Annotated in this window: 49 protein-coding genes and 1 riboswitch; of the genes, 22 read left to right on the forward strand and 27 right to left on the reverse strand. The window is 63.7% G+C overall.

Features of this window, described 5'->3' with window-relative positions; all coding sequences use genetic code 11:
- Nucleotides 1-171 precede the first annotated feature (171 nt).
- Nucleotides 172-693: an Lrp/AsnC family transcriptional regulator gene (locus ACE03M_RS19455; RefSeq protein ID WP_485935687.1), complete on the forward strand. Its 522-nt coding sequence runs from the start codon at nt 172-174 to the stop codon at nt 691-693.
- A 23-nt stretch (nt 694-716) separates the two neighbouring features.
- Here ACE03M_RS19455 and ACE03M_RS19460 read toward each other — a convergent pair whose 3' ends face one another.
- Nucleotides 717-1562, reverse strand: a complete 846-nt coding sequence (locus tag ACE03M_RS19460) for a DNA-formamidopyrimidine glycosylase family protein (RefSeq protein ID WP_485935689.1) — start codon at nt 1560-1562, stop codon at nt 717-719.
- A 145-nt stretch (nt 1563-1707) separates the two neighbouring features.
- Here ACE03M_RS19460 and ACE03M_RS19465 point away from each other — a divergent pair, with 145 nt between their 5' ends.
- Nucleotides 1708-3654 carry an aconitate hydratase gene (locus ACE03M_RS19465; protein ID WP_485935691.1) on the forward strand — a complete coding sequence of 649 codons (1947 nt, stop codon included), beginning with the start codon at nt 1708-1710 and terminating at the stop codon, nt 3652-3654.
- 23 nt (nt 3655-3677) lie between these two features.
- On the opposite strand, the gene ACE03M_RS19470 is transcribed toward ACE03M_RS19465, so the two are convergent.
- From ACE03M_RS19470 to ACE03M_RS19490, 5 genes are all read right to left on the reverse strand, one after another.
- Entirely contained in the window at nt 3678-4442 is a 765-nt protein-coding gene (locus ACE03M_RS19470) for a FadR/GntR family transcriptional regulator (protein ID WP_143922287.1), read from the reverse strand.
- Between the two features lie 11 nt (nt 4443-4453).
- On the reverse strand, nt 4454-5257 hold the full coding sequence (locus ACE03M_RS19475) for a 3-oxoacyl-ACP reductase (RefSeq protein WP_143922288.1): 804 nt from the start codon (nt 5255-5257) through the stop codon (nt 4454-4456).
- 64 nt (nt 5258-5321) lie between these two features.
- Entirely contained in the window at nt 5322-6674 is a 1353-nt protein-coding gene (locus ACE03M_RS19480; RefSeq protein WP_485935693.1) for an aldehyde dehydrogenase family protein, read from the reverse strand.
- A complete protein-coding gene (locus ACE03M_RS19485) occupies nt 6671-7489 on the reverse strand; it encodes a gamma-glutamyl-gamma-aminobutyrate hydrolase family protein (RefSeq protein WP_485935695.1) in 819 nt (272 codons plus the stop codon). The genes ACE03M_RS19480 and ACE03M_RS19485 overlap by 4 nt, the downstream gene beginning before the upstream one ends.
- On the reverse strand, nt 7470-8834 hold the full coding sequence (locus tag ACE03M_RS19490; protein ID WP_485935697.1) for a glutamine synthetase family protein: 1365 nt from the start codon (nt 8832-8834) through the stop codon (nt 7470-7472). The genes ACE03M_RS19485 and ACE03M_RS19490 overlap by 20 nt, the downstream gene beginning before the upstream one ends.
- Before the next feature lie 476 nt (nt 8835-9310).
- On the opposite strand from ACE03M_RS19490, the gene ACE03M_RS19495 reads away from it, so the two are divergent.
- Nucleotides 9311-10921, forward strand: a complete 1611-nt coding sequence (locus ACE03M_RS19495) for an amino acid permease (RefSeq protein WP_143922291.1) — start codon at nt 9311-9313, stop codon at nt 10919-10921.
- A gap of 143 nt (nt 10922-11064) precedes the next feature.
- Here ACE03M_RS19495 and ACE03M_RS19500 read toward each other — a convergent pair whose 3' ends face one another.
- The 4 genes from ACE03M_RS19500 to ACE03M_RS19515 form a co-directional block, all read right to left on the reverse strand.
- Nucleotides 11065-12552 carry a catalase gene (locus ACE03M_RS19500; protein WP_485935699.1) on the reverse strand — a complete coding sequence of 496 codons (1488 nt, stop codon included), beginning with the start codon at nt 12550-12552 and terminating at the stop codon, nt 11065-11067.
- A 227-nt stretch (nt 12553-12779) separates the two neighbouring features.
- Entirely contained in the window at nt 12780-14180 is a 1401-nt protein-coding gene (locus ACE03M_RS19505) for a hypothetical protein (protein WP_485935701.1), read from the reverse strand.
- A 213-nt stretch (nt 14181-14393) separates the two neighbouring features.
- Nucleotides 14394-14909: a HutD family protein gene (locus ACE03M_RS19510; RefSeq protein ID WP_485935703.1), complete on the reverse strand. Its 516-nt coding sequence runs from the start codon at nt 14907-14909 to the stop codon at nt 14394-14396.
- A 38-nt stretch (nt 14910-14947) separates the two neighbouring features.
- The gene (locus tag ACE03M_RS19515; protein WP_143922295.1) at nt 14948-15310 is read right to left on the reverse strand and encodes a VOC family protein; all 363 of its coding nucleotides are present in this window, start codon (nt 15308-15310) and stop codon (nt 14948-14950) included.
- A gap of 34 nt (nt 15311-15344) precedes the next feature.
- Nucleotides 15345-15450: riboswitch (TPP riboswitch) on the forward strand.
- Between ACE03M_RS19515 and ACE03M_RS19520 the strand changes: the two genes are divergently transcribed.
- The 4 genes from ACE03M_RS19520 to ACE03M_RS19535 all read left to right on the forward strand — a co-directional run bounded on the left by ACE03M_RS19520 (nt 15450) and on the right by ACE03M_RS19535 (nt 19466).
- Complete coding sequence (locus ACE03M_RS19520; RefSeq protein ID WP_485935705.1) at nt 15450-16172, forward strand: TenA family protein; 723 nt, start codon at nt 15450-15452, stop codon at nt 16170-16172. It overlaps the preceding riboswitch by 1 nt.
- A 134-nt stretch (nt 16173-16306) precedes the next feature.
- Nucleotides 16307-17296 carry an ATP-grasp domain-containing protein gene (locus ACE03M_RS19525; protein ID WP_485935707.1) on the forward strand — a complete coding sequence of 330 codons (990 nt, stop codon included), beginning with the start codon at nt 16307-16309 and terminating at the stop codon, nt 17294-17296.
- Nucleotides 17296-17991, forward strand: coding sequence for a nucleoside/nucleotide kinase family protein (locus ACE03M_RS19530; protein ID WP_485935709.1), 696 nt, complete (start codon nt 17296-17298; stop codon nt 17989-17991). Before ACE03M_RS19525 ends, ACE03M_RS19530 begins: the two co-directional genes overlap by 1 nt.
- Nucleotides 17988-19466 carry a phytoene desaturase family protein gene (locus ACE03M_RS19535; protein ID WP_485935710.1) on the forward strand — a complete coding sequence of 493 codons (1479 nt, stop codon included), beginning with the start codon at nt 17988-17990 and terminating at the stop codon, nt 19464-19466. Before ACE03M_RS19530 ends, ACE03M_RS19535 begins: the two co-directional genes overlap by 4 nt.
- On the opposite strand, the gene ACE03M_RS19540 is transcribed toward ACE03M_RS19535, so the two are convergent.
- Nucleotides 19438-20418, reverse strand: coding sequence for a DMT family transporter (locus tag ACE03M_RS19540; RefSeq protein ID WP_485935711.1), 981 nt, complete (start codon nt 20416-20418; stop codon nt 19438-19440). The genes ACE03M_RS19535 and ACE03M_RS19540 overlap by 29 nt on opposite strands.
- 178 nt (nt 20419-20596) lie before the next feature.
- Between ACE03M_RS19540 and ACE03M_RS19545 the strand changes: the two genes are divergently transcribed.
- Entirely contained in the window at nt 20597-21496 is a 900-nt protein-coding gene (locus tag ACE03M_RS19545; RefSeq protein WP_485935713.1) for an AraC family transcriptional regulator, read from the forward strand.
- A 50-nt stretch (nt 21497-21546) separates the two neighbouring features.
- Here the strand turns inward: ACE03M_RS19545 and ACE03M_RS19550 are convergent, their stop codons facing one another.
- The gene (locus ACE03M_RS19550; protein ID WP_485935715.1) at nt 21547-22734 is read right to left on the reverse strand and encodes an aminotransferase-like domain-containing protein; all 1188 of its coding nucleotides are present in this window, start codon (nt 22732-22734) and stop codon (nt 21547-21549) included.
- A gap of 130 nt (nt 22735-22864) precedes the next feature.
- Nucleotides 22865-23812: an EamA family transporter gene (locus ACE03M_RS19555; RefSeq protein ID WP_485935717.1), complete on the reverse strand. Its 948-nt coding sequence runs from the start codon at nt 23810-23812 to the stop codon at nt 22865-22867.
- Between the two features lie 90 nt (nt 23813-23902).
- Here ACE03M_RS19555 and ACE03M_RS19560 point away from each other — a divergent pair, with 90 nt between their 5' ends.
- Nucleotides 23903-24790: a LysR family transcriptional regulator gene (locus ACE03M_RS19560; protein ID WP_485935719.1), complete on the forward strand. Its 888-nt coding sequence runs from the start codon at nt 23903-23905 to the stop codon at nt 24788-24790.
- 20 nt (nt 24791-24810) lie between these two features.
- Here ACE03M_RS19560 and ACE03M_RS19565 read toward each other — a convergent pair whose 3' ends face one another.
- The 3 genes from ACE03M_RS19565 to ACE03M_RS19575 all read right to left on the reverse strand — a co-directional run bounded on the left by ACE03M_RS19565 (nt 24811) and on the right by ACE03M_RS19575 (nt 27143).
- Entirely contained in the window at nt 24811-25674 is an 864-nt protein-coding gene (locus ACE03M_RS19565) for a hypothetical protein (protein ID WP_485935721.1), read from the reverse strand.
- Nucleotides 25671-26168, reverse strand: a complete 498-nt coding sequence (locus tag ACE03M_RS19570; RefSeq protein WP_485935723.1) for a hypothetical protein — start codon at nt 26166-26168, stop codon at nt 25671-25673. Before ACE03M_RS19570 ends, ACE03M_RS19565 begins: the two co-directional genes overlap by 4 nt.
- A 159-nt stretch (nt 26169-26327) precedes the next feature.
- A complete protein-coding gene (locus ACE03M_RS19575) occupies nt 26328-27143 on the reverse strand; it encodes a DUF8083 family protein (protein ID WP_485935725.1) in 816 nt (271 codons plus the stop codon).
- Nucleotides 27144-27271: 128 nt separating this feature from the next.
- On the opposite strand from ACE03M_RS19575, the gene ACE03M_RS19580 reads away from it, so the two are divergent.
- The gene (locus tag ACE03M_RS19580; protein ID WP_009881540.1) at nt 27272-27499 is read left to right on the forward strand and encodes a DUF3073 domain-containing protein; all 228 of its coding nucleotides are present in this window, start codon (nt 27272-27274) and stop codon (nt 27497-27499) included.
- A gap of 360 nt (nt 27500-27859) precedes the next feature.
- Here ACE03M_RS19580 and purM read toward each other — a convergent pair whose 3' ends face one another.
- The 3 genes from purM to ACE03M_RS19595 are packed head-to-tail and all read right to left on the reverse strand — an operon-like array spanning nt 27860 to nt 30937.
- Nucleotides 27860-28954 (reverse strand): phosphoribosylformylglycinamidine cyclo-ligase, encoded by a 1095-nt coding sequence (purM, locus tag ACE03M_RS19585; protein WP_485935727.1) that lies wholly within the window; start codon nt 28952-28954, stop codon nt 27860-27862.
- 1 nt (nt 28955) lies between these two features.
- Entirely contained in the window at nt 28956-30437 is a 1482-nt protein-coding gene (purF, locus tag ACE03M_RS19590) for an amidophosphoribosyltransferase (protein WP_143922307.1), read from the reverse strand.
- A gap of 44 nt (nt 30438-30481) precedes the next feature.
- Nucleotides 30482-30937 carry a hypothetical protein gene (locus ACE03M_RS19595; RefSeq protein WP_485935729.1) on the reverse strand — a complete coding sequence of 152 codons (456 nt, stop codon included), beginning with the start codon at nt 30935-30937 and terminating at the stop codon, nt 30482-30484.
- A 160-nt stretch (nt 30938-31097) separates the two neighbouring features.
- Here ACE03M_RS19595 and ACE03M_RS19600 point away from each other — a divergent pair, with 160 nt between their 5' ends.
- The gene (locus ACE03M_RS19600; protein ID WP_485935731.1) at nt 31098-32078 is read left to right on the forward strand and encodes a universal stress protein; all 981 of its coding nucleotides are present in this window, start codon (nt 31098-31100) and stop codon (nt 32076-32078) included.
- 110 nt (nt 32079-32188) lie between these two features.
- On the opposite strand, the gene ACE03M_RS19605 is transcribed toward ACE03M_RS19600, so the two are convergent.
- Genes ACE03M_RS19605 through ACE03M_RS19620 form a run of 4 tightly spaced genes read right to left on the reverse strand, consistent with a single transcriptional unit; the run spans nt 32189 to nt 36119 of the window.
- Nucleotides 32189-33106 (reverse strand): EamA family transporter, encoded by a 918-nt coding sequence (locus ACE03M_RS19605; RefSeq protein ID WP_485935733.1) that lies wholly within the window; start codon nt 33104-33106, stop codon nt 32189-32191.
- A 38-nt stretch (nt 33107-33144) separates the two neighbouring features.
- Nucleotides 33145-34587 (reverse strand): aldehyde dehydrogenase family protein, encoded by a 1443-nt coding sequence (locus ACE03M_RS19610; RefSeq protein ID WP_485935735.1) that lies wholly within the window; start codon nt 34585-34587, stop codon nt 33145-33147.
- Nucleotides 34584-34985, reverse strand: coding sequence for a sterol carrier family protein (locus ACE03M_RS19615; RefSeq protein WP_143922312.1), 402 nt, complete (start codon nt 34983-34985; stop codon nt 34584-34586). Before ACE03M_RS19615 ends, ACE03M_RS19610 begins: the two co-directional genes overlap by 4 nt.
- 15 nt (nt 34986-35000) lie before the next feature.
- Nucleotides 35001-36119 (reverse strand): asparaginase, encoded by a 1119-nt coding sequence (locus ACE03M_RS19620; RefSeq protein WP_485935737.1) that lies wholly within the window; start codon nt 36117-36119, stop codon nt 35001-35003.
- Nucleotides 36120-36152: 33 nt separating this feature from the next.
- On the opposite strand from ACE03M_RS19620, the gene purD reads away from it, so the two are divergent.
- From purD to purQ, 10 genes are all read left to right on the forward strand, one after another.
- The gene (gene purD, locus ACE03M_RS19625; RefSeq protein WP_485935739.1) at nt 36153-38420 is read left to right on the forward strand and encodes a phosphoribosylamine--glycine ligase; all 2268 of its coding nucleotides are present in this window, start codon (nt 36153-36155) and stop codon (nt 38418-38420) included.
- Between the two features lie 328 nt (nt 38421-38748).
- A complete protein-coding gene (locus tag ACE03M_RS19630; RefSeq protein ID WP_485935741.1) occupies nt 38749-40245 on the forward strand; it encodes an aminobutyraldehyde dehydrogenase in 1497 nt (498 codons plus the stop codon).
- Nucleotides 40246-40401: 156 nt separating this feature from the next.
- Nucleotides 40402-42042 carry an amidohydrolase gene (locus tag ACE03M_RS19635; RefSeq protein WP_143922316.1) on the forward strand — a complete coding sequence of 547 codons (1641 nt, stop codon included), beginning with the start codon at nt 40402-40404 and terminating at the stop codon, nt 42040-42042.
- A complete protein-coding gene (locus tag ACE03M_RS19640) occupies nt 42039-43199 on the forward strand; it encodes an ABC transporter ATP-binding protein (RefSeq protein ID WP_485935743.1) in 1161 nt (386 codons plus the stop codon). The genes ACE03M_RS19635 and ACE03M_RS19640 overlap by 4 nt, the downstream gene beginning before the upstream one ends.
- A 1-nt stretch (nt 43200) precedes the next feature.
- Entirely contained in the window at nt 43201-44364 is a 1164-nt protein-coding gene (locus ACE03M_RS19645; RefSeq protein ID WP_260848081.1) for a polyamine ABC transporter substrate-binding protein, read from the forward strand.
- Complete coding sequence (locus ACE03M_RS19650) at nt 44361-45305, forward strand: ABC transporter permease (RefSeq protein ID WP_143922319.1); 945 nt, start codon at nt 44361-44363, stop codon at nt 45303-45305. The genes ACE03M_RS19645 and ACE03M_RS19650 overlap by 4 nt, the downstream gene beginning before the upstream one ends.
- Before the next feature lies 1 nt (nt 45306).
- A complete protein-coding gene (locus ACE03M_RS19655) occupies nt 45307-46170 on the forward strand; it encodes an ABC transporter permease (protein WP_143922320.1) in 864 nt (287 codons plus the stop codon).
- 162 nt (nt 46171-46332) lie between these two features.
- Nucleotides 46333-47754, forward strand: a complete 1422-nt coding sequence (locus ACE03M_RS19660) for an NAD(P)/FAD-dependent oxidoreductase (RefSeq protein ID WP_143922321.1) — start codon at nt 46333-46335, stop codon at nt 47752-47754.
- Nucleotides 47755-47908: 154 nt separating this feature from the next.
- Nucleotides 47909-48163: a phosphoribosylformylglycinamidine synthase subunit PurS gene (gene purS, locus ACE03M_RS19665; RefSeq protein WP_143922322.1), complete on the forward strand. Its 255-nt coding sequence runs from the start codon at nt 47909-47911 to the stop codon at nt 48161-48163.
- Nucleotides 48163-48900, forward strand: coding sequence for a phosphoribosylformylglycinamidine synthase subunit PurQ (purQ, locus tag ACE03M_RS19670; RefSeq protein ID WP_143922323.1), 738 nt, complete (start codon nt 48163-48165; stop codon nt 48898-48900). The genes purS and purQ overlap by 1 nt, the downstream gene beginning before the upstream one ends.
- A 252-nt stretch (nt 48901-49152) precedes the next feature.
- Here purQ and ACE03M_RS19675 read toward each other — a convergent pair whose 3' ends face one another.
- From ACE03M_RS19675 to ACE03M_RS19690, 4 genes are all read right to left on the reverse strand, one after another.
- Entirely contained in the window at nt 49153-49647 is a 495-nt protein-coding gene (locus ACE03M_RS19675) for a peptidoglycan-binding domain-containing protein (protein WP_143922324.1), read from the reverse strand.
- Between the two features lie 314 nt (nt 49648-49961).
- The gene (locus ACE03M_RS19680) at nt 49962-51695 is read right to left on the reverse strand and encodes a hypothetical protein (protein ID WP_485935747.1); all 1734 of its coding nucleotides are present in this window, start codon (nt 51693-51695) and stop codon (nt 49962-49964) included.
- Nucleotides 51696-52091: 396 nt separating this feature from the next.
- Complete coding sequence (locus tag ACE03M_RS19685) at nt 52092-54293, reverse strand: ABC transporter ATP-binding protein (RefSeq protein WP_395949563.1); 2202 nt, start codon at nt 54291-54293, stop codon at nt 52092-52094.
- 1 nt (nt 54294) lies between these two features.
- Nucleotides 54295-56028, reverse strand: coding sequence for an ABC transporter ATP-binding protein (locus tag ACE03M_RS19690; RefSeq protein ID WP_485935749.1), 1734 nt, complete (start codon nt 56026-56028; stop codon nt 54295-54297).
- 229 nt (nt 56029-56257) lie between these two features.
- Here ACE03M_RS19690 and ACE03M_RS19695 point away from each other — a divergent pair, with 229 nt between their 5' ends.
- The gene (locus ACE03M_RS19695; protein WP_485935751.1) at nt 56258-57397 is read left to right on the forward strand and encodes a DUF6882 domain-containing protein; all 1140 of its coding nucleotides are present in this window, start codon (nt 56258-56260) and stop codon (nt 57395-57397) included.
- The last annotated feature ends 274 nt before the right edge of the window (nt 57398-57671 follow it).

Genomic DNA, 57671 nt, shown 5'->3' on the forward strand with positions numbered 1-57671 from the left:
CGCACGCAGGGCAGTTACGCCCGAGGGGTGCCGACGGTGTATGTCGAACCGCAGGTCGGTCCAGATCCGGACCGGCTCACAACGATCCAAACAGGTCTGATCGGAGTGCTCAATATGTCGATTCTAAATTGAGCACAGTGCTCAGTTTGGAGTTATAGAATTGAGCAGCTGGTGAGCATTTCGCTGAGGAAGGATGGTGGTGTCATGGCCGTGGGACAACGGCGACGAATCGCAGATGTGCTGGATTCGAGGATCCTCCTCGAACTCATCCGCGAGCCGCGAGCGACGATCGCGGGACTGGCCCATCGCCTGCAGGTGGCCAGGAACACCGCTCAGGCACGGCTGGGCAGGCTCGAGTCCGAGGGGCTGCACCCGTTCGGACATCGTGTCGACACGTCTGGGCTCGGCTATCCGATCCGGGCACATGTGCTGGCCAACCTCAAACAGTCACGACTCGACGAGGTCGGAGAGGCACTGAGCCGGATTCCCGAAGTTCTCGAGGTCATCGGCGTCAGCGGAACAGCCGATACCCTCATCCAGATCGTCGCCCGAGACACCGATGACCTCTATCGCGTCGCCGGGCAGATCCTCGGAACTCCCGGCGTCAAACGCACACGCACCCTCGTGTCGATGAAGCAGATGGTCGAATACCGCGTCACTCCCCTGCTCCAGAGGACAGTCGAGAACGGCTGAGCCAACATCTCAGGAGTCCGCAGCTATTTGAGCAGTCGGTCCATACGGCGATCGCTGAGCTTCTTCCCGCCGGTCTGACAACCGGGGCAGTACTGCAGTGACTTGTCGGCATAGGAGACCTCGGCGATGGTCGAACCGCACACCGGGCAGGTCTGACCGGTTCGACCGTGGACCCGAAGCCCGCGCTTCTTCATTGTCTTGACCTTCGCCGGCGACAGGTTGTTCAGCGCCTCGCGGGCAGCGCCGAGAACCCCACGGATCACCTCGAGCAGCGCCTCCGCATCGACACCGTCGGCCGGGGCGAAGGGAGAGAGCTTGGCCGTGTGGAGGATCTCGTCGGAGTAGGCGTTGCCGATGCCGGCGATGAGCTGCTGATCCTCGAGCACGGTCTTGATCCTTGAGCTCGAGTCCGCGAGCAACGCGGCGAACTGGTCGTCATCGATGGACAGGGCATCGGGGCCGGTATTCGCGATAGCCGGAACCTCGATGCGGTCATGGACGAGAGCCACCGAGGCGTTCTTCTTCGTTCCCGCTTCGCTGATGTCGAAGCCGGCACCGGAAGCCAAGTGGACGCGCAGGCCCAGCGGCCCCTTACCCATCCTCACCGGCCCGGTGGGCACTTGATCGTGCCAGATCAACCATCCTGCGCGGGCGAAACGACACACCAGGTCGAGTCCGTCGAACTCGATGATGAGGGCCTTGCCCACCCGGGAGGCACCGCTGATCTCGAGCCCGCTGATCGCCTCCAAGGGCGGATCGGCCGTCTTGAGGATGCTCAGCTCACCGATATCGGTTCGGGTGATGAAGTCCCCGACGATACGGGAGCCCACGAAGTGGACGAGTGCGTCGACCTCGGGCAATTCCGGCATGGGTCCAGTATGCGCCCTCGCGCGCGGGGCCGCACTGCTCTCGGAAAAACCGCCCTTGTGAGTTTCCTGAACGAGGACTACCGTGGACAGACCACGTGAGAGCGTGCTGCGCCAGCAATTCGACCACTTCATCAGGAGGGTGACGATGGCTGAGAATGTCGCTCAGAAGCTCATCGGCTCACATCTGGAATCCGGGACACTTGAGCCCGGAAACGAGATCGGGGTCCGCATCGATCAGACGCTGACTCAGGACGCGACGGGAACGCTGGTGATGCTCGAGCTCGAAGCGCTGGGCATCGACCGGATCCGCACAGAGACCTCCGTCCAGTACGTCGACCACAACCTTCTGCAGACCGATGAGAAGAACCCGGAAGACCATATGTTCCTGCGCTCTGCTGCGCAGCGATTCGGCCTGTGGTTCTCCCCCGCCGGCAACGGTGTCTCCCACCCGGTTCACCAGTCGCGGTTCGGCAAACCCGGCGCCACCCTCATCGGCTCGGACTCCCACACCTGCGCGGCCGGTGCCCTGGGAATGCTGGCCATCGGCGTCGGCGGTCTCGAGATCGCGATGTCAATGGTCGGCGAACCGCTCTACATCAGCGCGCCCCAGATCATGGGCGTCGAGCTCACCGGCACACTGCCGCCGTGGGTCTCGGCCAAGGACGTCATCCTCGAGATGCTGCGCCGTCACGGCGTCAAGGGCGGGGTCGGCAAGATCATCGAGTACTACGGTGAGGGCCTCAAGGACCTCACCGCGATGGACCGCCACGTGATTGCGAACATGGGTGCCGAACTCGGCGCCACGGCCACGGTCTTCCCCGCCGACGACGCGGTCCGGGACTTCCTCGAAGCCAGCGACCGGGGCGAGGACTTCACTCGGATCGAAGCAGACGAGGGCGCGCAGTACGATCTCCACGACGCCATCGACCTCTCGCAGCTCGAACCGCTCATCGCCGCACCCTCCTCGCCGGGCAATGTCCGCCCCGTGCGTGAGGCTGCTGGTGAGGACGTCTTCCAAGTCGTCATCGGCTCCTCGGCCAACCCGGGGCTGCGGGATTTCGCCGTCGTCGCTGAGGCACTCGAAGGTCGCCGCATCCACGAGCAGATCTCACTCGACGTCAACCCGACATCGCGAGAGATCCTCGCCGACCTCATCGCCGGCGGTTGGCTGACCTCGCTGGTCGGGTCCGGCGCCCGCATCCACCAGTCGGGCTGCATGGGCTGCATCGGCATGGGCCAGGCCCCGGCCGTGGGCCGCAACAGCCTGCGCACCATGCCGCGGAACTTCCCCGGTCGCTCGGGCACCGACGAAGACGCCGTGTGGCTGTGCTCTCCGGAGACTGCCGTGGCCGCAGCACTGACGGGCAAGATCACGGACCCTCGCGAGCTGGGCATCGAGTATCCGCAGGTCATGTTGCCGGAGAAGTTCTCCGCCAATCGGTCGATGCTGGTCCCACCGCTTCCACTCGAAGAGGCGCGGCAGGTCGAGTTGGTCAAAGGGTCGAACATCTCCTCATTGCCTGGCTTCGATCCGCTGCCCGAGGACATCGATCTCGAGATCATGCTCAAGGTCGGCGACAACGTCTCCACCGACGAGATCATGCCCGCCGGCTCCCGAGTCCTGCCCTATCGGAGCAACATTCCCAAGATCTCCGAGTTCGTCTACATCCAGGTCGATCCGAGCTACGCCGAACGTGCAGCGGGGCATGCCGGCGGCCATGCGATCATCGGCGGGGAGAACTACGGCCAGGGCTCATCGCGTGAGCACGCCGTGATCGCCCCGCGCTATCTGGGACTGCGCATCGTCGTCGCCAAATCCTTGGCGCGCATCCACTGGCAGAACCTCGCGAACTTCGGCGTCCTCGCCCTCGAATTCTCAGATGAGAACGACTACGAGGCCCTGTCCCAGGGTGATGTCCTCGAGTTCCGGGGACTGCGCGATCAGCTGGCCGACGGCAGGACCGTGAGCGCCGAGGTGGGCCGACGACAGTTCGAATTCCGCCATACGCTCTCGCCCCGGCAGGTCGAGATGGTCCTGGCCGGAGGTCGCATCGCCCAACGCGCCCAGCAGGAGGCGGCCCGGAAGATCTGAGCTCGGCTCGAGACCACTCGTGATCAGGGCTCGGCGAGGAAGCCGCGCAGCAATGCGGCGGTGCCGTCGAGATGCTCGGCCATGGCTGTGCGGGCCGCGGCTGCGTCTCCGGCGAGGATCGCGTTGTGGACCCGTTGATGCTGTTCGTGCGAATGGGCCAGATTGGGTTCGATCATCGGGATCCGCTCGAGCAGTTTGTTCGCCCGGGTCCGACTCTCGACCATCGAGCGCACGAGGCTCGCTGACCCTGTCACCTGCGCCCAGGTCAGGTGCAGCTGGGAGTCCAAACGCCGGTACTCGGCCAGGCTCGACTGCCGACTGGCGTCCATGGCTCCAGCCAGCTGACCTCGTTGGGGTGCGGTGAGATCCTGCCCGGCAGCCACCTCGGCGACTCCCATCTCGATCACACGACGCCAGGTCAGGGTGTCTTCGACCTCAGCTGCGGAGAACCCGGACCCGAGGCCGGTGTCAGCGTCATGAGTCGGATTGGGCGCCCAGCCGCCTGCGGGAGTGCGGGAGACGAACGTTCCGCCACCACGACCTCGTCGGACATTGACCCAGCCGGCGGTCTGCAGCTCCGAGATCGCCTCACGCAGGGTCGCCCGGGAGACCCGCAGCTGCTCAGCGAGCTCGCGTTCGGGTGGGAAGTGCTGACCTGGCGGAATGATTCCGAGACGGATGATCTGGAGCAGGCATTCGATCGTCTCCTCGAAGATGTTGCCCGAGCGAGCGGGAGCGATCGCCCGCAGCGCAGTCACCTGGCTGCCCGCGGCCTGGCTTGCCGTCATGCCATCGCCACTCACAGCGGGGTCGTGTAGGCGTTGGTCAGTCCCCCGTCGACGGTGAACGACTGTGCGGTGACGAACGAGGCATCATCGCTGGCCAGGAAGGCCACGGCGGCAGCCATCTCGTCAGCCTCGGCGAAGCGTCCCATCGGCACGTGCACCAGGCGTCTGGCCGCCATCTCCGGGTCCTTGGCGAAGAGTTCCCGGAGCAGCTCGGTGTTGACCGGTCCCGGGCACAGGGCGTTGACGCGGATGCCTTCCTTCGCGAACTCCACGCCGAGTTCCCGCGACATGGCCAGCACACCGCCCTTCGATGCGGTGTAGGAGATCTGGGAGGTCGCCGATCCCATCAGCGCCACGAACGAGGCCGTGTTGATGATCGAGCCGCGTCCCTGCCTGCGCATGTGCTTCAGGGCTGCCTGGGAGCACAGATACACAGACGTCAGGTTGATGTCCTGGACCTTGCGCCACACGTCGAGGCTGGTCTCCGTAATCGAGGCGTCTGCCGGTGGGGAGACTCCTGCATTGTTGAAGGCGACATCCACGCTGCCGTAGGTGTCGAAGGCCGTCTGGAACAGATGCTCCACCTGGTCAGCATCGGTGACGTCGGTGGAAACGAAGAGTCCCCCAACCGCCTCGGCGGCGGCTGTCCCCGAATCTGCGTTGGTGTCGGCGATGACGACGTTCGCGCCTTCGGAGGCGAGGCGCTTCGCAGTGGCCAACCCGATGCCGCTGGCACCTCCGGTGACGACTGCGGTTCGCCCCGGGAGGCGCCGGCAGATGATCTGGGTCGAGTCCGTCGCTGCTGTCTCGGTCATGGTGTGTCCTTTGCCTGCTGGTGGTGTTCGCGTGGGTGGGTAGTTGGTTGCGGTGGCCGGTCGCTCAGTCCGTGGCGATGAAGAGGTTCTTCGTCTCGGTGAATGAGTCCATCGCGTGAGGTCCGAGTTCGCGGCCGATGCCGGAGCGTTTGAACCCGCCGAAGGGGGTCGAATAGCGCACCGCGGAATGGGAGTTCAGCGACAGCGCCCCCGAGTCCACGCCGCGAGCGACCCGTAGTCCGCGGCCCACATCGCGCGTCCAGATCGAACCCGACAGGCCGTAGGGCGAATCATTGGCCATGGTGATCGCCTCTGCCTCGTCGCGGAAACGCTGCACGGTCACGACGGGCCCGAATACCTCCTCGGTGACGATGCGATCACGCGGTGACGTCGGCAGCACGACCGTCGGCGCCATCCAGTACCCGGGACCCTCGGGTGCGCTGCCGGTGAACGCGATGTCCACGCCGTCGAGGAATCCGGCCACGCTCTCGTGATGGCCTGCTGAGATGAGCGGTCCCATCTCTGCCTCCTCGAGGCTGGGATCGGTGACGACCACTCCGGAGACCGCTGGTTCGAGGAGTTCCATGAAGCGGTCGAAGACAGAGTCGTGGACGAGGATGCGCGAGCGGGCGCAGCAGTCCTGGCCGGCATTGTCGAAGACGCCGTAGGGTGCGGTGGCCGCGGCGAGTTCGAGGTCGGCGTCGTCGAAGACGATGTTCGCGGACTTGCCGCCGAGTTCCAGCGTTGTCCGTTTCATCGTCTTCGCCGCGTCGGCCATGATCGCCTCGCCCACCGCGCTCGAGCCGGTGAAGACGATCTTCGCAACCCTGGGGTCATCGGTGAAGGTCTGGCCGACGACGGATCCTTTGCCGGGGATGACCTGGAAGACATCGGCGGGGAGCCCTGCCTGCAGGGCCAATTCGCCGAGGCGGATCGCCGTCAGCGGGGTCAGCTCGGCGGGCTTGAGGACCACGGTGTTGCCCGCGGCAAGCGCCGGTGCGAAACCCCAGCCGGCGATCGGCATCGGGAAATTCCACGGCACGATGATTCCGACGACCCCGAGCGGTTCGTTGAACGTGATGTTCACTCCCCCGGCCACGGGAATCTGATCGCCGAGGTGGCGCTCGACTCCGCCGGCGAAGTAGTTGAGGACATCGCGGACGTTCCCGGCCTCACCCCGGGCATTGCCGATGGTGTGCCCGGCCTCGGCGACCTCGAGCGCGGCAAGGTTCTCAATGTCGGCATCGACGGCGCGGGCGAAGGCGCGCAGCAGTTCGGCCCGCTCGGCCGGCGCCGTGGCCCGCCACCGAGCGAAGGCCTCGGCGGAACGGCCGATCGCGTCCTTCGTCGCCTCGGCGCTGTGGGCATCGACCGAGGTGATGAGTGCCTCGGTCGCGGGGTTGATCACTTCGGTCATCGGTGGGCCTCCGCATTCGTCTCGGGTGTCGCGGTTTCGGGTGTCGTCCGTGGTGTGCTCATGCGCTGGGTCGCAGCCGCCACAAGGCCTGCGAACAGCCGCAGATCCTCCAGGGTCTCCTCGGGGTGCCACTGAACAGCGAGCATCGACCCGTCCGGAGTCTCGAGGGCCTCGATGCAGCCGTCCTCGGAGCGTGCGCTCACGATCAGTCCATCGCCGAGGCGGTCGATGGCCTGGTGATGATGGCACCTGACCGTGGCACCGGTTCCGAGCAGATCGGATACGGCGGTGTCGGGTACGATTCTCACGGCCACCTCGGCGAATTCGTCCTTCTTCTCTGCCTCATGAGCACCGTAGCCGCCGACATCGGGCAGGTGCTGGTGCAGGGAGCCGCGGTGGACGGTGTTGACGATCTGCGCGCCGCGGCAGATCGCGAAGACCGGCACGTTCGCGGAGCGGGCATGACGGTACAGGGTGGTCTCGAAGGAGTCGCGACGCACGTTGGGCACCTGGGTGCGAGGGTGGGCCTGCGCATCGTAGAGTGCGGGGTCGACGTCGTCACCGCCGGTGAGGATGATGCCGTCGAGTTCGGCCACCTCGTTCAGAGTCCAGGGGTCTTCCGGGGGCAGGAGGACGACTCTGCCACCAGCTCGGGTCACAGCGGTGACGTAGACGCTGGGCAGGAACGCCGCGTCCCTGTCCCAGACTCCGAACTGGCCGCGGCCGTAGTAAGTGGGCAGGCCGATGAGCGGGCGGCGCATCGTCGGGTCGAGGGCCGCGTTGCCGAGCGCCGAGTCAGAGTCGTTCGAAGCCACGCCGGACCTCCCAATCGGTGACTGCGGCGTCGAAGGCCGTCATCTCCACGCGACCGGCGTGGGTGTAGTGGTTCACGACCTCGTCGCCGAAGGCATGGCGGGCGACCTCGGAGGATTCGAAGGCCGCCACGGCATCGTGGAGGCGGCGTGGGATGGTCGGGGCATTCTGGGTATAGGCGTTGCCGGCGAGCGCCTCAGGCAGTTCGAGTTGGTTCTCGATTCCGTGGATTCCGGCCGCGATGAGGGCTGCACTGGCAAGGTAGGGGTTCGCGTCGGCACCCGGGACTCGCTGTTCGAAGCGCAGAGCGGGGCCGTGGCCGACGATCCGCACGGCACAGGTTCGGTTGTCCCACCCCCAGCCCACTGCGGTGGGTGCGAAGGAGCCGTCGGCGAAGCGTTTGTAGGAATTGACGTTCGGGGCGTAGAGGTAGGTGAAGTCATGTTGAGTGTCGACTACTCCGGCGACGAAGTGCTTCATCGTCTCTGACATCTCTGTGCCGTGGCCGGTGGGGAATACCGGTGTGCCGTCCGTGTCGCGCAGGCTCATGTGGATGTGGCAGGAGTTGCCTTCGCGGTCGTTGGGTTTGGCCATGAAGGTCACCGACTTGCCCTCTTGGTCTGCGATCTCCTTCGCACCGAGTTTGTAGACCACGTGGTTGTCGCAGGTGGCGAGCATGTCGGTGTAGCGGAAGCCGACTTCGAGCTGGCCGAGGTTGCATTCGCCCTTCGCGCTTTCGGTGTAGAGGCCGGCCTCGTCCATCTCGTTGCGCAGACGACGCAGGTAGCCTTCGACCTGGCCGGTGCCGAAGAGGGAATAGTCGATGTTGTAGGTGCTGGCGGCTTCGAGATTGCGGTAGTCCTTTGCCATCGCCTCACGGTAGCCGGTGTTGTAGAGGGCGAATTCGAGTTCTGTGGCACCGATGGGCGAATAGCCCAGCTTCTCGAGTCGTTCCAGTTGAGCCTTGAGGACTTGACGTGGGGAGACGCTCAGTGGTGAGCCGTCGATGAATGCCAGATCGCATTGCACCATCACGGTCGCAGGGTGCCAGGGGATGCGGCGAAGGGTTGAATAGTCGGGAACAAACATGAGATCGCCGTACCCGCGCTCCCAGGAGGTGAGTTCGTACCCGTCGATGGTGTTCATCTCAACATCGGTGGCCATCATATAGTTACAGCCTTCAGTGCCGTGGTCCATCACCTCATCGATGAAGAATCGGGCCGTGATCCTCTTGCCTTGGAGTCGGCCCTGCATGTCTGTGGCGGCGACGAGCACTGTGTCAACGCGGCCGGCGGCAATCTCTGCCTGCAGCTGTTCCATGGTCATATCTGATGAAGTCACGCTCATGATTCCTCTTCTCGGTAGCCCACCCAAGCGATGTGTTCGCATCCTTGCGACGGACTGCATCCCTACGGTGGTCACGCATCGTTGCGGGGCTGGTGCTGTGCGGCAGCGGTGGTTTGCAGGGTCGGCGGCTCGCAGCGGTTCAGGAAAACTCTCCTAATTAAGGTATGCCACCGAACCATTGATGCGCAATAGCTGGGTCCAAATTGAGGAGAATGAGGCTTTGAGGTCTGCATAAATACCTATTGACAAACCATTTGCACGGTGACAAGCTCAACGACAATACAGAGTTGTGAACTGCATCACGCACTAGTTATGAGACGTCCGCAGGCGTTCCACGCTCGTGTTCCACACGAACGTGCACGTGTCTGCATCGGCGTCGGTGTCTGCTCAACGGCCGGATTCCGACGATGCCGATCGGTCAGCGACGACCGAGCCCGCCAGCGGACGCAATCATTTCGAGAAGAACGGTGTTCTCCATGAGCAATGAATCCTCTCCACCCAACGATCCGGCTTCCGGGCCGACACCGCACGATGGCACGGTCCCTCGCGAGGCCGCAGCCCCGGCCCTCAGCGCTGACGAGGCCAGTCTTGCCGAGCTCGGCTACAAACAGGAGCTCAAGCGCGGCATGTCGGGCTTCGGCAACTTCGCGGTCTCCTTCTCCATCATCTCGATCCTCGCCGGCTGCATCACCTCTTACAGCATTGCGCTGGGATCGGGCGGCCCGGCAGCGATCACGATCGGGTGGCCTCTGGTCGGCATCTTCGTCCTCTGCGTGGCACTGGCCATGGCCGAAGTCTGCTCGAAGTACCCCACGGCAGGTGGCCTGTACTTCTGGGCCGGTCGCCTGGCCAAACGCAACAAGCGACATTGGGCCTGGTACGTAGGATGGTTCAACTTCCTCGGCGAGGTGGCGGTGACCGCAGCCATCGACTTCGGCGCTGCCACGACCATGATGGCCTTTGCAGCACTGACCTTCGGGGTCGTGCCCACTGCGCTCAACACCTTCATCCTGTTCCTCGTCATCATCACCCTGCATGGTCTCCTCAACACCTTCGGCGTCAATCTGGTCAACCTGCTCTCCGGCGTCTCTGCCTGGTGGCACATCGTCGGTGTGCTCGTCATCGTCGCAGCCTTGTGGATCATGCCCACGAAGCACCAGTCGTTCAGCTGGACCATGACGGCCTGGCACAACGAAACCGGGTTCACGTTCATGCCGTTCGTCTTCCTCATGGGTCTGCTCATGGCTCAGTACACCTACACCGGCTATGACGCTTCGGCGCACGTGGCCGAGGAGACCAAGAACGCTTCGACCGCAGCGCCCAAGGGCATCGTCATGAGCGTCCTGATCTCGATCATCGGCGGCTGGATCCTGCTGTACTCGATCACGGCCGCGATCCAAGACGGCTCTGAAGCCGGGCTCACCGCTCTCAACGCCACAGCAACTGGCCTGCCGCCAGCGCAGGTGTTCCTTGATGCCCTGAACAACCCGACGATGGCGAAGTTCCTGCTCTTCATCGTCTGCGGCGCCCAGTTCTTCTGCGGCATGGCCTCGGTGACGGCGAACTCGCGGATGAGCTACGCATTCTCCCGCGACGATGCGATCCCCGGATCCAAATACTGGAAGAAGGTCAACCCACGCACCGGCACACCCACGAACTCGATCTGGCTGTGCATTGTGCTGTCCTCAATCCTGACAGTTCCGGCACTCTTCAATGAGACCGCTTATCTGGCGGTGACGAGTGTGGCGGTGATCGGGCTCTACATCGCCTACGTGGCACCCGTGCTGCTGCGCCGACTCAAGGGCGATTCGTTCAAGCCGGGTCCGTGGAATCTGGGACGGTGGAGCGCAGTCATCGGGTGGATCGCCGTCGTCTGGGTGATCTTCATCTGCATCCTGTTCGTGCTGCCACCGACTCTGCCGATCACCATCTCGACCTTCAACTACTCCCCCATCGCGGTCCTTGCTGTGCTCGTCCTCAGCGTTGTGCTCTGGTATGCCCGAGGCAAGAAGCACTTCATGCAGCACCTCGACAAGGAGCAGCTGGCCATCGACGAGAAGAAGCTTCTCGACGAGATCGACGACTGAGCGCGCAGGCCGGACCAGTCACAGAGAAACTCTCCGGGTGCTCGGCAACCTGTCATGGCTGCTCAGCACCCGGAGAGTCTCTGAGTTCTCGGACGATCGGTCAGGGCATCAGTGCTGTGCCGATGCCCGCACCAACTCGCGACTTACGCGGTCTCGGACCTGTACTTGTCCTCGATCGCCTGGCCCACCTCGGTGTCGATATTGCGCCAGTACTGGAAGGTGTTGGTCAGCACGGGCTCTTCCACGCCGTCCTTGAGCGCACCGACGACGGTTTCGATGAGGCCCTGGCGCTCCTCTTCGGAGTAGACCTCGCGGATCAGGGTATGTGCCTGACCGAAGTCGTCGTCCTCTGCGTGGAGAGTGGCGGCGCTGCGGACCAGTTCACCATCTGCCTCCCAGCGTGCTTCGACCTGAGTCTCCTCGGCCTGGTAGGACCTGCTGTAGGAGTTCGGTGCGTAGACAGGAGCATCACCTGAGTGGTGGTACTCCATCTGACCTTCCTTGTCATAGGAATTGGTCTTCGTGATGGGTGCGTTGACCGGCAGCTGATTGAAGTTCGTGCCGATGCGGTTCCGCTGGGCGTCCGGGTAGGAGAAGACACGGCCCATGAGCATCTTGTCGGGCGAGATTCCTGTGCCCGGCACGGTGTTCGAGGGGCTGAATGCGGCCTGCTCGATCTGCGCGAAGTGGTTCGACGGGTTCTTGTTGAGCGTGAACTTGCCGATCTCCATGAGCGGGTAGTCCTTCTTCGACCACGTCTTGGTGAGGTCGAAGGGATTGAAGCGGTAGGTCTTGGCCTCTTCGTACGGCATGATCTGGACGTGGACGGTCCACGACGGGTAGTCGCCGCGTTCGATCGCGTCGAACAGGTCGCGACGATGGATGTCGGCGTCTTCGCCTGCGAGCTGGCCGGCCTCTTCGTTGCTCATGTTCTCCACGCCCTGATCGGTGTGGAAGTGGTACTGGACCCAGAAGCGTTCGCCGGCTTCGTTCGCCCACAAGTAGGTGTGCGAGGAGTAGCCGTTCATGTTCCGCCAAGTCTTGGGCAGGCCACGCGGTCCCATCAGGTAGGTGACCTGGTGTGCCGATTCCGGCGAGAGCGACCAGAAGTCCCACTGCATGTTGTTGCTGCGCAGTCCCGAATCGGGGGTGCGCTTCTGCGAGTGGATGAAGTCGGGGAACTTCATGGGGTCGCGAACGAAGAACACGGGGGTGTTGTTGCCCACCATGTCGAAGTTTCCGTCTTCGGTGTAGAACTTGAGAGCGAATCCGCGCACGTCGCGCCAAGAGTCTGGTGAGCCCAGCTCACCGGCGACGGTGGAGAACCGTGCGAGCATCGGGGTCTTGGCGCCCTGCTGCAGGAACTTCGCCCGGGTGTAGGCGGAGACGTCTGCAGTGATCTCCAGTTCACCGAAGGCACCGGATCCCTTGGCGTGCGGGCTGCGCTCGGGAACGCGTTCGCGGTCGAACCGGGCCAGCTTCTCAACGAGTGCAACATCGTGGAGAAGGAGCGGGCCGTCTGCTCCGACGCTCAGCGAGTGAGCGTCGGACTCTCGTGGGGCACCTGATTCGGTCGTCGAGGGCTTCGTACCGTCGAATCCTGGATGTTCATGATCAGCGTGTTTGGTCATTGCTTCTCCTTCAACCGATTGAGCGACGGGGAGTCATACTTCCCGGTCCACTTCAACCATCATAGGACGAACATCGCTCGCCTGTATGCGATGAAGCGAAGGCCGATCACGGCTCCCCTGATATCGAGTTCCTGGCAGCGTGCTAAAGACTGGCGCAACCGATTTTCACGCTATCCAGGTTCCCTGCTCGGTACAACCAAGGCCACCCTGTTCAATATTCCTGCCCCTCAGCCTTCGGCAGTCGCGGTGCTTCCACCGCCTGCAGAGCTCGAGCCGGAACCGCTGCCCACACCGTCACCCGAGCCTCCGCCGGAGCTGGATCCTCCACTCGAACTGCCGGAGCCAGAGCTGCCTGCTCCGCCCTGCGAGCCGGAACTCGAGCTCCCGTCCGTCGAAGTTGTGCCCCCGCCCGAGGTGTCCGCTTCGGCACTGCTGGATCCGCTCGAATCGCTGGCGGCTCCTGCGGTCTCGTCGCCGGTGGTTGTGGTCGAACTGGCATCGGTACCCTGGTCGGTCCCCGTCTGATCTGCAGTCGAGGAGGTGGTGGAGCTGCCCTCGTTCGCCGAGGTGGACTGTCCTTCGCTCGTCGTCGAGCTCTCGGTTCCGCTACCCTGATTCGGGTTCTGGCCGGATTGGGAGTCGTCCCCGGAAGAGCTGGATTCGGCAGTGCCGCCGCCGTCGTGCGATGTTTCGGAGTCATCCCCGGTGCCGGAATCTCCGGTCACTGACCGTGAGATCTGTGAGGTCCCTGGCGAGATGTCGGCGGCAGTGAATGATTCGGCCATGACCACGGCACCCAGCCCGATTCCGAATGTCGCCACCCCGATAGCCACCGGGTAGAGGACGCGTTTGCGGCGCAGCTTCTGCCACCACGATTTCGGTTCATCGTTGGCCGCATCGGTGGTATCGGGTGACGGGTGCTGCGCTGACGGGGCGTCGACGGTCGTGGCGAAGTCCGCCTCGTCGCTCAGGCTTCCGAAGGTGCTGGTGGTGCGGGAGGGTCCGGTTGACGAGACAGCAGAGGATCGCTGGGTCTTGGCACCGATTGACTTCGCCTTCACTGCCGGGGCGAGCTTCGTGCCGACTTCTTTGATCTTCTCTTTGCCCTTGTCGAGGCTGCTGGTATAGAGCGTCACCGCGAGTCCGGTGATGATGCTCGCGACTCCTGCACCGACGACCGTTCCGGCCACGCCCAGCTGCCCGCCGATGACCGAGGAGGTAGCTGCGGCTGCGGCACCGGCGACGAGCTGGGTCGCCGAGACTCTGCTCTCGCTCTTCTCCTTCTTCTCACCGACGTCGCCTTTCGCGTTCTCGACGACGTCAGTCGATTCACCGACGGCAGTGGTGTTCTCCTGCATCATCCGAGTCGCCGACCTCGCTGGCACCGGCTGTTCTTCGCGTCGGATCGGATTCGGCGGCATCACCGGTGTGGTCACGTGCGAGGTCGTCGTCGGTGTCGACTGGGTGTTCCTGGCGTGTGTGGCGGCGAGTTCTTCGGTGATCAGAGGCAGGGTCTGTGATGCCTGCACGGTCGTTTCGGGTCCGCCGCCTCCCGATGCTGATCTGTCCTGATCGGACGCTGCGACGTTCTGCCCGTTCAGTCTGCCTGACTCATTCTGATTCGACACCAAAATACCTCCGATGGCTGGTCCCTGAGTTCAGTATGGGCCGTCCATTTTCGGAGTTCCTGACCCGCGCCCTCAGAAGCTGGGACAACACTGTGAGAAGCCACCGCCCTCATTGCGTTTGACCTGCAACGATGCGGATTTGTGTGACGCGCAGGACATGCGCTTGGCAGGATACTCGCAGGTCCGAATTCGGCCTCTGCCAGGACCGCCGTCTCAGCGCAGGATGGCCACGTCGAGGTGATCCGGAAGTATGTCCGACTCCTCGAGTTCCAGCACCTGGAATCTCGGGTAGCCGGCACCCGATTCCAAGGTCACTGCAAACAGGTCGGAACCGGTGTTTCGCGTCGACATCTCCAACCCGACGTGTTCCGATTCTGCCCCGTCGTCCGACTCGACCATGAGGTTGAGGGCGAAGCACGGTGCGCCCAGTTCGAGGAGGGAGACAATCTGGTCCCCACGGAATCTCTGAGGTTCAGCGTGGGCGACGCGGTGCACCTGTCCGTCGATCTCGAGGACAACCTCGGCGCCGATAGGAAGGAACGTGCGTGCCAAGCCCGGCAATGGGGAGAACGCAGCCGGACGGTCCAGACGCGCGATGCTCAGGCGCCACCGTAATCGACTCGGGGTCAGATTCTGGGATTCGGTGAGCGAGACGAGCTCGGTCGTCTCCCCCGCACCATTGGCCCATGGGACCGGTTCGAGGTCATCGAATGAGGTGATCACGCGCATGTGATCACTCTAGTGCCGCGTCTGCACCGGCCAGAACCTCAGTTCAGCACGAGACAGAACGGGTGGCCGGCAGGGTCCAAGAAGACGCGGAAGGTCTCACCCGGCTGTTCTGCCGCCTTTCCTGCACCGAGTTCGACCACGGCCGTCTCGGCGACATCAAGGTCATCGACGACGACGTCGAGGTGCATCTGCTGCGGGTGGGCCTGGCCCGGCCAGCTGGGTGCGTGGTAGTCCTCGACCTGCTGGAAGCAGATCGGCGGCCAGGAATCGGATGTGATCTCTGCCCAGGTGCCGTCGTCATCGACTCTGACCTGCCAGTCGAGGAGCTGACCATAGAACTCCGCGAGTTCGCGTGCGTCAGGAGCGTCGAGAACGACGACGGGCTGCTTTGCGATTGCCATGCTGGAAGTCTACGCGCCTTTCGATGCTAGGCTCGAAACACCACAGGGGAGCGCTATGAGATTGGCGCTGAGAGTGCGCAAGTAGACCCTTCGAACCTGATCCGGTCAGCACCGGCGGAGGAAGTGAGCTCGGACACTGATGACCGATGTCGACACGAAAGACACGACCACCAGCGGCATTCGACTGACCCCAGAGGGGCTCGTTGCGACCCTGAGAGCGCAAACGGCTCCAACCTGGGAGGCCGCAGTCGGGCACAGGTTCGTCACCGAACTGTTCGCCGGCACGGTCGATGACTCCGTGATGAGTCGGTACCTGGTCCAGGACTACCAGTTCTTCGAATCGTTCCTCTCGATGCTCGGCGCGTGCGTCGCTCACGGCGATGCGCTCGGGCCCAAGCTGCGATTCGCCAAGCAGCTCGGCTTCCTCGAAGCCGACGAGGATTCGTACTTCCTCATGGCCTTCGCCGAGGTGGGTGTCCCCGCCGCCGACTACGCTGACCCCCAGCTGGCTGAGCCGACCGAGGACTTCCGTGACCTCATGGACGAAGCCGTCGTCTCGGCCTCCTACGCAGAACTGCTCGTCGTGCTCGTCATCGCCGAGTGGCTCTACCTCGATTGGGGCATGCGCTCGGATCCGATGCCTCCACGCCGGGTCCATTCCGGGTGGATCGACCTGCACCGCGGTGACGCCTTCCGGGCCTGGGTGCAGTTCCTCGTCGACGAACTTGAGCGGGTATTCCCCACCGGCGAGGACGCAGAATCCACCGCGGTGCGAGGCCGACTGACTCACATCTGGCACCGTGGCGTCGACCTCGAACTGGCATTCTTCGACGAGGCGTACGCTGAAAACGATAGCCGGTGAAGCTGAAGCGCTCGGCTCATATTCTGCGTGCCTCGCCTCAACGAGGTCGCTCGGATTAGGATTGTTGAGCAGAACAGGTGTGTGGGTGTGTCCAGTCGCACTCCGCCGTCGCTGCAGGATGCGAGGTAATACAGATGAGTACACAGCTGCTTCCCGTCACGGACGTTCCGGCGGTCTACATCATTCATGACAATCCCGAATGGATCGCGCCGTTTGCGCAGGCCCTCGATCGATCAGACATCCCCTTCGTCGAATGGCTGCTGCCTGAAGTCTCGATCGATCTCACCACAGAGCCGCCGCAGGGCCTGTTCTGGTCGCGGCTGTCCGCTTCGGCGCACACTCGCACGGATCCGCACGTCAAGGACTACGGGCGTGCGGTGCTTGCCTGGCTCCAGACAGCAGGACGCACCGTCATCAACGGCGCAGACGTCTACGAGCTCGAAGTGAGCAAAATCCGCCAAAACCGCGAGCTCGCCATGCGCGACTTCGACACCCCGCGCACCTCGGCGGTCTTCGGCAGTGCTGCGCTGTCCACGGCGGCGCGCGATTTCGTCCCACCCTTCATCACCAAGCACAACCAGGGCGGCAAGGGACTCGGCGTGCGCCTTTTCGAGTCTCATGCCGAACTCGATGCGGCTGCGAGTGACTTCGCCGCGGGTGGTGCAAACGAGCCGATCGACGGAATCACACTGGTCCAGGAATATGTGCGGCCTGCGCAGCCGTTCGTCACCCGTGCCGAGTTCATCGGCGGCCGGTTCCACTATGCGGTGCGAGTCGATGTCTCCGATGGGTCCTTCGAATTGTGCCCCGCCGAGGCATGCGAGATCCCCTCCGCATCTGCCGCACCACTCGACCCGTTCTCCGTGCGTGAGGACATCACCGCGCGTACGCCGCTCATCGGCAGGTTGGAGATGCTCCTGACCGAACTGCACATCGACATCGCTGGAATTGAGTTCATCGAGACTGCCGATGGCCGCCAGGTCGTCTACGACATCAACACCAACACGAACTACAATCCGAGCGTCGAAGATGGCGAGCGCACGGCCGGGCGCACCGCTGCCGCGGACCGGATCGCCGAGTACATAGCCGCTGAGATCGCCGCGATCTCTGTGTCCCACACTTGATGCCTGACCGTCGCGTGGTTCTCCACCAACTGCTCTCACTGCTGCGCGAGGTCAATATAGGCAAACGAGTTCTTGTCGCCATTGATGGACTCGACGGTGCAGGCAAAACAGTCTTGGCCGAAGAACTCGTTGAGGTGGCTGACCAGGACGGATTGCGCCCCATTTCGTCACTGAGCATCGACGGATTCCATCAGCCCCGCTCTGTTCGGTACGCGAACGGCCAGGGCCCCGATCCCTTTTATCGGGATTCGTATGACTACGATGCCTTCATTCGGTCCGTCGTGACTCCGTTCAGACATGGTCTGTCGATCACGCCAGCGGTCTGGGATGTTGATGCCGACCTAGCCGTCTTACCGAAACAAGTCTCCCTGCCAAAGGACTGCGTCCTCCTCGTGGATGGGATTTTTCTCCACCGGCCCGAACTTCGAGACCTGTGGGATGCAAGTCTGTGGGTGCAGGTTCCCTTCACGGTGTCTGTCCGTCGTGGGAACTCACGCTTCGCCGGGCAGTTCGATTCTGATCCCGAGGCGCAGTCCAACCATCGTTATGTCGGCGGACAGCGACTCTATTTCGCGCAATGTTCGCCCTGGGACCACGCCACGTGGGTCCTCGACAACGAAGATCTGGCTCATCCCGCGATCAGAGGCATCCGCACACCGGGGTCGTCTCCCCTCTCCCCTAGACTGGAGACATGAGCAACGCTGAGGTAGATGCCGTCGTCGTCGGATCCGGCCCCAACGGCATGGCCGCCGCCGTGACCATGGCTCGAGCCGGTCTGTCTGTGCAGGTGTACGAGGCCCAGTCGACCATCGGCGGTGGCGCCCGCACCCTTGACCTGGGCCTGGCTCCGGGCATCACCCACGACATCTGCTCTGCCGTGCACCCCTTGGCGATCTCGAGTCCCTTCTTCGTCGACTTCGACCTGCGTGCTCGGGGGCTTCAATTCACCACTCCAGAGGTCTCCTACGCCCAACCATTGGACAGTCAGCCCGCTGCGCTGGCATTCCATGATCTCGAAACTACGGTCGACCACCTCGGCGCGGCCGGACCCGAATGGCGACGGTTCTTCGCCCCGCTCCTCGAACGTGTCGATGACGCGATCTGGCTCGCCCTCGGTGACAAACGCTCCGTTCCGGAGACCCTGCGCGATGTTCCCGGGATCGCCAATGTGGTGAAATTCGGACTGCGGCTGCTGTCCCAGGCAAGCCCGGCTTGGAACATTCCGCTCTCACATGAGACGTCTCAGTCGCTGTTCACCGGTGTTGCCGCGCACGCAATCGGCGGTCTGCCAGCCATGGGCACGGCCGCCACAGCCACCATGCTCTCGACCATTGCCCACGCCGGTGGCTGGCCATCCCCTGTGGGTGGTTCGCAGGCGATCATCGACGCCATGGTCGCCGACCTCGAGGCTCACGGCGGCACGGCGACGACGAATGCGCGCATCGATCACGTCTCCGATATGCCGCCCGCCCGGGCCTATCTCCTCGACACCTCGGCGCTGAATGCGGCTCAGATCTTCTCCGGCCTCCTCCCGGCGAAGGTCGACAAATCGCTGCGCAGCTTCAAGCAGGGCAATGCCGCAGCCAAGGTCGACTTCGTCCTCAACGGGCCCGTGCCCTGGGCCGATCCCAACATCAACCGCGCCGGCACCATCCATGTCGGTGGAACTCGGGCGCAGATGGCCGCCGCCGAGGCCGACGTCATTGCCGGACGCATGCCGGCCGACCCTGTCTGTTTGGTCTCCGACCCAACCGTGTTCGACCCATCACGTGAGGTGAATGGTCTGCGGCCGCTGTGGACGTACTGCCACGTACCCTTCGACTGCCCGATCGATCCGGCCGAGTACATCATCAGGCAGATGGAACGTTTCGCCCCCGGCTTCCGCGACACCATCGTCACCTACAACTCGATCCCCGCATCCGAGATGGCGGGCCACAACCAGAACTATATCGGCGGCGACATCGCCACCGGCCTCGTCTCCTTCTACCGAATGATGGCCCGGCCGCGCACGAGCTGGGACAACTACAGCCTCGGCGTCCCCGGCGCCTACCTGTGTTCGGCAGCGACCCCACCGGCACCCGGCGTGCACGGCATGAATGGCTGGTTCGCCGCCCAGCGAGCGCTGAAGACACGATTCTCAATCACAGCGGCGCCGAGCCTGGCGCCCTGAGCTCGTCCCCTGGACGCCGAGCGGCGTGGGACCTCCTCCGCAGTCGCCACACCCCGTTGGCCACGGCCACCGCGAGAACAACGAGGCCCGCACCGATCGTCTGCCCCAGGGTGAGCATTTCGCCGAGGATGAGCGCCGCGAGCACGAGTGCGAGCACGGGCTGGATGAGCAGCAGACTCGCCGTCATCGTCGGCACCAGTCGGACGCTGCCCCTGTTGATGAGCAGCCACGCAACCACTTGCCCGAGCAGAGCCAAGGCAATGAGATACATCCATGACTTCGGGCCGATCCCGGTGAGGTGGAGGCCGCCGGTGAACTGCGCGATGATCGCCGAGGTCACCGCCGCCGAAGCTGTCGCCCAGGCCAACGGCTGAAGTGTCCCCTCGGCCTTACGCCGGGTCCCACGGCGGGTGAGGAACATGTACACCCCGTAGCCGATACCCGCGATCAGACCGAGAACGGTGCCGAGGACGGCACTGTCCCCCACCTCGGTCAGCGAGACGATTCCTCCCACCAGGCCGACGCCGATGAGCATCAGCGGAAGTGCGATGAGGAAACGTGCGCTCACACGCTCACGATCGACGAACAGCGCGAGCAATGGCAGGACGATGACCTGGACATTGACGAGCACGGTCGAGACGCCCGCGCCCACGAGGTAGATCGACGCCGTCCACGCAATGTAGTCGATGCCCAGCGCGATGCCGGCCGCGATCGCCCAGAGAATCCCTGCTCGAGAGAGCCCACCGTGGTGTCGGCGCTCGAACAGAGCCAGGGGCACGAGGGCGATGACGGCGATCGCACACCGCAGCACGGCCGTCGTCGCCGCATCCACGCCCGCGAGCTTGACCAAGATCGCCGAGATCGACAGGCACAGGGCACCCGCGAGCACCGCCGAGACGGCGAGCGCGGTCGGCGGCTCCGGCGTTGGAGCGGCCCTGGGTATGACGGCCATGAGACGACACTATGCCCACGGAGGCGATTTGGCACCGCTCGTGGGGTGAAGCGACCAGTTCGGCAGTGCGGTGCACCTCTGTGCTGACTCACGAACGCGCACATGATTGAATCGGGCAGAGATTGTCGGGCGGTGCACACCGCCTGCGCGGAACCATTGATGAGTGAAGGGAGACACCGTGATCGCTGAACTCAATACGCTCATCGACCTCATCGAGTCGGACCTCGCCGATACCGGCAGCACTGTCGGAGGCGAAGGGGTTTCGCATCTCGATGTCGAATCGTTGGCACGGACACTCGGCACGAGCGAATACCATCTGCGGCGCATGTTCTCGTCCCTGGCGGGGATGTCGCTGTCGGAATACGTTCGACGTCGCCGGATGACCGTGGCTGCCGCCGACGTGGCGGCCGGCCGGGGCCTGTTGGGCATCGCGGTCCGCTTCGGATACGGATCGGCAGAGGCCTTCGGGCGAGCGTTCCACTCCGTCCACGGCGTGAGCCCGTCAGCGGTTCGGCGCGACGGTGGCCCCCTTCGCAGTCAATCAACAATCAGGTTCCGCCTGACGATCGAAGGGAATTCTTCCATGGACACTCGAATCACCGACAAACCGGCGTTCTCACTCATCGGCTACGCCAAGCGTGTGCCCCTCATCCATGAGGGAGAGAACCCGCACATCCGCGAGCACATCGAATCTCTGCCTGCGGATGAGCACGCTCGCCTCAAATCCCTCAGCGATGCAGAGCCCACCGGACTGCTTCAGGTCACAGCCGATGTCGACCCGGATTACCGGGAAGGCACCGAGCTCACCTACCTGCACGGCGTCGCGGTCGGGACACCCGATTCGGCGCCTGAGGACCTCGACGTCATTGACGTCGAGGCGGGAACTTGGGCGGTCTTCACCACTGCCGGCAGCTTTCCCGAAGCACTGCAGACGACCTGGGCAGCGACGGCAACTGAGTGGTTTCCGTCGAATCCGTGGCAGCTGCGGCCCGGGCCCTCAATCGTTGCGATCATCGACCGGGCAGCGGACCTCAGCACGGCCACCACCGAGCTCTGGCTGCCGATCGAACGCGCGTGACACGATGCCACTGCCCAAAGCAGCGTCCGCCGTCACCTCGTGGTTCTCGCTCAGATGTGTTCATTGAGGATCGCGCCCAGCCGGGTCAGGGCATCGACCATCTCATCATCGGACTGACCCGAGTAGCTGAACCGGGCATAGTTGCTGCGTTGTTCGGTGGGGAAGAACGACCCACCTGGAACGTAGGCGACCCTCGCCTCGGGCAGGGCATGTTCGGCCATGAATGCGGTCGCGTCGAAGCCTTCGGGGAAGGTCACCCAGGTGAAGAGCCCACCTTCGGGCCTGGTCACGGTCACCTCGGCGGGGAAATGTTCGGTCATCGTCGATACCATGAGGTCGCGCTTGGCGCGGTAGACCCCACGCATCGCTGAGACGTGGGCATCAATATCGAAGGTGTCGAGGAAGCGCGTCACCGCTGTCATGTTCAGCGTGGACGACTGGGTGTCGGCGGCGAGCTTGAGCAGACCGAGCTTGTCGAGGATCGCCGGTGCCGCGCTCACCCAGCCCAGCCGCACTCCGGGGGCGAGGATCTTTGAGAAGCTGCCGAGGTGGATGACCCGGTGCTCGGTGTCGAGTGAGGTCAGGGTCGGCAGCGCTTCGCCCTCGAAGCGCAGCTCACGGTAGGGCGAATCCTCAAGCACGAGAACGTCGTATTCGTTGGCCAGCTCGATGATGCGCTTCCGGCGTTCGAGGCTGAGGCTGACACCGGTCGGGTTCTGGAAGTCGGGGATGACGTAGATGAACTTGATGTTCTCGGTCGTGGCCAGGGTCGTCTCAAGGGCGTCGACGTCCATGCCCTCGGAGTCCATGTCAACGGCGGCGTACTCGGGCTGGCAGGGGTTGAAGGCAATGAGGGCACCGAGGAAGGTCGGGTTCTCCGTGACGATGACATCGCCCGGGTTGATGAGCAGCTTCGCCACCAGGTCCAGGCCCTGCTGGGCGCCGTGGAGGATGAGAACATCGTCAGCATCCGTCGCCGAACCCGCGCTCGACATGCGTTCGGCGATCTGGCCCCGCAATCCGGGCAGTCCCGCCGAGGCGGTGTACTGCAGTGCGGTCGCACTCTCCTTGCCCAGGATCTCGGTGTAGATCTGCTGGAGTTCGGCCGCGGGAAAGAGTGCGGCATCCGGGTACCCGCCGCCGAAAGAGGTGATGGAAGGATCGTCACCGTATTTGAGCAGCTCACGGATAGCGGACGGCTGAACGCGAGCGATGCGATCGGCGAACTTCGATGACACTGCTTCTCCTTTGAGAAATATTTGCGAGCGCGATCGTTCTGCCATGTTTCCGCGACTCACCGCTGGTGGTGAAGTGATCGTAGCGTCGAATCATCCGCGCCATGAACTGTGTCCGTTTGGCGGTCTCTGGTCAACATCGCGTCCCCGCGGGGACGTCGGCCACGTCTTCGACGCCTGTGGGCACCACCTCGGCGCGGATCTTCGGTCCCTTCGCCGCACGCATGCCTGCCCCGAGGACGCCGACGATGACCAGCACGGCTCCGCACATCTCCCCCAGTGACACCGTCTCGCCGAGAACGAACCACGCGGCACTCATACCGACGATGGGGACGAGCATCGAGAAAGGTGCGACAACTCCAGCGGGGTTGCGCGACATCAGCCACGACCAGATGCCAGAGCCGAGGATAGTCGCGATGACAACGGTATAGGCGAGTCCCGCGAGGCCCAACCATCCGGTGGGAGTCATGAGCGTCGTCAGCGACTGGCCGATAGTGCCTGGCCCTTCGACAACCAGCGCAAGAAGGAACATCGGCAACGGCGGAACCACCGACATCCACATCGTGAACTTCACCGGCTCGACCGAGTGCGCCTGACGGTTGCAGATGTTGCCGATCGCCCACCCGAAGGCACCGGCGAGGGTGAGCAGGAACGGAAGGAAGCTCGCGCTCGAGTCCAGTCTCTGCCAGCCCACGACGCCGAGCCCGGCCATGGCCACGATGAGGAACGCCATCTGTGATCCGCGGACCCGCTCTCGCAGGACCGTCATCCCCAGCAGCACCGTGAACGGTCCCGAAGCCTGGAGCACGAGTGAGGCCAGCCCCGCAGGCATCCCCGCCGCCATCGCCCAGTAGAGGAACAGGAACTGCAGGAGTCCGAACCCCATCCCGTAGCCCACGATCCAGCGAAGCTTCACGTCTGGCTTCGGCACGAACAGCAGCGCCGGAATGGCCAGTACGGCGAAGCGCAGGGCGACGAGGAAGAAGGGCGGAAACTGTTCGAGCGAGAAGTCGATCGCCAGGAAGTTCAGTCCCCACATCACGGCCACCGAGGCGGCGAGCAAACAGTGTTTGAATGACATGACTTCATTCTCGAGTGGCCAGACAGTTAATACAATCGAAATGTTCTACACAGACCTTGTAGCCGAGCTTCAACGTTGTAGCATTGGCACATGGACCCCCGGCATCTTGAGCTGCTGCGCCGGCTCGACGAACTCGGCAGCGTGACTGCCGTGGCCAGGGCGACGTATCGCACGCCGTCGGCGATATCGCAGCAGCTCAAACAGGCCACACGGGAACTCGGACACACTCTCGTCGAACCCGAGGGCCGCGGGCTGAAGCTGACCAGCGCGGGCAGACTGCTGGCGACAGGCGGCAAGGACGTGGCCTCAGCGATCGCCCGCGTGCAGGCTGACTGGGAGGACTACCTCGGCGATCCCTCCGGCGACGTTCAGATTGCCGGGCTGCCCAGCGCCCTGGCCTATCTTGTGCCTTCTGCATTGCGACGGCTGCGGGAGACAAGCCCGAGGATCACCCTGCGCACCCTCGATGTGGATCTGGCCGAGCACGAGTTCGCGGGCCTGACCTCCGACGTCGACATCGTCATCGCCCACAGCCTGATCTCCGAACGTCCGGCCGGGACCGAAGGGCTGAGCGTCGAGTGCCTGGCGACCGAACCCATCGACGTCGCCGTCGCGAACGCCCATCCCCTGGCTTGCCGGGACCAGCTGAGACCAGAGGACCTCGTCGACGCTCAGTGGATCGGCGTTCCCCACGGATTCCCATTCACCACAATCCTGACGTCGATCGAACACGTCACAGGACGAGAGCTCGAGGTCACCCAGCGCATCCGGGACAACCGACTCATCGAGGCGATCGTGGCCTCAAGCGATCAGGTCGCCCTGCTGCCGCGATTCACGACCCCGAAAGACGCCGGGCTCACGCTCCTCCCACTGACAGGGGTCGCAACCACACGTTGGGTCGTGGCGGTCATGGCTCCCGACACGGCCGAGCGCGCAGCCGTCAAACGAGTGCTGGACGCCCTGCACCGGAACTCTTAGCCCCAGTGGCTGCGAACAGGTCAGCGGGTCGCGGCAAACCGCTTCGGGATCAGCTTCTCCAATGGCAGGAACGCCGCCCAGCAGATGACCGTCGGCAGGAAGTGGATGCCCAGTGCGATGTAGGTCATGAGGTGGAAGAGCATGAAGAAGACGACGGCACCATAGAGCCATCTCCCCTTGAGGAACAGCACGATCGGTGAGAGGAACTCGAACACCAGAGTCGCCCACTGCCCGGCAATGAGCAGGCCCGGCATCTCGAGGAACGGCTTCGACCATTCGGCCCCGCGGCGCATCAGCGCCCAGATGATCACGGCCCCATTGGCCCAGTGGGTGATGTTCCCAGAGGCGATCCACTTCATCACCACCGAATAGAAGTAGGTGAGGACGACGGAGATCTGCACGACTCGCAGTGCCCACCCTGCCTTCGCCGAGGTGGTCCCCACTTCCCTGAACCGTGCGATTCCGACCGTCGGCAGCACCACGACGGCGATGACGAGCGCCATGTGGTCGTGGGCGACATAGCCATAGCCCTGGGTGTAGAACATCCACAGCCCGAAGGTGATCGCGACCATCCAGCCGCTGATTCGCTGGAGGACGCCGGCGGCGGCCATGAGAGCGAAGACGATGATCGCGGCGAGCAGGCTCTGCGCACCGAGGACGCTGACCGGTGGGATGTGGAGGAACCTGGCCAGCCACAGCGGTTGATAGAGGTCGGGAGTCCAGCCGTGCGGGATGACGTCGGCGGAGATCGTGAGCACGTCGATGATGACGAAGATGTAGACGATGACGCGGAAGACCGCGACGCGGGCCAGGGAGATCTGGGGCGTGAACCAGGCGATGATCGGATTGCCGACCTTCGCCTCGGCGGAGGTGGAAATGCTCACTGCACCTCCCACGTCGCCAGGATCTTGTGTTCGGGTTCGCCGACGCTGCGGCCGTTCTCCAACTGCGTCACGGTGCGGCAGAGGATCATCTGCTCCGGCTTCGGCTCGTCGGGATGGAGGCGCTCAAAGGAGTCGGCCATGGTCTGCATAAGTTCCGGGTTGGCGATGACCCGATCGAGCTGGGATTCGATGTCCCCGCGTTCGATCCCGACGGTGTCCGTGTTGAAGCCGAGCCGGCGTGGTTCATCTTCACCAGGGAACTGCGCTTCGATGCACGTCGCGTTCACCGTGCCGTTGAGGTCCTTGGCGGTCGCGTACTGAGTGAGTGACCCGAGCGGGAAGAAGTCGTTGGTGTTGAGGAACTGTCCGCAGGTGAGAATGACGAGGGCCATGGCAGTTGCTCCGAGACGCCATACGATCGACCACGTCGTCATCGGCTTCGACTTCGTGGCGGTCGCAGACGCGGCGGCAGTCATCGGTTCGTCGGCGGTCATTGACTCCTCAGCGGGCCCCGACGGCGGTTTCCTATTCGTCACAAGTCGACGCTTCTTCTCATCCATGCGCTGTGTGGTTCATTCTCTCGACGCCGCGGGTACGCAGACTATCGTAGCCGCCGCACACGTACTGGAGACTCAGGAGTTGAACGGCTCAGCTCAGGAACTGCGCGCGTAGAGATTGAGCTGTTCCCACATCGCCGCGTACTTCTGGAAGGATGCGACCGCGGTTTCAGGATCGTCGTTGCTCAGCGCGGTCACCCACGAATCGACGAGCTCCGGTGCCTCGTTGGGCCAGAGCACATCGCTCATCCCGCCCAGGTCGAGTTCGAGCACGGAGTTCATGTCGAAGCCGTCGACCCACTGGGCCAGAATCGATGTCTGCTCGACCATGTCGACGACCTTGGACTTATCGGCCACAGTCTCCGCTGCCCATTCCATCCTCGCCGAGGCTGCCAGAATGTCCGTACGGATGAGCACTCTCAGCCCGGCATCGGTTTCATTTGTGATGATCTGGTCTTCGCTCAGCGAGAAGAACAGCCACCATGATGGCGGCACATCCCACGCCGAGACGCGTGTGAAGACGCGAGTATCCTTGGTGTCCTGGAGCCACTCGGCGCGACGACTGGCCGCACGCCTGCGCGCCGACTTCGGAGCGATGATGTCCAGCGTCGCCTTCGAGGTGTGCTCGCTCAAAGCTTCGAGCGCCTCCCACCCGCGAATGTCCTCCTGCGCGGGGCAGTACCGATCCACGCCGTCCGAAGTCTGAGACGCCGGGAGGAAGATCGGCGTGTTGCGAAAGGACTCGGCCACAGGGCTCGGCGGCAGTGAGATCAAGCGCTGATCCGCGTCTTCGGAGATCTGCTCCTCAACACGAGACCGGTTGTCTTCCACCTGCTCGTCTTGCAATACGGAATGAACTACGATGGGTTCGAAGATCCGCAGAGAGACAACATAATCGCGACTGTAGGACATGGGTTCACCCTATCCAAGGTCGGGCCTCAAAATGGAACTTCCTACTACGAACAGGTAGGATTTAAGCGCATAGCAGAGATCTAGTCCGGGGCGCTTCGCCCCAAATGACGACGGAGGGGGTCACGCCAGTGGGTCGCGGCCGCGCAAAGGCAAAGCAGATCAAGGTTGCCCGGAAGCTGAAATACTACAGCCCGGACACCGACCTGAATAGACTCCAGCAGGAACTGGGTTCCGAGTCGCAGGCGTCCGGTTCGTCAGATCCGTACGACAACGAGCCGGACTATTCGGATTACGCCGACAAGTACAACGTCGACGATGACGACGAAGAAGACGACTATACACAGCGCGAATCTTGACCGATCAGCACTGATGTGATCGACGCTCAGATACGCCGGGCATCGGATTCGCTCAAGCAAGAAGGCGGAGGCTGCGGCCTCCGCCTTCTGCTTTGCCTGATTGCTCCATGGACTACTCATTGCAAAAGATGTCTGCCCTGACTTCGTTCGCCCGCAGTGAGCAGCAACTCATACTCTTGCGCGCCAACTCCTACAGGTACTCGACCACCACACCCCGGCAGCCGCACTGACAACCTCAGCAACGAGACGCTTCAGAGCTGACGGGACGTTTCAGGGCGAACGGGGCGTTTCAGGGCCGGCTGGCCGTTGCACCAACGGCGGCTGCTCTCACAGCGCCCTCAGCATTGCGCCCACAAAGCCTTAAGCGAGGATTGCGGCTCCGCCGTCGACGCCCTTGGCGCCCTGGACGTAGTCGAGTTCGGAGGCCAGCGAACCGTCGTCGACTCTGACTTCACCGAGCACCCATGAGCCTGGTGAGGCTGCGAGCACACTGTCAACGGACTCAGCAGAGGCCACGAGGACCATGCCGACGCCGAGGTTCCAGGTCCGTTCACGGTCTTCCTGCGGGACTCCGCCCAGATCGCCGAGGGTGGAGAAGACCGGAGGGATCTCCCACGAAGCTCGGGACATCTTCGCCACGAGGCCCTTCGGCAGCACGCGCGCCACATTGGCAGACAGTCCCCCGCCGGTGACATGCGAGACCGCATGAACGGCATCGGGCAGAGCAGAGAAGAGGGCGTTGAGTTCGCCGGTGTAGACATGGGTGGGGACGAGAAGCTCTTCACCCAGGGTGCGGCCGAATTCCGGCACGTTGCGATCCAGACCCCAACCCGCCTCGGCGATGATGTGCCTGACCAGGGAGTACCCGTTCGAGTGGATGCCAGAAGATGGCAACCCGATGAGCACGTCACCGGCGGAGACCTTATCAGGTCCCAGCAGTTTGGAGGCCTCGACGACACCTGTGGCGGCTCCGGCGACATCGTAGTCATCGACCCCGAGCAAGCCCGGGTGTTCGGCGGTCTCCCCGCCGACAAGGGCGACGTCGGCACTTGCACACGCCTCGGCGATGCCCCGGACGATGTCCGCGATGCGCTCGGCCACGACCTTGCCGCAGGCGATGTAGTCGGTCATGAACAGGGGCTTGGCACCGCACACGATGATGTCGTCGACGACCATGCCCACCAGGTCATAGCCGATGGTGTCGTGCTTGTCGAGGGCCTGTGCGATCGCGACCTTCGTGCCGACGCCGTCGGTCGATGAGGCAAACAGCGGGCGTTCGAAGTCCTTGAGCACTGAGACGTCGAAGAGTCCGGCGAAACCGCCCACTTCGCCGACGACATTCGCGTTGTGTGTGGCGCCGACCGCGGACTTCATCAGTTCGACGGCGCGGTCACCTGCCTCGACGTCGACGCCGGCAGCGGCATAGGTGGTGGACTTAGCTGGATCGGTGCTCAACTCAACATCCTTTGTCGGCGGGGGTGTTGTTGACAGGAATCGGGTATTCGCCTGAGAAGCAGGCGGTGCACAGCTGGCTGCGTTCCTGCTGGGTGGCCTCGACCATCCCGTCGAGGGAGATGTATCCCAGGGAATCGGCGCCGAGGTTGTCACGGATCTCGTCCATGTTCAGGCCGTTGGCGATGAGCTCGGCCCGGGTCGCGAAGTCGATGCCGTAGAAGCAGGGCCACTTGACCGGTGGAGAGGAGATGCGCACATGGATCTCCTTCGCTCCCGCCTCGCGGAGCATTCGCACGAGCGCGCGCTGAGTGTTGCCGCGCACGATCGAGTCGTCGACGACGACGAGGCGTTTGCCCTCGATGTTCTCGCGCAGCGGGTTGAGTTTGAGTCGGATGCCGCGCTGTCGCAGGGTGTCCGAGGGCTGGATGAATGTGCGGCCGACATAGGCGTTCTTCATCAGCCCCTGGCCGAAGGGTATGCCTGACTGCTCGGCATAGCCGACGGCAGCTGGTGTTCCCGATTCGGGTGTGGCGATGACGAGATCGGCATCGACGGGGTACTCGTCGGCCAGCTGGCGGCCCATCTGAGTTCTGGCCGCATGCACGGTCTTGCCGTTGAGCACGCTGTCGGGCCGGGCCAGATACACGTACTCGAATACGCAGCGAGCCTGGTCCTGTTCGGCGAAGCGGAAGGAACGCAGACCGTCTTCGTCGATGGCGATGAGTTCGCCCGGTTCGACGTCGCGCACGAAGGAGGCACCGACGATGTCGAGAGCCGAGGTCTCGGATGCCACAACCCAGCCGTTCTCCATCCGGCCCAGCGACAGCGGCCTGACCCCGTGACGATCACGCGCGGCGTAGAGGGTGTTCTCGTCCATGAAGGCCAGGGAGAATGCCCCGTCGACCTTGGGTAGGAGATTGAGCGCGGCCTCGGTGAGGTTCTCGCCCTCTTCGGTGGCGAAGAGCTCGGTGACCAGGGAGGTGTCATTGGAGGAGTCGCGGAAGGGTCGAGTCCGACTGACCTTCTTCGTCGCGTCCTTGACGACCTGGTCGGCGTCGTCGCGACGGCCGTCGGCCAGAGCCTCGAGCTCATCGAAGTTCGTCAGATTTCCGTTGTGCGCCAGTGCCACTGTCCCGAACGGGGTGGGTCCCAGCGTGGGCTGGGCGTTCTCGAACGAGGGTGAGCCCGTCGTCGAATACCGCGTATGCCCGAGCGCGATGTGTCCCTGCAGAAGTTCGAGATCCCGCTCATGGAAGACCTGCGAAACCAGGCCCATGTCGCGGTAGATCAGGATCTGCTTGCCATTGCTGGCAGCGATGCCCGCGGACTCCTGTCCGCGGTGCTGCAGAGCGTAGAGCCCGAAGTAGGTGAGTTTGGCTATTTCCTCGCCCGGCGCCCAGACTCCGAATACTCCACAAGCATCCTGAGGTCCGCGATCCAGGGGGTCGATTTCGTGCGTTAGTTGCCCGTCTCCTCTTGCCACGTGAAAGATTGTCTCACATCGGTGAGCTCTACTTCACAAGAGGATCAGACTCCGGAACTCGGGGCTTCGTTTCGGGGCTCGTCCTCGGCACTGTCACTGTCAGGGCGGTTGCCGTCAGCTGCTTCCCCCATCGAGGTGTCGACCGAGGTGACACCGGCATCGGGGTCTTCGCCGTTGGCTTCGGCGATGCGACGACGCGCGATCTCCTTCGGATCATCGACCATGTCGATCTCCGCGTCGACGCGATACTTGCGTGACTTCCTCCGACCTATCCAGTCGAGGAACACTGCCAGCAGACCGCCGAGGAACAGTCCGCCCACGGCGAGGACGAGCAGCAGCAGCCCCGCTCCCTTGGCCACTGTGTAGCCGGTGGGCATCGCTGCGGGATCAACGAAGAGCGTGAGCACGCCCGCGACGAGTACGCCGAGGATCGCGCCGAGTCCCATGAATACCGAGTACTTGGGGCTGCGACGAACGGCGACGTCGATCTGGTCCTTCATGATCTCCTTGGGCAGCAGTGTCGGTGGCGGGTCGATGGCGCCCGCATTTCACGTCGCGGACAGTCTAGTCGAGAACTCTTTCGCCGACTCCCAGGCAGTTATGCGGCCGATCCCATAAGGTGGAAGCAGACACAGCAAGGCTTCTCACATAGGGGTGGACATGTCTCATACGATCATCGTCGGAGTCGACGGCTCCGCCAACAGTCAATGCGCACTGCAGTGGGCGATCAAACACGCACAACTGACCTCTTCCGAGATTCGCCTCGTGGCGGCGTACACCGTTCCCGGCGTCAATATGACCCAAGCGGACATCGTCTACCCGGCCGATTTCGACGCGGAGGTCAAGAGGTCGGTGCAGAAGCTCGTCGATGACAACGCACGAACCGTCACCGATGCCTCGGTGCCGGTGTCGACCGTGGTCTTCCCGGGAGATGCCTCTGGGGCGTTGGTCGACAACTCGAAGAATGCCGATCTCGCGGTCATCGGCGCTCGCGGTCGCGGTGGGTTCGCCGGCCGCCTGCTGGGGTCGGTGGCCTTGGCGATGCCCGCGCACGGTCATTGCCCCACCGTGGTCATCCCCAGCACCTGGCCCCAACGACCGATGCCCGAGCGGCCCCTGCCGATCGACCTGCCTGTGCGTTCCTCCGACGCGCAGACGACCACCGCCGACTCCGGCGACAGGCGCCCCGACTTCACCGGTGAGATCGTCGCCGCGATCGATCCGTTCGAGACCGATGGGCCGGTCCTGCGTGAGGCCGCGCTGCAGGCTCGGATCTATGATCTGCCGCTGCACCTGGTCGGCATCACCGCGGCCCACGTGCTCTCGCCGGAATGGATGCCCAGCGAAACACATCTCGAGAAGATGTACGACGAAGCCGTGACCTCGCGTGAAGAAGCGGCGCAGTCCCTCCAAGAGGAGTTCCCCGATGTTGACGTTCGCTGGTCGATCTTCGATGCCCCCGCCACCGAGGTGCTCATCAGTGCCACCTACACCGCCGAACTCATGATCATCGGCTCCCGCGGCCGCGGCGGTTTCGTGTCGACGATCCTCGGGTCGACATCCCAGGCCGTCCTCTCACACGCTGTGTGCCCGACCCGAGTGGTCCGTGTGCTCCGCCGGAAGGCGGCGAAGAAGCGCTGAAGCTGCGCCTCCAACTCCATTAGCGCTGGGTAAAAGTGCTGGCGTAGGGCACAAGTGCTCAACGTCAGCACTTTTGCCCAGCGGTGGCCCGAGGTGGGAATCTGGGAATCTCACCCGAGGGCGATGAGGCCGATGCCAGCGACGACGACCACCGCGCCGGTCAGCTTCATGCCGATGTCCTTCTCTCCGAAGAGCCACCAGGCCAGCAGTGTGCCGACGATGATCGAGGTCTCCCGCACGGGAGCGACAAGGGACACCGGCGCCTGCTGCATCGCGTAGAGGACGAGCAGGTACGCCAGCGGGGAGAGGATGGCGACGGTGACCAGAGCCCGTCTGTGCCCGGCCAGGATCGATGTGAAGTCCGCGCGACGTCCTGCACCGCCGGGGATCGTCACGATGCCCAACGCCATGATGGTCGCGACACAGATTTCAGAGAGGGCGAAGTAGAGCAGCGGTGAGTCGGTGATGTGGTTGACGGAGAAGTCGTCCCACAGTGTGTACGAGGCGATGAAGGTTCCGATCAAGCCGCCCCAGGCCAGACCACGACCCACGCCGTTGCTCTTTGTCCCGTGACCTCCGTCTGCCGTCCGGCTTCCGCCCGCCCGCTTTGGGTGCACGGTCACGACGGCGATGCCAGCGAGGACGATGAAGGCGCCGATGATCTCAGGTGCCGTGGGCCGCTCGCCCAGGAACAGCACTGCGACGATGATCGTGATGATCGGTCCGACCCCGCGCGCCGTGGGATAGACGACGCCCAACGGGGCATGGTCATAGCCGGACTGCAGGGAGACCGAATAGGCGATGTGGAAGACCGCGCTGAGTGCGGCGGCGCCCAGCAGGCCCAGACTGAACTCATGTGCTCCGGAGGCGAGCAGCCAGATCGCGATCGGGGTCAGCAGGATCGCCGACAGCCCATGATAGGCCAGCACGAAGGCGTAGCCCTTGCCGGACACCGACTTCGCCGCGATGTTCCACAGGGCATGGGCGAGCGAGGCGAAGAGCACCAGTCCGAGGACGGCAGGTGTCATCGACGACCGTGACCAGTCCGCTTCACAGCCTCAGGACCTCACAGCTTCACGACAACGGTCTTCGTCTGCGTGTACTCGTCGAAGGCTTCGATGGACTTCTCACGGCCGTAGCCGGACTTCTTGAACCCGCCGAAGGGCAGCTCCACTCCCCCGCCGGCTCCGTATGTGTTGATGAAGACCTGCCCGGCTTCGACCTCGGCGGCGACCCGATGAGCCCGGGAGATGTTCTGCGTCCACAGGGCCGAGACCAATCCGTAGTCGGTGCCGTTGGCCAGGGAGATCGCCTCCTCTTCGTCGCCGAAGGTCATGGCCACGACGACGGGGCCGAAGACCTCCTCCTGCGCGATCCTCGAGCCCGGGGACACGTTGTCGACGAGCGTCGGGGTGATGAAGGCACCGCCGGTGAGGTCCTCGGCGAGACCTTCGGGCCTGGTCCCTCCCGTGATGATCTGGGCGTTGCCGATGTCGGAGAGGAACCCTTCGACGCGGGACTGCTGCTTCTTCGAGATCAGTGGTCCCAGCATCGGGTCGTCGATGCCGTAGCCGATGGTCACCTTCTCCATCGCGGCCGCCATCTTCTCCACCACCTCGGCGTGGATGTCCTGGGCGACGATGAGTCGGGACCCGGCCGAGCAGGTCTGGCCGGCGTTCTGGATGATCGAACGCACCAGGGACGGGACTGCCGCGTCGACATCGGCATCGGAGAAGACGACGTTCGCGGACTTTCCGCCCAGTTCGAGCACCGTCGGGATGACCCGATCTGCGGCGGCGTGGGCGATCTGTGAACCGATCTGAGTCGAGCCGACGAAGCCCAGGTGAGCGATGCCCGGGTGGGCTGCCAACGCAGCCCCCGCCTCGGCGCCCAGGCCTGTGACCACATTGAACGCACCGGCGGGGAAGCCAACGGAATGGATGAGTTCGGCCAGGCGGACCGTGGAGCGCGGCGTCTCGTCGGCGGGTTTGGCCACCGCGCAGTTGCCGGTGGCCAGCGAGGTCGCGGCGGCACGTCCGATGAGTTGGAGCGGGTAGTTCCAGGCCACGATGTGCCCGGTCACGCCGTAGGGTTCGCGGCGGGTGTAGACATGCATGTCCTCGGCCATGGGGATCGAGTGCCCGTAGTAGGACTCGATGGTGTGGCCGTAGAACTCGAAATAGCGGGCGCAGACGTCGACATCGGCGTAGGCCTGGGTCAGCGGTTTGCCGGTGTCCTCGGATTCCAGTGCGGCCATCTCATCGCGGTTGGCTCGGATCACTTCGGCGGTAGTGACCAGCAGCTTCGACCGCTGCTCGGTGCTCGAGCGCCTCCATTCCCTCTGCGCCCGGGCCGCTGCCTTGACCGCACGGTCGACCTCGTCGGCTCCGCCGCGGGAGACATCGCCGAGGTGTTCGCCGGTGGCCGGGTCGACGTTGGCGTAGGTGGTCAGGGAGGGGACATGGCGTCCGCCGATGAATGAGGTGGTCTGGGTGATCTGGGCGTTCATCGCCGACCTTCCAATTCTGCTGAGGTGTACAAGGGGACGAAGTCGCTGATGTCGGCGCGCGTGCCCGAGGCGTCAACCGAGCCTTCGGCGAGCGCGGCGGAGAATTCGGTCTTGCCGGTCACGATCTCCAGCCACACCTGCGCCGAGGTTTCGACGACGTTGGGCGGTGTGCCGCGGGTGTGCCGAGGACCGGGAATGCACTGGGTGACGCCGAAGGGCGGGACGCGGACTTCGACGCTGTTGCCCTCCGCCCGTGACGCGAGCTCCTCTAACGTGAACCGCACAGCCGTGGCCAGGGTCGACCGGTCTGCCGGTGCCGCGTCGGCCTTGGAGTGCGCCACCCACATCTCGAGCGCGTTGCGCCCCTCGTCTGTGTCAATCCTTCTGCGAATCGCCATCAGTGACCCTCTCTCTTACCTGATCTTCGCTACATCTTCGCCCAGCCCAAGCCTGCCCACAATGCTCGTCCGTCCCTCGGAATCGGTGCCGCCGGTGATCGGGTCGACGATGTGCGGGTACAAGTCCTCGAGTGTGCATTCGTGCATCCAGTATTGGTCTTCAAACGCGCCGGCCAGCTCCAGCAGGTTGAGCGCGACCCATGTCGTCGGTCGGGAGGATCCGTCGAGACATTTCAGAGCGACCGAGTACCCGGATTTCGTCGACATCGCGATCACGCCTTCGGCCCCGCCCTTGGCGAAGACCCCGAGGCTCTCGATGACCGTCGTATTCGGCTTGCCGTGACCTTCGATCGCCCACGGGTCTGCGAATACGCCGTCCATGAGCGTGCGGGCCTCGCTCGCGTAGGAGACATACGGTTCCCACGCCGAGGTGGTCCTCGGGTTCTCTTCTGCTGTGGCAGCGTCTGCACTGCCCAGTCGCACCACACGGCCGATCGCCCGGGCCAGCCCGGTGAGGCTGAGTGCGAAGACGGGAGCACCGCAGCCGTCGGTGCCCACTGCTGCCGGCGCCTCACCGGCGAAGGCTTCGACCACTTCGGCGACCCTCTTCTGCACGGGATGGTTCGGGTCGAGGTAGCTTGCGGACTCCGCACCGATGGCCGCCGCGGCCATGAGGAACGCCGCATGCTTGCCGGAGCAGTTGAAGTACAGGGGCGATGCCGGATCAGTGTCGTCTCGCCCGAGATGACGCGCGGTCTCCTGCAGACTCCGACGGAAGGCACCGTCGGCGGGGTGAGTGGACGGGCATTGCAGGTCATCTACGCTCAAGCCGGCGGATTCGAGCATCCCGGCAACCGCCTCGGCGTGGCTGGCCTCGCATTTGTGGGACGCGGTCGCCAGTGCCGCCCAGGTGCCGGACACCTGCGCTCCGAGACTCATCGCGGCAATCGCCTGCAGCGGTTTGAGGCTCGACCGGGTGAACACGGGAGCCCCCGGCGCACCCAGACTGATCAGGGGTGATCCATCCGGGTCGAGGACGACAGCGGAACCGATGTGGCGGGATTCGACGAACCCGCTGCGCTCGACGAAGGCCAACTCGGCGGCGTCGGCGGAAACGAAAGTGGAACGAGTCACGCACTCAAGCCTACGACCTTATAGGCTGGTGGGGTGAAGGTTCTTGTCATCGGTTCGGGCTCCCGCGAACACGCCCTCGTCCTTGCTCTCAGTCGCGACCCCCAGGTCGACGCCGTCATCGCAGCACCCGGCAACCCGGGAATCGCAGCGATCGCGCACACCGAAGCCGTCGATATGAACGACTCCACCGCAGTCACGGCGCTAGCGGAGGCACTCGACGTCGATCTCGTGGTCATCGGCCCCGAAGCGCCACTGGTCGCCGGGGTCGCCGACGCCCTGCGTGAGTCCTCGTTCCCGGTCTTCGGACCCAGTTCCGAGGCCGCGGTCCTCGAAGGCTCGAAGGCGTTCGCCAAGGAGGTCATGGAGTCCGCGAATGTGCCCACCGCACGCACCGTGGTCGCCTATACCTCCGAGGAGGCGGCCGCCGCCCTGGATGACTTCGGTGCTCCGTACGTGGTCAAGGCCGATGGCCTGGCCGCGGGCAAGGGCGTCGTCGTGACCTCGGACCGTGCCGAGGCGCTGACTCATGCCAGTTCCTGCCTCGAGGTCTCAGACAGGGTCGTCATCGAGGATTATCTCGACGGCCCCGAGGTCTCCCTGTTCGTCCTCTGCGACGGCCAGCACACTCTGCCGCTGGCTCCCGCTCAGGATTTCAAGCGCATCGGCGATGGTGACAGCGGCCCGAACACCGGTGGCATGGGCGCCTACTCGCCGCTGCCGTGGATCCCGGCCGGCACGGTCGACGACATCGTCAACACCGTCGCCCAGCCGGTCGTCGACGAGATGACCCGCCGCGGCACCCCGTTCGTGGGGCTTCTCTACTGCGGACTCGCCCTGACCTCGAAGGGCATGCGGGTCGTCGAGTTCAACGTCCGCTTCGGCGATCCAGAGACCCAGTCCGTGCTCTCACGTCTGCGCAGCCCGCTGGGCCAGACCATGCTCGCCGCCGCCGAGGGGCGCCTCGACGAGGTCGGTGAACTCGACTGGGATCCGCGGACCTCGGTGACCGTGGTCATGGCCGCCGAGAACTACCCGAACATTCCGCGCACCGGCGACATCATCCGCGGCCTCAACACGGCCGATGGGCTCGAGGACGTCCACATCCTCCACGCCGGGACCGCTCGTGCCACAGACACGGGAGCTGGATTCGCCCCCGAGGACACCGTCATCTCCGAGGACGTCGCCGAGACCGGAGACATCGTCACCGCCGGCGGACGTGTGCTCTCCGTCGTCTCGCTGGGCACCGGACTCCACGAAGCCCGGGCCAAGGCCTATGCCGCTGTGGCCGAGGTCAAGTGGGACGGTGAGCAGCATCGCACCGACATCGCCGAGGTGGCCGCTCGTGGGCAGATCACCGTGGCCGACATCTACCCTGCGCCCGAAGAGGCACCGGCTGCGGCGGGGCTCGACTCCGCAGCGCCCGAACTTCCGGGTTGGACGCACGTCTACTCGGGCAAGGTCCGCGACCTCTACATTCCCGACACGGCCGCCGATGCGGCTTCGGCGAAGCAGCTGCTCATGGTCGCCTCGGATCGCATCTCCGCCTATGACTGGGTCCTCGACTCCGAGATCCCGGACAAGGGGAAGGTGCTGACCGGGCTGAGCCTGTGGTGGTTCGACCAGCTCTCCGAGGTCATCGGCAACCATGTCATCAGCTCCGATGTCCCTGAGGCAGTGGCCGGTCGCGGCCTCATCGTCAAGAACCTGTCGATGCTGCCCATCGAATGTGTGGCCCGCGGCTACCTCACCGGCTCCGGGATGGCTGACTACAAGGCCACAGGCTCCGTGTGCGGAATCCAGCTGCCGGCGGGCCTCATCGAAGCCGACCGCTTGGAGCCCGCGATCTTCACGCCCGCGACCAAGGCCGATCTGGGAGACCACGACGAGAACGTCAGCTTCGCCCAGATCACAGAGACCATCGGCACCGAGGCAGCCGAGAAGGTCCGCGACCTGACGATCGAGATCTACCAGCGGGCCGAAGCGATCGCCCGTGAACGTGGCATCATCCTCGCCGACACGAAGTTCGAGTTCGGGATACTGCCTGACGGGACGATGGTCCTCGGCGACGAGGTGCTGACCCCGGATTCCTCGCGCTTCTGGGATGCGGCGAGCTACGAAGCGGGTCAGCCGCAGGCGAGCTTCGACAAGCAGTTCGTCCGCGACTGGCTGACTGGTGAGTCCGGCTGGGACAAGTCCTCGGACACTCCCCCGCCACCCCTTCCCGCCGAGGTGGTCGACAAGACCCGTGCCCGCTACATCGAGGCCTTCGAGAAGCTCACCGGCCAGAAGTTCCCCGGCTGAGGCTGGTCGCAGCCGGGCCGCCTCTCACACCGAGACAACGCCGCACCGCCGATACAACGCTGCACGAACAGTGGTTTCGGCAGTGCGGCGTTGTCTCGAGACGCGCACTGACTCCGGCTGCAAGCAACGACATAGCGCGAAAATCGCAGGCGCGACCACTGATTCAGCAGGGGAATATGCTGGGTGGTAATTGTTTTCACCTCGAAACCGTCTCACACAACGGAATCGGTGGATTCAACCCACTGATTCCGATACTGTGTGTGACCAGGCCCACACTGCTCCGCGCAGGCTCACACACAGACGTGCAAACTCGGTTGGAAGTGACGACATGCATTATTGGAACGGCACCTATCACGAAGGCAGCGGTGACAGCTTCACGCTCATCAATCCCGCCACCGGTGAGACGATCGGTGAGTACACGCTCGCCAACGCCGAGGATGTCAATGAAGCCGTCGCCTCGGCGAAGGCCGCCTATCCCGCTTTCAAAGCACTCACCCCTGGCGAGCGCGCGGAGCTGATGCTCGGCCTCGCCGCCCACCTCGAGGCTCGCGCCGACGAACTCGCCGAACTCGAGTCGCAGCAGACAGGCAAGTCCATCCGCCTGGCCAAGGAATTCGATGTGCCCGGCTCAATCGACAACGCGAAGTTCTTCGCCGGGGCCGCCCGGCAGCTCACCGGTTTGGCCGCCGGCACCTATTGGGAGAAGTCGACGTCGATGACCAGGCGCGAACCCCTCGGCGTGGTCGGCTCCATCGCCCCGTGGAACTACCCGCTGCAGATGGCCGCATGGAAGATCTTCCCCGCCGTCGCAGCCGGCAACACGATCGTGCTCAAGACCTCGGAGATGACTCCCGGGACCTCACTCATCCTCGCCGAGGCTGCCACCGCCGCCGGCTTCGCCCCCGGTGTCATCAACATCATCGCCGGTGACGGGCTCGAGGCCGGTGAAGCACTCATCACTCACCCCGATGTCGTCATGTCCTCGTTCACAGGATCGACGAAGGTGGGCCGACGCATCATGGAACTCGCCGCGGCGAAGGGCTCTCGCGTCCACCTCGAACTCGGCGGCAAGGCCCCGTTCGTCGTCTTCGACGATGCCGACATCGAAGCCGCCGCCCGCGGTGCCGTGGCCGGTTCGCTCATCAACTCCGGCCAGGACTGCACCGCGGCGACCCGGGCCATCGTCGCCCGCGAACACTTCGAGGCCTTCACTACCCGCGTCACCGAACTCATGGAAGGCGTCCGCTTGGGCAACCCGTCGAACCCCGCCACTGACATGGGCTCCCTCATCTCGCTGACCCACCGCTCACGCGTCGCCGAGATGGTCGACCGCGCCCGGGCAGCCGGGGCCACGATCCACTGCGGCGCAGCGATCCCGACGACGAACCACCTCGGCGAGGCTCTGCCCGGAGACATCGACTCAACGGCGTACTACACACCCACCCTCATCAGCGGAATCGACACCGACGCCGAGGTATGGCGTGAGGAGATCTTCGGACCCGTCCTCGTCGCGATCGCCTTCGACACCGATGACGAGGCCATCGAACTGGCCAACGACACCCCTTACGGGTTGGCGGCGAGCGCCTGGACGACGACCACGAACCGGACGCTGCGTGCTGCGGCCGACATCGAAGCCGGATGCGTGTGGATCAACGAGCACATCCCGATCGTCTCCGACATGCCTCACGGCGGATATAAGGCCTCCGGATTCGGAAAGGACATGAGCCAGTACTCGCTCGATGAGTACACACAGGTCAAGCACGTCTTCATCGACCAACACGAGGGCCCGCACCACGAATGGCAGGACACCATCTTCACGTCCTGACACTCTGCCGCGGGCTGCCGATCACGGGCTCGGACACGAACGGATAACAGCCGGTCCGAGCCCTGTGGCCCGATGCCTCGGCGGACATACAATGACATCCTGCCAAGCGCCTCCAGCGCGCTCGGCCTCACCTTCGACAAGGAAGTCGGGAGGAACATGAACCTCGACGTACTCGACGTCAGCATCTTCGACGGACACTCGGTCCTGCCTGCGAACCGCATCAGCATCCGCGATGGAATCATCACCGAGATCGGCACCGGAGCGGCCGCCGACCCTTCCGAACACACCATCACGGCCACGGGAAAGCTGATCACACCCGGGTTCGTCGACGCCCATGTGCACACCACCTTCGGCGGACAGGAGTCCCTGGCCTGCGATCTCAGCGAAGCACAGGACCTCGAGGCCTCACTTGAGATGATTCGCGGCTATGTGACCGCGACCGCCCCCGGCACCGGCACCGCCGCCGGAACGACAGACGACAGCTGGGTCACCGGCGGCGGCTGGTCGATGGCCGACTTTCCCGGCGGTGCACCGACCGCTGTGCTCCTCGACGAACTGAGCCCGGACCGGCCCGTCATCCTGCTCAGCGCGGACCACCACTCGGCGTGGGTGAACACGCGGGCCATGGATCTCGCTGGCCTCGATGCCTCCACACCCACCCCGCCCGGTGGCGTGATAGAGAAGGACGCAGCGGGAGCACCGACCGGGTGCCTGCACGAATCTGCCATGGATCTCGTCTCCGCCCATGTCCCGGCCGCCTCCGACGCCGACATCCGCGCCGGACTCCTCGCCGGACAGTCCTACCTCCATGCGTTCGGCGTCACCGCCTGGATGGACGCCATCGTCGGCGACTACTCCGGCCACCGCTCCCCCTTCGACGCCTACATCGAAGCAGAGGACACAGGCGATCTGAGCGCCGAGGTCGTCGGCAGCCTGTGGTGGCCCCGTGACGTCGACGACATCGACGCCCAGGTCGCAGCCCTGCTCGAGCAGCGGCGAACTCACGGGGCTTTCCGCACCACCTCGGTCAAGTTCATGCTCGACGGCATCGTCGAATCCCGGACCGCCGCGATGAGTGCCGAATACAGCTGCGCCTGCGGCGGATTCGGCACCAGCTACTTCACCCGTGAGCACCTGCACCAAGCCTTCGCCGCCCTCGACGCGGCAGGCTTCGACATCCACTGCCATGCGATCGGTGATGCAGCGAACAAGGCGGCCCTCGACGCCTTCGAGTCCATCGGGAACAGTGTTCGCCGGCACCACATCGCCCACGTTCAGGTCGTCGATCCCGTCGACATCGGCCGATTCGCTCAGCTCGGAATCACCGCGAACCTGCAGGCGCTGTGGGCCTGTCACGACCAGCAGCTGCTCGACCTCAACCTTCCCTACCTCGGGACCGAACGCTCCCGCTGGCTCTATCCCTTCAAGTCCTTCGCCGATGCCGGCACACACTTGGCGATGGGGTCGGATTGGCCGGTCTCGACGCCGAACCCGTGGGAGGCCATCCACGTGGCAGTCAACCGCTCGCATCCGGACGCCGGCGATCCGGCTCCGCTGCTGCCCGAGCAGGCCATCGACCTGTCGACGGCGCTGCGTGCCTACACCTCCGGTTCCGCGCATCTGCTGCGTTCAGAAGCCAACGGAACGATTCGCCCTGGCCAGATCGCGAACCTCGCACTGGCCAGCGCCAACCCCTTCGCCCTCGACCCCGGCAGGCTCGCCGAGGTGCACAACGAAATGACGATCGCAGGCGGCCGCATCGTCCACGACGCCATCGCCGCTGAAAGGCAATCATGACCACAACAGCCATTCCCGATGCAACGACGCCCACACAGCTTCAGCACTTGGAAGTTCAAGGGGTGAAGAAGGTCTTCGGCAACAACACCGCGATCGAAAGGCTCGATCTGTCGGTGCGCAAGGGCGAGTTCCTCTCACTGCTGGGGCCCTCCGGCTGCGGCAAGACGACCCTGCTGCGCATGATCGCCGGGTTCGAAGCTCCCACCGACGGGGCGATCCTGCTCTCCGGCAAGGACATCGTCAGCCTCCCGCCGCACCGCCGGCCGGTCAATACGGTGTTCCAGTCCTATCTGCTGTTCCCGCACATGAACATCGCCGACAACATCGCCTACGGCCTCAAACAGTCCAAGACTCCGAAGTCGGAGATCGCGGAGAGGGTCCGTGAGGTTCTCGCCCTGGTCCAGATGGAGGACTTCGCCGGGCGCAAACCCGAACAGCTCTCCGGCGGCCAGCAGCAGCGCATCGCGCTGGCCCGAGCCCTGGTCAACCGTCCGCAGGTCCTCCTCCTCGACGAACCGATGTCGGCTCTGGACCGGAAGCTGCGTGAGGAGATGCAGCTCGAGCTCAAACGCCTCCACACTCGCCTGGACACGACCTTCGTCTTCGTCACCCATGACCAGGACGAGGCGCTGGCGATGAGCGACCGGATCGTCGTCATGTACAACGGCGTGATCCAGCAGATCGGCTCCGGCGAAGACATCTATGCCAATCCTGTCAACGGCTTCGTGGCCGGCTTCATCGGCAAGCAGAACTTCGTCCCCGCCGAGGTGACCGACATCAACGGATCCACCGCGACGTTGAGAACGGCGAACGCTGTCATGGAAACGACGACCCTCGACATCCGACCCGTCTCGGCGTCGGGGACGGCTTCGACGCTGAGCGTCGGAGACAAGGTGCGGGCTGCCATTCGGCCCGAACGCATGCGCGTCGCCCCTGCCGGGACCGATGGATTGGCCGCGAACTCCGCTCGTGGTCGGGTCCTGTCTGTGTCATTTCTCGGCGACGTCATCCAATACATGCTCGTGGCCGGGGACAACGATGAGCTCCTGGCTCGGGTGCCGGCCGCCGGCAACGAAGTGCTTTCCGCCGACGCCGAGGTGGACCTGAGTTGGAATGCCGACGACGTGGCCGTCTACGACTATGAGAGCGGTGTCTGAGATGGCGGGCAGGATCCCCGATGTGCATTTCCTGGCGCCCCGGGCCGCCTCTACGAGGCTGAGCAGGCGAGCGCTCTTGGCCGGATTCGGTGTCGTCGGCCTGGGCGCGCTGAGCGCCTGTGGCCGCAACACGACGATGGCCGCTTCACCGCCCACGGACGGTGAGCTCGAGTCGAAGCTCAACCTCTATTCCTGGGGCGACTACGACAACCCCGAACTCATCGAAGCATTCAAAGCGAAGAACGACGTGCTCGTCCAAGTCGACTCCTACGGGTCGAACGAGGAGCTCATCGCGAAGCTCTCCACCTCGCGCGGAACCTCGGGCTATGACGTGGTGGTGCCGACGGGATCGAACATTCCGCAGATGCTCAAACACGATCTGCTCCAGGAACTCGACCTCGATCTCATCCCGAACTTCACGCACATGGACCCGAACTTCACGCACCAGTACTTCGATCCCGACAACACGTACTCGATCTGCAAGGCCTGGGGGACCACGGGGTTCGTCTACAACACGAAGAAGATCACTCACGAGATGACGAGTTGGCAGGACTTCATCGACACCGCACAGAAGGAAGCGGCCGGGACCACCTCGCTGCTCGAGGACCCGTGGGAAGTCTCCGCCATCGCACTGGCGGCTCTGGGCTACAGCCTCAACACCCAGGACGAGAAGGAACTCGAGGAGGCACGCCGCGTCGTCCTCGACAAGCTCGCACCGAACACGAAAGCCTATATCGGCAATGTCGCCACGGGCATGATCCAGGGCAGCTTCACCTTGCTGCAGGCCTTCAACGGCGATGCCCGACAGGGATTGTCAGAGGCGGCCGATCCTGAGAACTGGAAGTTCGTGTTTCCGACTCCCTCGGCGAACCTGTGGATGGATTGCTGGGCCATCGCCACCGGCGCTCAGCATCCCGACTCCGCCCATGCCTTCATCAATCAGATGATCTCTCCGGAGACCGCGGTCGAACAGCTCGACTACATCGGCTACCCGATCGGCACGAAGGGCCTGGCGGAGCAGGCGAAGAAGGCCGAACTCGACGAGCAGGACCTCATCTTCCCGGCTCAGAAGGTCCTCGACCGTCTTGAACCCAGCAAGCAGACCCCGGCCGATCAGATCCGCACGAAGATCTACGCCGATGCGCAGGCAAGGAGCGGAGCATGAGCACGCAGGCAGCCAGATCAACGCCCGATAAGAAGCCCGGAGGCATGTCCGCGAGGTTCTTCGGCGCCTCGGCCATGTCGTTCCCGACCTGGGCGTATGCGCTTTTCTTCTTCATCATTCCCGTGGCGCTGGTCATCTTCTACAGCTTCGGCTACAAACCCGACGAGTTCACGGCCGTGGCCACCGATCGCCTCTCCTTCGACAGGTACCCCGAGGCCATGTCGGCCAGCTTCGTGTCGACGTTCTTCGCGACCCTGCGGATCTCCATCGTCGGCACTATCCTGTGTCTGATCATCTCCCTGCCCTTCGCCTACTGGCTGGCCATCAAGGTTTCGCCGGCCCGCAGATCCTTGGCTCTGGCCCTGGTCATGGTTCCGTTCTGGACGAACTTCCTCGTCCGCACCCTGGGGTGGCAGATCATGCTCTCCCCCGATGGCTTCCTCTCGAAGTGGATGCAGGGTCTGGGGATGCTCGACGGACCGCTCGACATCCTCTACACGCGATCGGCGGTCCAGATCGGCGTCGTCTACAACTATCTGCCGCTGATGATCCTGCCGCTCTTCGTCGCCATCGATGCCTCGGGACAGAAGCTGCGCGAAGCCAGCTACGACCTCGGCGCTGGCAAGGTCACGACGTTCCTGCGGGTGACGCTGCCGATGGCGATGCCAGGTGTCGTCTCGGGGTGCCTGCTCGTATTCATCCCACTCAACGGTGACTACGTCACGGCGACCGTCCTCGGCGGGGCCAGTGGATCCATGGTCGGGCAGCTCATCGCCAACCAATTCAATACGGCCCAGAACTGGGCAGTCGGCGCGGCCATGGCGGTGATCTTGATCCTCGCGACTCTGGCGGTCGTCGGGGTCGGATTCGGCCTGCTCAAACTGGGGCAGGCGATCGCGGCCCGACTGAACAGTGTGCCGCTGAAAGATGGGAGGGCCTGAGATGTCGAAGAAGAATACGTTCGCCCGCCGAACCCCGACAGACATCGGACTCCACGTCTGGGGGATCCTGGTCTTCGCCTACCTGTTCCTCCCGATCGCAGTCATCATTGCGTACTCGTTCAACACCGGCAAGGTGCTGGCGAACTTCCGCGGCTTCGGCCTCGACGCCTACATCTCCGGGATCAACAACGACATCATCATCTCCTCGGTCGTCACGAGCCTCCAGGCCGCTGTGGGTGCCGCACTCGTCTCAACGATCTTCGGCACTCTCGGCGGTGTGGCTTTGGCCAGGGCACCGAAGGGCGCGTGGTGGGCGCTGGGCCTGACCGCGATTCTGGGCCTCACCTTGGTCACCCCTGAGATCGTCGACGGCATCTCATTCCTCCCGTGGTTCGTCACCGTCGGGGTCGACTGGGGCATCACACCGCTGAACAACGGTCTGGTCAGGCTCATCATCTCGCACGCGATGTTCTCCATGGCGATCGTGACGTTCATCGTGCGCGCCCGACTGGCCGGCATCGACTCCCAGCTCGAAGATGCAGCCGCGGACCTGGGGGCGACGCCGTGGAATCGGTTCAAGGACATCACTTTGCCGATCGCGGCTCCCGGCATCCTCGCCGGTGCGCTGATGTCGTTCACGGTCAGCCTCGACAACACGATCCTCTCGAGCTTCGTCCAGCAGCCCGGCTACACCCCGTGGCCGGTCTACATCTTCTCTGCCGTCAGGGTGGCGCTGCGTCCAGAAGTCGCGGCGATCTCGACCCTGATGTTCCTCCTCACCCTCCTGGCCTTGGCCTTCGTCGGCTTCGTGCTGCGCAAGGCGGGTGGAAGTCCGACAGAGATCATCAAGACGATGGCAGGGTGAACCCCGCCGAGGCAGGCGGGTGGCCTCGCCGAGGTGGGTCCTGGGACCCGAGGGTTGCCACCCCTGCAATGATTGCCGCAAGGCAGAATACGAATGCCGACAATTGGCAGACGATTGCCGTCGGGCCGCAGACGATTGCGGTCAGACAGAAGGAGAGATGACATGGACGTCAATGCCGCACTGGCCGACGCCTCCACCGTGCCGTTCTGGCTCGATTCCGCGCGCCGCCCGGAGCCCCTGCCGCCGCTGACTCACGACATCGAGGCCGATCTCGTCATCGTCGGGGGAGGTTTCACCGGGCTGTGGACGGCGCTGCAGGCAAAGGAGCGTGAGCCGAAGCGCCATGTCGTCCTGGTCGAGGCGAATTCGATCGGATGGGCCGCCTCTGGCCGCAACGGCGGGTTCTGCGCAGCCAGCCTGACCCACGGCTATGACAACGGTGAGTCCCATCTTCCGAATGAGAACGAACGCCTGGCACAGCTGGGGCGGGAGAACCTCGATGCGATCGGTGCGGCCGTGACCAGGTACGGCATGGACGTCGAGTTCGAACGCACCGGTGAACTCGACGTCGCGACCGAGGACTACCAGGTCCCGGAGCTGCGAGAAGCACATGACCCAGAGGCCGGTTTCATCTTCTACAATCAGGAGGAGCTGGCTCAGATTGTGAAGTCTCCGACCTACAAGGGCGCCCTCTGGGACTCGCGCGAGGTCGCCATGGTCAACCCTGCCAAGCTGTGCTGGGAGCTGCTGCGGGTCATCCGGGAACTCGGCGTCGAAGTCTTCGAAGGCACGAAGGTCACGGATGTCAGTGATCGGAAGTCGACGGTCCAGATCACGACTCTGGTGACAGCCCAGAGCTCGGAGGACTGCAGAGCCGCTCCCTGCAGCATCATCACAGCCAATCGCGTTGCGTTGGCCACGAACGTCTTCCCCTCTCTGCTCAAGCGGGCCAGTCTCCATACCGTCCCCGTCTACGACTATGCCCTGATGACCGAACCGCTCAGCGATGAGCAGCTGGAGTCCATCGGCTGGAGCGGACGGCAGGGCATCGGCGACTGCGCGAACCGGTTCCACTACTATCGGCTCTCGGCCGACAATCGCATCCTCTTCGGCGGATGGGACGCCGTCTACCACTACGGGAGACAGGTGTCGTGGAAGTACGACCAGCGCCCCGAGACCTTCGAGACCCTGGCCGAGCACTTCTACGAGACCTTCCCGCAGCTGTCTGATCTGAAGTTCAGCCACAAATGGGGTGGGCCGATCGACACCTGTTCGCGTTTCTTCTCCTTCTTCACCACGGCCTACGGCAAGAAGGTCGCCATGGCCGCCGGCTTCACCGGACTGGGCGTGGGCGCTTCACGTTTCGCCGGCACGGTCATGCTCGACCTGCTGTCCGGGCAGGACACCGAGCTGACCCAGCTGGAGATGGTGCGCAAGCTGCCACTGCCCTTCCCGCCCGAACCGGTGGCCTGGCTGGGCATCCAGATGACGACGAATGCGATGATCAAGGCCGACAGCAACGAAGGCCGACGAGGTCCGCTGCTCAAAGCTCTCGATGCTGTGGGCATGGGCTTCGACTCCTGACGCTGCCGGCGACGTCCGGGGCAACCGGTGGCGTCCGGGGCAACCGGTGGCGTCCGCAGCTCGGACCGAAGGCGGGAGTTCCTTCCGCGCTTGATAGACTTTCAGCGAGCGCGGGAGGAACTCCCGAACACTTTCTTGAAGGAGCAGAGCACGCATGGCACGTGTCGTCGTTGAGGTGATGCCCAAACCCGAGATTCTTGACCCTCAGGGTAAGGCGATCTCCGGTGGAATGTCCCGACTCGGCTTCACCGGTTTCGGTGAGGTCCGACAGGGGAAGCGCTTCGAACTCGAGGTCGCGGGTGAGGTCACCGAGGAGGTTCTCGCGCAGGCTCGTGAGGCGGCGGAGAAGCTCCTGTCCAACCCGGTCATCGAGAACGTCGTGGCCGTTCGCGCCGTCGAGGAAGCCTGATGACCGCGGTCGTCACCGACGCCACCATCGCCGAGGCGGGTGCTGAGTCCGGAGTCTCGATCGGTGTTGTGACGTTCCCCGGCACCCTCGATGATCGTGATGCCGCACGTGCGGTTCGTCTTGCCGGTGCGAAGCCGGTCAACCTGTGGCACGCCGATTCCACGCTTGCCGGTGTCGACGGTGTCATTCTGCCCGGTGGGTTCTCCTACGGGGACTACCTGCGCTGCGGCGCGATCGCGGGCTTCGCTCCGATCATGGAAGCTGTCGTCTCCGCCGCCAACGCCGGAATGCCGGTCCTTGGCATCTGCAACGGATTCCAGATCCTGTGCGAATCGCACCTGCTGCCTGGCGCCCTCATCCGCAATGACCACCAGCATTTCATCTGCCGTGACCAGGAACTGGTTGTGGAGAACACGAATACTGCTTGGACCGGTGACTACACGCAGGGACAGACCATTCGCATTCCGCTGAAGAACGGTGAAGGCGGGTTCGTCGCCACCGACGAGATTCTCGACGAACTCGAAGGCACCGGCCGCGTGGTCTTCCGCTATCAGGGGTCCAACCCCAACGGTTCTCTACGCGACATCGCCGGCATCACGAATGAGGCCGGAAACGTCGTGGGGCTCATGCCCCACCCCGAACATGCTGTCGAGGCCGGTTTCGGACCCGAAGACGGCGGCGGCATCGACGGTCAGGGATTCTTCTCTTCGGCCGTACGCACTCTGGTCAGGGGCTGAGCTCACAGACCGGTGACCTCACTTGAACTTCACGTTCGTCTCGTCGGGCTTCCGTGATGACAGCGAAACTTGCTCACCCGTTGAGCTGAGCCTGGGAACTCTCCTTCTGCCCGGCGATTCACCTGAACCGGGCAAGGTTGGTGCCCAGCTGGTGCTCAGTTTCAGTGTCACGCATTGATGTCTTCGCGCGGCGCGCGATCCGATTGTTATGGACTGTTTCGGGTCGCCGAGCAGCTCCCGACTGACCCGGAGTCAGTCCTCAACCCATTTGAGGCCGACGGCCGTCTCGAGAGTCGCGGATGCCGCATGCAGCTCAACCGACCACGTCTCGTCACCGACGACGCCGTCGACGTCAGCCTCGCCCCACTTCTGGAAGCCCTCCACAGCGGCCTTGGTCTCGGCTCCGAATTTGCCATCGGGCTCCCCTGGTGAGGGCCAGTCTCCTTCGACCGAGCCGTTTTTCAGCACTTCCTGGAGGTCGGCGACGGCTTTATGGGTCGAACCTTCCTTGAGCACGGGCATCGGTCCGCCGTCAGGCAGTGCTTCCCAAGTCTTGTGCCCGACGATGCCATCATCGTCCAGCCCAGATCCTCGCTGGAAGTTCTTCACCGCTTCTTCCGTGACGGGTCCGAATATTCCGTCGACCGCCACTGAATGATCCGGCACTCTGCGCAGTGCTCGCTGTGCCCTCTTGACGACGTCGCCTTGTGACCCCTTTTCGATGATCGGCTGACCGGGGTTCGACATTTTTCCTCCTCTATCGGTGCCGGTGGATCCTCATTGACCGGCTGTGAACATCTGTGGAAGCAGCCTTGCCGCCACAAGCGTCAATCTAGGACCGCAGTTCCTTGTGCGACAAGGGTCCGACGGTACTCAGAAGGCATGCCCGCGAGTTGGTGCCGACACAGGCTCGATGTTTGGGTCATGGCACGCAGTTCAGCCCCGGTGCACTGGCTCATCTGCAGATTCGATGAGTCGATGCACCGGGGCCGAACGCCCTTCTGTCAGTGTCGATTCGCGCCGACGGGCCGGGGGTACTCACCAACCCGTCGGGTCACCGATCACTGCCCGAGCTGTGAGCAGCGGCGGGCGAAGAGAACTGTCGCTGCACCTCCCAAGATCAACACTGCTCCGGCGCCGAGGCCGGTGATTTCGGCACCGGTGCGCGGCATCGAGCCGGCGTTGCCGGGATCATCCGCTGGGCCGGACTCGCCGGCCTCGCCACCGTTGCCGCCATCAGTGCCGCCACGGTTGCTGGTGACGAGGAATTCGGCTTCCATCTCCGCTTGGTCCGCGCACATCGCAAACACTGTGTAGGTGCCGACGTAGGGTGCGGGATCGTCGCCGAGTCCGTAGATCTGAACCGAGGCCGCTGCGTTCTCATTCGCCTCGGCGCTCTGTTCGTAGAGCTTCTCACTGGGTTCGAGTCCCCAGACCTCGAACTTGACCTCGCTGCCCGGTTCACATTTGGTGACAGTGATCGTCACACCCTTGTCTCGGTTGATGAAGTCGACTGCAGAGATCTTCACCGGATTGATGGCAAGCTTCGCTTCGGAGTCGGTGTCGTCGCCGGTCACGGTGAAGGTCGTCACCGCACTCTTGTCCCCGCACGAAACCCTGACGAGGTACTCGTCGACCCACATTTTGCCGCCTTCTCCTTGGGGCATGAACCTGGCATGCCCGGCTGCGTCTTCACCGGCCTGCTGCGCCTCTTCCCAGATGGTGGTGTCGGGGTCGTTCTTGGTGCTCACCTTGAACGTCACCTCTTCGTCTACATGGCAGTTGACGAATGTCATGTGGACTCCGTCGTTGAGGAACTCCTCCAGGTTCTGAGTCTTGGGCGAAACGGTGAGATCCGAGTTCGCATCGTCGCCGTCACCATCGGTCACGGTGAAGGTCGTCTCCGCACTCTCGTCGCCGCACGAAGCCGTGACCACGAAGTCACCAACCCAGCCCTCACCGCCCGTGCCAGGGATGAACGTGGTGGAACCGGCCGCATCTTCACCGGCCATCTGTGAGTCCTCCCAGATGGTGGTGTCTGGGTCGCCCTTGCGAGCGATGCGGAAAATGACCTCTTCGTCCATCACGCAGTTGACGAGGGTGATCTGGACACCGTCGTTCATGAAGGCGTCCAAGTTCTGAGTCTTCGGCGAAACTGTAAGGTCTGCCTCCTGCTCCTCATCATCGGGAGCCACGACCTCGACGCTGCCACTGAAGGTCTTCGATTCCGCTCCCTCACGCTTGACGGTGACTGTGACATCGAGAGTGTCACCGGTCTTGAGCTCCGTGTTGCCGAGGATCGTCCCGGTGAATGCACCGTCGCTCTCGACTGTCGTCGAGGTGGCCTCACCGGGTTCAGCGGTGACGACGTCCCCAGCTTCGAGGGAATCGACGGTGTACCGGACGCCCTGGTTGGGGTCACCGATCTCTTCGGCGGTCATCTCCGTCTTCTCGAGGGAGAAGCCGGCATCGATCGCCTCGGCTTTCTCTGCATCATCGGCAGCGCCGTCCTTCTCCGCTCCGTCTTCAGCTGCATCAGGATCGGCTGCCTCGTCCTCAGGTGGCTCGGTGGCCTCGGCATCACCCTCTGCCTCATTCGTGCCTGCGCCCGGGGCGGAAGCGTCAGCACCGGGCTCGTCTGCTTCACCGGGATCGGCGGCGTCTTCACTCGGAGACTCCGTGCCTTCGTGCGCAGCCAATGCTTCAGCTGTGGTCAATGTGCTCGCGGTCGCCGGACCGACTCCGAGCGTGGAGATCGCCAGTGCGATGCTTGCTGCAAGTGCCAGCCGTTTCATGATGATCCTTCCAGAGATCTGCGTGGCTGCCGTGTTCGGTGATGAAATGGACCATACGTCCGTAGTTAGCGGGTCGCGACTTTTGGTCTTTTAGTTCATGACGGAAATGTGATTGAGTAATTTCAGAATGTTTATCCGTTTGAGACATCGTCCTGGTCCGGAGAACGGTTCGTCCTGCCTATTTCGGTGCTGGTTCCTCCGTCCACCACGACTTTCTCTCCAGGCACAGCACCAGGGACAGCGTGAGAGCAGGGACGAGCCCATGTCACGATTGTGTACAGACGGTCATCTAGGGCCGATAATCGTTACTTTCGAAATGAGATGGCTTCGGCCCCCACAGCCGAAGCTGGAGGGGCCGATTCGCCGGTTGCGACCATGTCATCAGTCGCAATGGGTTCAGGTGTCCGTGACTGTGTCGCCCTTCAGCCCCCTGGCGGCGGGCCCGCCGTCGTGACTTCCCTCCGCAGACTCAGCGTCGTCAGCGCCATAGACGTTGTCAGCGGCATCCGTGTCCGTACGATCTTCGACGACGATTCCGATCTCGGTCTCTGACTCAGCGAGCACCTCGGCGGTGAATTGCTCCTCCGCATCCTCTCCACGGAACTGTGACATGTAGAGGCGGTAGTACGCTCCTTCCGCGTTCAGCAGCTCCTCGTGGTTGCCGTGTTCGACGATGGCTCCGTCCTCCATCACCAGAATGGTGTGGGCATCACGGATCGTCGACAGGCGGTGTGCGATGACAAACGATGTTCTGTCCGTTCTCAGAGCAGCCATGGCCTGTTGGACGAGAACCTCCGTACGGGTGTCGACCGAAGATGTCGCCTCGTCGAGGATGAGCAGTGACGGGTCGGCGAGGAACGCCCGCGCGATCGTGATGAGCTGACGTTCACCGGCAGAGACGCTGCCGCCGTCGGAGTCGATGACCGTGTCGTATCCATCGGGAAGCTGTCGCACGAAGCGATCGACCATAGTTGCCTGCGCAGCAGCCATGACCTCTTCGTCGGTCGCGTCGAGTCGGCCGTACCGGATGTTCTCTCGAATGGTGCCTTCGAACAGCCATGCGTCCTGGAGCACCATGCCCACGTGGGATCGCAGGTCTGCTCGGGTCAGGTCCTGGGTGTCGGTGCCGTCGAGGTAGATGTGGCCACCGGTGATTTCGTAGAAGCGCATCACCAGGTTGACCAAGGTGGTCTTGCCTGCCCCGGTCGGACCGACGATGGCCACCGTGTGACCGGGTTCGGCCGTGAACGAGACCTTCTCGATGAGCGGAGTGTCCTCGGTGTAACGGAAGCTGACCTCGGAGAACTCGACCCGGCCCGGGGTACGCTGCGGCAGCGTCTCCTGTGCGTCGTCGGGTTCTTCCTCCTCGGCATCCAGCAGTTCGAATGTCCTCTCCGCGGAGGCGACACCGGACTGCAGCATGTTCGCCACTCCGGCCATCTCGGAGATCGGCTGGGAGAACTCACGGGAGTACTGGATGAACGCGGTCGCGTCACCTAACGTCATCTGCCCCGAAGCCACTTTCAGGCCGCCTGCGACGGCGATGAGCACGTAGCTGAGGTAGGACACGAACTGCATCGCCGGCATGATCATGCCCGACACGAACTGCGCACCTGCCGAGGCTTTGTACAGGGACTCGTTGCGACGGTCGAACTCTTCGAGCATGATCTCGTCGCGGCCGAAGGCCCGGACCACGTCAAGGCCGGAGAACGATTCTTCGACGTGTCCGTTGACCTCGCCGGTGTGTTTCCACTGCGCCTTGAACATCTTCTGCGACCGAGTGCCGATGACTCCGGCGATGACCGCGGAAAGAGGAAGCGCGATGAGTGCCAGCAGCGCCAACTGCCAGGACACGATGAACATCATCACGCCGATTCCCACAATAGTCAGTGCGGACTGGACGAGCTGAGAGAAGGCCTGCTGCAGTGCCTGCTGGATGTTGTCGACGTCGTTGGTCACCCGCGACATCACATCGCCGCGCTGCCTGGTGTCGAAGTATCTCAGCGGGAGCTTGTTGATGGTGCGTTCAATATCTTCGCGGAGCCGGTAGACGACCCGCATGACGAGGGCGTTGAGGATGTAGCCCTGCGCCCACATGAGCATCGAGGCCACGAGGTACATGAGGAGGACGATGATGATGATCTGACCGAGCGCGGTGAAGTCGATGCCCTGGCCGGGAACGACCTCTGCGGTGGCCAGCATATTGGCGAAATCGTCTCTGCCTTCCGCGCGGGCACCGGCGATGATGTCGTCGATGTCGGCTCCGGCCGGAAGCTGTGATCCGATCACACCGGAATAGACGATGTCCATCGCCTTGCCCAGTACCTTCGGTGCGATGACGGTGAGGACGACCGAACCGATGACGAGCAGGACGACGTTGATGAGCCCGAGCTTCTCCGTTGCCATCAGTCCGAACAGTCGTTTGACCGAGGGCCAGAAGTGCTTCGCCTTTCTCGCCGGGGTGTCGCCGAACATGTCCCCGTCGCCGCCCTGCGGCAGGTAGTCCTCATCGGTGGCCTGTGTCGTGTCGGGGTCGGCAGTCGTTGTTGCCGCCGAGGCGTTCGACGTCGTTGACTCGTTGGTTTCCTGGTGCGTCATGTCAGTTCACCCCTTCCGTGGCCAGCTGGGATTCGACGATCTCCTGGTAGGTCTCATTCGCATCCACAAGTTCGTCGTGTGTTCCCCGTCCGACGATCTTGCCCTCGTCGAGGACGATGATCTGGTCGGCATCCCGAATCGTGGAGACTCGCTGAGCCACGACCACGACTGTCGAATCGCCTGTGGTCTGATCCAGGGCACTGCGCAGTCGGCTGTCGGTGGCGACGTCGAGAGCTGAGAACGAGTCATCGAAGACGAAGATCTTCGGATTGGCGGCCAGAGCTCTGGCGATGCAGAGCCGTTGCCGCTGTCCACCGGAGAAGTTCGTGCCGCCCTGGGCGACGACAGCCTCAAGCTGGTCGGTCTTGTCGGTCACAAAGTCCGTTGCCTGGGCCGTCGTCAGTGCCTCCCACAGTTCGGAGTCATCGGCGAACTCGTTTCCGAACCGAAGGTTGGAGGCGATCGAGCCGGAGAACAGATACGGCTTCTGCGGCACCAGACCCACCAGCTGTGCCAGCTGGTGCCGATTGAATGCACTGACGGGAACACCGTCGATGAGCACATCTCCCGACTGCGGGTCCAGCAGACGCGGGATGAGGTTGACGATGGTGGACTTGCCGGCACCTGTGGCGCCGATGATCGCAGTCGTCGTACCCGGCCGTGCGGTGAAGCTGAGATTCTCAAGAACGGGAACCTCGGCCCCGGGATAACCGAAGGTGACATTGCGGAACTCGAGCTCACCTCGGCGAGGGAGTTCGTCGACGCCCTCCGGGATGATCATGGACGAGGTGGAATCGAGGACTTCGGAGATGCGCTCAGCGCAGACGACGGCGCGGGGAATCATCATCATCATGAACACACCCATCATGACGGCCACGAGGATCTGCAGGAGGTATTGCAGGAAGGCTGTGAGTGAACCGACTTCCATCTGGCCTGCGTCGACGCGGTGGCCGCCGAACCACAGCACGGCGGCGGTGGCGAGGTGGAGGATCATCATGATCGCCGGGAACATGAGCACGAAGAGGTTGCCGACCTTGACCGAGGTCTCTGTCAGTGCCCGGTTGGCGTCGGCATAGCGGTCGGCCTCGAAGGGTTCGCGCACGAACGCACGCACGACTCTGATGCCGGTGATCTGTTCGCGGAGGACTCCGTTGATGTCATCGACCTGTTCCTGCATCCGTCGGAACAGCGGCATGAGCAGGTAGACGAGGATTCCGACGACGATGAACAGCGCTGGCACGGACACCCATACCAGCCAGGACAGCCCCACATCCTCGCGCAGTGCCATGATGACTCCACCGATGCACATGATCGGCGTGGAGACCATGAAGTTCAGGGTCATGAGCACCAGCATCTGGACCTGTTGGACATCGTTGGTGTTGCGGGTGATGAGCGTGGCGCTGCCGAACCTGCCGACTTCCAGCGTCGAGAGCTCGTCGACTTTGCTGTAGATGGCCCGCCGCAGGTCGCGCCCTACGCCCATGCCCGTGCGGGCGCCGAAGAAGATGGCAGTCACAGCGGTGATGACCTGGACAAGGCAGACGATGATCATCGTCATTCCCGTCGACCAGATGAAGTCGGTATCGCCCTTGGCGACTCCCTGGTCGATGATCTGCGCATTCAGGCTCGGCAGGAATAGGGCCGCGATGGTCGCGGCCAGCTGGAGGACGACGACAAAGACAATGTAGAGCCAATAGGATCGAGCGTATTTCAGGGACAGGCGTAATAGGGCCACGGTGGACGTCCAGAGATGTGAGTAGTTCGCGAAAAAGCGTTGAGAAATTCAAAAGCGCAACAGACAATCTTACATGCATTCTCCTCCCCGGCAATAGGTCGAACCCGACTCTCAATTCGTTACAGTTCATCACACGCCACTGACATGACCCGACGAAACCAGCTCCGACCTGGGCGGTGGCTCCGCGTGCCTCCTCGATAATCGGGCGCACACCTCTAGTCTTGAAATCATGAGCACAACTTTGCAGGACCTCGTCAATCGCGCCGTCTTCTTCTCCACAGAGATGCAGACGCACTTCGGCGCACTCATCGCCGATGCCGAATGGGAGGTCGATTTCACCTCCGACCCACATCTGACTTTCACCTCCTCAGAGGGGACTGTCCTGCGTGGTCGCCCGCACCTGCTCGGCTCCGAGTCCAGCGGGCAGAGCACGTGGCTGTGGGGATGGGAGAACATCAACGAGTTCCCCGAGCCCGTCGTCGGTCTCGCCCATGACGTGCGCAAGTTCGGTGCCGCCGAGGATGTCTCTGAGCTGATCACGGAAGAACTCCCTCTCGATGAGGAGCTGGCGCTGCGCCTGACCCTGGCGGCGAAGGAGATCACCGGAAAATGGGCGCACTACCCCGCCGGAGCGGGTGCCGGTACGACTGTCTGGCTCCTTGTCGATGCTCCGGAGCTCGCCCTTCCCGAGCCCCAGGTCAAGACCACAGTGCGCGCCCTGATGCAGGGGCTGACACAGACAACGGTGACTGACCATCGCGCAGCGCTAGTGGCGTATGTGAGCAAGCGGGGCATCCCCACCGCCGAGTTGCCCGAGGGCGGCCTGCGTCTGCTCTTCGCCGATGGTTCGGCCGACCTGTCCTTTGACGAGGAACGCCGGATCTCCAACTGCGAGATGGGTACACCGCTTGAGGGGGAGGCTGCCCAGCAGTATGCACAGGCCACCGGGGCTTCCTTGACAGACCAAGAATCCGTTGGGACACCTTCCGCGGAGACCTCTGCACAGCCGGCTGCCCCTGCGCCGATCCCAACTCCTGAAACTGCGGCCTCCGACGTGGGTGCGGCCCCATCCTCGTCGATGGATTCGACACCTGCCCCGGAGCCAGTGGAGTCCACCACCGAAGCATCCCACGAGACTGCCCCGAGCGTATCCCCCGCCGAGGCGGGTCCTGGTCACGAGCGCGACTCCGATTCTGATCGTCCCACACCCGAGACCGGGTCCGAGCAGCCGCCGGCCTCCGAACAACAGCCTGCGGCCTCATCGGCGGACGAGGCACAGGACGGCGATCACCAGCCGGAGGAGCAGGAGACCAAGGCTGAGGAGCCGAAAAAGAAGAAGGGGCTGTTCTCGAAGCTCTTCGGACGTTGATCTGCGCGCCTGGATCCCACCTGAAGTCGCACTCGAAGAGGGACTTTCCTTCCGGGTCAGGGGTCAAAGTTAGGTGAAGACGGGAATCAGGTGAGTCTGACCTCGCCGGATTCCCGTCTTCGTATCTCAGACAGACGGCCGCTGATCGGTCTATCGCCAGTCGGCAGAAGACTGCTTGCGCGAGCTGGGAGTCGCTGAAGTTCGGCGTGGTGGCACCTGAGACCGTGTACACGCCGGCGATCTCACTACGCTGATGGAACCTGGCCCAATAGGT

It is taken from the genome of Brevibacterium sp. AGC70 (assembly GCF_057334195.1).

Excerpts from the sequence above, each read along its gene's own strand:
- ACE03M_RS19570 (WP_485935723.1), bottom strand. The coding sequence starts at position 26,168 with ATGACCGCCGACGAACCGATGACTGCCGCCGCGTCTGCGACCGCCACG.
- ACE03M_RS19660 (WP_143922321.1), top strand. The coding sequence starts at position 46,333 with ATGGACGTCAATGCCGCACTGGCCGACGCCTCCACCGTGCCGTTCTGG.
- ACE03M_RS19535 (WP_485935710.1), top strand. The coding sequence starts at position 17,988 with ATGAGCAACGCTGAGGTAGATGCCGTCGTCGTCGGATCCGGCCCCAAC.
- ACE03M_RS19470 (WP_143922287.1), bottom strand. The coding sequence starts at position 4,442 with ATGACGGCAAGCCAGGCCGCGGGCAGCCAGGTGACTGCGCTGCGGGCG.
- ACE03M_RS19510 (WP_485935703.1), bottom strand. The coding sequence starts at position 14,909 with ATGCGCGTGATCACCTCATTCGATGACCTCGAACCGGTCCCATGGGCC.
- ACE03M_RS19645 (WP_260848081.1), top strand. The coding sequence starts at position 43,201 with ATGGCGGGCAGGATCCCCGATGTGCATTTCCTGGCGCCCCGGGCCGCC.
- ACE03M_RS19680 (WP_485935747.1), bottom strand. The coding sequence starts at position 51,695 with ATGAAACGGCTGGCACTTGCAGCAAGCATCGCACTGGCGATCTCCACG.
- ACE03M_RS19555 (WP_485935717.1), bottom strand. The coding sequence starts at position 23,812 with ATGTCATTCAAACACTGTTTGCTCGCCGCCTCGGTGGCCGTGATGTGG.
- purQ (WP_143922323.1), top strand. The coding sequence starts at position 48,163 with ATGACCGCGGTCGTCACCGACGCCACCATCGCCGAGGCGGGTGCTGAG.
- ACE03M_RS19520 (WP_485935705.1), top strand. The coding sequence starts at position 15,450 with ATGACCGATGTCGACACGAAAGACACGACCACCAGCGGCATTCGACTG.
- ACE03M_RS19655 (WP_143922320.1), top strand. The coding sequence starts at position 45,307 with ATGTCGAAGAAGAATACGTTCGCCCGCCGAACCCCGACAGACATCGGA.
- ACE03M_RS19495 (WP_143922291.1), top strand. The coding sequence starts at position 9,311 with ATGAGCAATGAATCCTCTCCACCCAACGATCCGGCTTCCGGGCCGACA.
- ACE03M_RS19640 (WP_485935743.1), top strand. The coding sequence starts at position 42,039 with ATGACCACAACAGCCATTCCCGATGCAACGACGCCCACACAGCTTCAG.
- ACE03M_RS19675 (WP_143922324.1), bottom strand. The coding sequence starts at position 49,647 with ATGTCGAACCCCGGTCAGCCGATCATCGAAAAGGGGTCACAAGGCGAC.
- ACE03M_RS19490 (WP_485935697.1), bottom strand. The coding sequence starts at position 8,834 with ATGAGCGTGACTTCATCAGATATGACCATGGAACAGCTGCAGGCAGAG.
- ACE03M_RS19635 (WP_143922316.1), top strand. The coding sequence starts at position 40,402 with ATGAACCTCGACGTACTCGACGTCAGCATCTTCGACGGACACTCGGTC.
- ACE03M_RS19610 (WP_485935735.1), bottom strand. The coding sequence starts at position 34,587 with ATGAACGCCCAGATCACCCAGACCACCTCATTCATCGGCGGACGCCAT.
- ACE03M_RS19540 (WP_485935711.1), bottom strand. The coding sequence starts at position 20,418 with ATGGCCGTCATACCCAGGGCCGCTCCAACGCCGGAGCCGCCGACCGCG.
- ACE03M_RS19575 (WP_485935725.1), bottom strand. The coding sequence starts at position 27,143 with ATGTCCTACAGTCGCGATTATGTTGTCTCTCTGCGGATCTTCGAACCC.
- ACE03M_RS19475 (WP_143922288.1), bottom strand. The coding sequence starts at position 5,257 with ATGACCGAGACAGCAGCGACGGACTCGACCCAGATCATCTGCCGGCGC.
- ACE03M_RS19600 (WP_485935731.1), top strand. The coding sequence starts at position 31,098 with ATGTCTCATACGATCATCGTCGGAGTCGACGGCTCCGCCAACAGTCAA.
- ACE03M_RS19685 (WP_395949563.1), bottom strand. The coding sequence starts at position 54,293 with ATGACGCACCAGGAAACCAACGAGTCAACGACGTCGAACGCCTCGGCG.
- ACE03M_RS19460 (WP_485935689.1), bottom strand. The coding sequence starts at position 1,562 with ATGCCGGAATTGCCCGAGGTCGACGCACTCGTCCACTTCGTGGGCTCC.
- ACE03M_RS19525 (WP_485935707.1), top strand. The coding sequence starts at position 16,307 with ATGAGTACACAGCTGCTTCCCGTCACGGACGTTCCGGCGGTCTACATC.
- ACE03M_RS19595 (WP_485935729.1), bottom strand. The coding sequence starts at position 30,937 with ATGAAGGACCAGATCGACGTCGCCGTTCGTCGCAGCCCCAAGTACTCG.
- ACE03M_RS19480 (WP_485935693.1), bottom strand. The coding sequence starts at position 6,674 with ATGACCGAAGTGATCAACCCCGCGACCGAGGCACTCATCACCTCGGTC.
- ACE03M_RS19515 (WP_143922295.1), bottom strand. The coding sequence starts at position 15,310 with ATGGCAATCGCAAAGCAGCCCGTCGTCGTTCTCGACGCTCCTGACGCA.
- ACE03M_RS19560 (WP_485935719.1), top strand. The coding sequence starts at position 23,903 with ATGGACCCCCGGCATCTTGAGCTGCTGCGCCGGCTCGACGAACTCGGC.
- ACE03M_RS19530 (WP_485935709.1), top strand. The coding sequence starts at position 17,296 with ATGCCTGACCGTCGCGTGGTTCTCCACCAACTGCTCTCACTGCTGCGC.
- ACE03M_RS19630 (WP_485935741.1), top strand. The coding sequence starts at position 38,749 with ATGCATTATTGGAACGGCACCTATCACGAAGGCAGCGGTGACAGCTTC.
- ACE03M_RS19650 (WP_143922319.1), top strand. The coding sequence starts at position 44,361 with ATGAGCACGCAGGCAGCCAGATCAACGCCCGATAAGAAGCCCGGAGGC.
- ACE03M_RS19465 (WP_485935691.1), top strand. The coding sequence starts at position 1,708 with ATGGCTGAGAATGTCGCTCAGAAGCTCATCGGCTCACATCTGGAATCC.
- ACE03M_RS19615 (WP_143922312.1), bottom strand. The coding sequence starts at position 34,985 with ATGGCGATTCGCAGAAGGATTGACACAGACGAGGGGCGCAACGCGCTC.
- ACE03M_RS19605 (WP_485935733.1), bottom strand. The coding sequence starts at position 33,106 with ATGACACCTGCCGTCCTCGGACTGGTGCTCTTCGCCTCGCTCGCCCAT.
- ACE03M_RS19500 (WP_485935699.1), bottom strand. The coding sequence starts at position 12,552 with ATGACCAAACACGCTGATCATGAACATCCAGGATTCGACGGTACGAAG.
- ACE03M_RS19695 (WP_485935751.1), top strand. The coding sequence starts at position 56,258 with ATGAGCACAACTTTGCAGGACCTCGTCAATCGCGCCGTCTTCTTCTCC.
- purS (WP_143922322.1), top strand. The coding sequence starts at position 47,909 with ATGGCACGTGTCGTCGTTGAGGTGATGCCCAAACCCGAGATTCTTGAC.